Source organism: Roseovarius sp. ZX-A-9 (genome assembly GCF_028369135.1).
In the GTDB taxonomy this organism is placed as follows: domain Bacteria; phylum Pseudomonadota; class Alphaproteobacteria; order Rhodobacterales; family Rhodobacteraceae; genus Roseovarius.
On the sequence record NZ_JAPWHW010000001.1, the window covers coordinates 225,313 to 282,983 of the forward strand.

The 57,671-nt window shown below is 63.0% G+C and carries 35 protein-coding genes (2 of these 35 only partly in view); 12 read left to right on the forward strand and 23 right to left on the reverse strand.

Going from position 1 to position 57,671, the window contains the following annotated elements; all coding sequences use genetic code 11:
* Nucleotides 1-30,147 carry the 5' portion of a CARDB domain-containing protein gene (locus O3306_RS01105; RefSeq protein ID WP_272002090.1) on the reverse strand. It extends 4,599 nt beyond the left edge of the window, so 30,147 of the gene's 34,746 nt are visible here — the first part of the coding sequence; it begins with the start codon at nucleotides 30,145-30,147; its stop codon lies beyond the left edge, outside the window.
* 316 nt (nucleotides 30,148-30,463) lie between these two features.
* Here O3306_RS01105 and O3306_RS01110 point away from each other — a divergent pair, with 316 nt between their 5' ends.
* The gene (locus O3306_RS01110) at nucleotides 30,464-31,198 is read left to right on the forward strand and encodes an efflux RND transporter periplasmic adaptor subunit (protein WP_272002093.1); all 735 of its coding nucleotides are present in this window, start codon (nucleotides 30,464-30,466) and stop codon (nucleotides 31,196-31,198) included.
* A 25-nt stretch (nucleotides 31,199-31,223) separates the two neighbouring features.
* Here the strand turns inward: O3306_RS01110 and O3306_RS01115 are convergent, their stop codons facing one another.
* From O3306_RS01115 to O3306_RS01150, 8 genes are all read right to left on the reverse strand, one after another.
* Nucleotides 31,224-31,415: a Trm112 family protein gene (locus O3306_RS01115; RefSeq protein ID WP_272002097.1), complete on the reverse strand. Its 192-nt coding sequence runs from the start codon at nucleotides 31,413-31,415 to the stop codon at nucleotides 31,224-31,226.
* Nucleotides 31,412-32,053 carry an LON peptidase substrate-binding domain-containing protein gene (locus tag O3306_RS01120; protein ID WP_272002100.1) on the reverse strand — a complete coding sequence of 214 codons (642 nt, stop codon included), beginning with the start codon at nucleotides 32,051-32,053 and terminating at the stop codon, nucleotides 31,412-31,414. The genes O3306_RS01115 and O3306_RS01120 overlap by 4 nt, the downstream gene beginning before the upstream one ends.
* A gap of 27 nt (nucleotides 32,054-32,080) precedes the next feature.
* On the reverse strand, nucleotides 32,081-32,995 hold the full coding sequence (locus O3306_RS01125) for a thioredoxin family protein (RefSeq protein WP_272002104.1): 915 nt from the start codon (nucleotides 32,993-32,995) through the stop codon (nucleotides 32,081-32,083).
* Between the two features lie 83 nt (nucleotides 32,996-33,078).
* Nucleotides 33,079-33,372 (reverse strand): hypothetical protein, encoded by a 294-nt coding sequence (locus tag O3306_RS01130; RefSeq protein WP_272002107.1) that lies wholly within the window; start codon nucleotides 33,370-33,372, stop codon nucleotides 33,079-33,081.
* Complete coding sequence (locus O3306_RS01135; RefSeq protein ID WP_272002109.1) at nucleotides 33,362-34,414, reverse strand: hypothetical protein; 1,053 nt, start codon at nucleotides 34,412-34,414, stop codon at nucleotides 33,362-33,364. The genes O3306_RS01130 and O3306_RS01135 overlap by 11 nt, the downstream gene beginning before the upstream one ends.
* A gap of 19 nt (nucleotides 34,415-34,433) precedes the next feature.
* Nucleotides 34,434-34,838: a DUF4383 domain-containing protein gene (locus tag O3306_RS01140; protein ID WP_272002111.1), complete on the reverse strand. Its 405-nt coding sequence runs from the start codon at nucleotides 34,836-34,838 to the stop codon at nucleotides 34,434-34,436.
* Nucleotides 34,835-36,322, reverse strand: coding sequence for an FAD-binding oxidoreductase (locus O3306_RS01145; RefSeq protein WP_272002114.1), 1,488 nt, complete (start codon nucleotides 36,320-36,322; stop codon nucleotides 34,835-34,837). The genes O3306_RS01140 and O3306_RS01145 overlap by 4 nt, the downstream gene beginning before the upstream one ends.
* Nucleotides 36,323-36,462: 140 nt before the next feature.
* On the reverse strand, nucleotides 36,463-37,251 hold the full coding sequence (locus tag O3306_RS01150) for an exodeoxyribonuclease III (protein ID WP_272002117.1): 789 nt from the start codon (nucleotides 37,249-37,251) through the stop codon (nucleotides 36,463-36,465).
* Nucleotides 37,252-37,569: 318 nt separating this feature from the next.
* On the opposite strand from O3306_RS01150, the gene O3306_RS01155 reads away from it, so the two are divergent.
* Together O3306_RS01155 and O3306_RS01160 are read left to right on the forward strand one after the other, a co-directional pair.
* Nucleotides 37,570-37,917: a hypothetical protein gene (locus O3306_RS01155; RefSeq protein WP_272002120.1), complete on the forward strand. Its 348-nt coding sequence runs from the start codon at nucleotides 37,570-37,572 to the stop codon at nucleotides 37,915-37,917.
* Entirely contained in the window at nucleotides 37,814-39,190 is a 1,377-nt protein-coding gene (locus O3306_RS01160) for a DNA-packaging protein (RefSeq protein WP_272002122.1), read from the forward strand. Before O3306_RS01155 ends, O3306_RS01160 begins: the two co-directional genes overlap by 104 nt.
* Before the next feature lie 9 nt (nucleotides 39,191-39,199).
* On the opposite strand, the gene O3306_RS01165 is transcribed toward O3306_RS01160, so the two are convergent.
* On the reverse strand, nucleotides 39,200-39,802 hold the full coding sequence (locus tag O3306_RS01165; RefSeq protein ID WP_272002124.1) for a dimethylsulfonioproprionate lyase family protein: 603 nt from the start codon (nucleotides 39,800-39,802) through the stop codon (nucleotides 39,200-39,202).
* A 184-nt stretch (nucleotides 39,803-39,986) separates the two neighbouring features.
* Complete coding sequence (locus O3306_RS01170; RefSeq protein WP_272002127.1) at nucleotides 39,987-40,697, reverse strand: IS6 family transposase; 711 nt, start codon at nucleotides 40,695-40,697, stop codon at nucleotides 39,987-39,989.
* A 36-nt stretch (nucleotides 40,698-40,733) separates the two neighbouring features.
* On the opposite strand from O3306_RS01170, the gene O3306_RS01175 reads away from it, so the two are divergent.
* Nucleotides 40,734-40,895, forward strand: a complete 162-nt coding sequence (locus O3306_RS01175) for a hypothetical protein (RefSeq protein ID WP_272002130.1) — start codon at nucleotides 40,734-40,736, stop codon at nucleotides 40,893-40,895.
* 43 nt (nucleotides 40,896-40,938) lie between these two features.
* Here O3306_RS01175 and O3306_RS01180 read toward each other — a convergent pair whose 3' ends face one another.
* Entirely contained in the window at nucleotides 40,939-41,316 is a 378-nt protein-coding gene (locus tag O3306_RS01180) for a TraR/DksA family transcriptional regulator (protein WP_272002133.1), read from the reverse strand.
* A gap of 47 nt (nucleotides 41,317-41,363) precedes the next feature.
* Here O3306_RS01180 and cysE point away from each other — a divergent pair, with 47 nt between their 5' ends.
* Nucleotides 41,364-42,170, forward strand: a complete 807-nt coding sequence (gene cysE, locus O3306_RS01185; protein WP_272002136.1) for a serine O-acetyltransferase — start codon at nucleotides 41,364-41,366, stop codon at nucleotides 42,168-42,170.
* 110 nt (nucleotides 42,171-42,280) lie between these two features.
* Here the strand turns inward: cysE and O3306_RS01190 are convergent, their stop codons facing one another.
* From O3306_RS01190 to O3306_RS01215, 6 genes are all read right to left on the reverse strand, one after another.
* Nucleotides 42,281-42,613 carry a carboxymuconolactone decarboxylase family protein gene (locus O3306_RS01190; protein WP_272002138.1) on the reverse strand — a complete coding sequence of 111 codons (333 nt, stop codon included), beginning with the start codon at nucleotides 42,611-42,613 and terminating at the stop codon, nucleotides 42,281-42,283.
* A gap of 133 nt (nucleotides 42,614-42,746) precedes the next feature.
* The gene (locus tag O3306_RS01195; protein ID WP_272002141.1) at nucleotides 42,747-44,048 is read right to left on the reverse strand and encodes a pyruvate dehydrogenase complex dihydrolipoamide acetyltransferase; all 1,302 of its coding nucleotides are present in this window, start codon (nucleotides 44,046-44,048) and stop codon (nucleotides 42,747-42,749) included.
* 1 nt (nucleotide 44,049) lies between these two features.
* Nucleotides 44,050-44,310, reverse strand: a complete 261-nt coding sequence (locus tag O3306_RS01200; protein WP_272002144.1) for a hypothetical protein — start codon at nucleotides 44,308-44,310, stop codon at nucleotides 44,050-44,052.
* A gap of 8 nt (nucleotides 44,311-44,318) precedes the next feature.
* A complete protein-coding gene (locus tag O3306_RS01205; protein WP_272002148.1) occupies nucleotides 44,319-45,692 on the reverse strand; it encodes a pyruvate dehydrogenase complex E1 component subunit beta in 1,374 nt (457 codons plus the stop codon).
* A gap of 12 nt (nucleotides 45,693-45,704) precedes the next feature.
* Nucleotides 45,705-46,715, reverse strand: a complete 1,011-nt coding sequence (gene pdhA, locus O3306_RS01210; RefSeq protein WP_272002151.1) for a pyruvate dehydrogenase (acetyl-transferring) E1 component subunit alpha — start codon at nucleotides 46,713-46,715, stop codon at nucleotides 45,705-45,707.
* A gap of 233 nt (nucleotides 46,716-46,948) precedes the next feature.
* Nucleotides 46,949-47,635 (reverse strand): response regulator transcription factor, encoded by a 687-nt coding sequence (locus O3306_RS01215; RefSeq protein WP_272002154.1) that lies wholly within the window; start codon nucleotides 47,633-47,635, stop codon nucleotides 46,949-46,951.
* A 160-nt stretch (nucleotides 47,636-47,795) separates the two neighbouring features.
* Between O3306_RS01215 and ribA the strand changes: the two genes are divergently transcribed.
* A complete protein-coding gene (gene ribA, locus O3306_RS01220; protein WP_272002157.1) occupies nucleotides 47,796-48,887 on the forward strand; it encodes a GTP cyclohydrolase II in 1,092 nt (363 codons plus the stop codon).
* On the opposite strand, the gene O3306_RS01225 is transcribed toward ribA, so the two are convergent.
* Complete coding sequence (locus O3306_RS01225) at nucleotides 48,884-49,624, reverse strand: glutamine amidotransferase (protein WP_442969960.1); 741 nt, start codon at nucleotides 49,622-49,624, stop codon at nucleotides 48,884-48,886. The genes ribA and O3306_RS01225 overlap by 4 nt on opposite strands.
* A 208-nt stretch (nucleotides 49,625-49,832) precedes the next feature.
* Here O3306_RS01225 and O3306_RS01230 point away from each other — a divergent pair, with 208 nt between their 5' ends.
* The 3 genes from O3306_RS01230 to lpxK are packed head-to-tail and all read left to right on the forward strand — an operon-like array spanning nucleotide 49,833 to nucleotide 52,322.
* On the forward strand, nucleotides 49,833-50,075 hold the full coding sequence (locus O3306_RS01230) for a DUF4170 domain-containing protein (RefSeq protein ID WP_272002163.1): 243 nt from the start codon (nucleotides 49,833-49,835) through the stop codon (nucleotides 50,073-50,075).
* A gap of 13 nt (nucleotides 50,076-50,088) precedes the next feature.
* Complete coding sequence (locus O3306_RS01235; RefSeq protein WP_272002166.1) at nucleotides 50,089-51,306, forward strand: 3-deoxy-D-manno-octulosonic acid transferase; 1,218 nt, start codon at nucleotides 50,089-50,091, stop codon at nucleotides 51,304-51,306.
* Nucleotides 51,306-52,322 carry a tetraacyldisaccharide 4'-kinase gene (gene lpxK / locus O3306_RS01240; RefSeq protein ID WP_272002168.1) on the forward strand — a complete coding sequence of 339 codons (1,017 nt, stop codon included), beginning with the start codon at nucleotides 51,306-51,308 and terminating at the stop codon, nucleotides 52,320-52,322. The genes O3306_RS01235 and lpxK overlap by 1 nt, the downstream gene beginning before the upstream one ends.
* Before the next feature lie 16 nt (nucleotides 52,323-52,338).
* Here lpxK and O3306_RS01245 read toward each other — a convergent pair whose 3' ends face one another.
* From O3306_RS01245 to O3306_RS01255, 3 genes are read right to left on the reverse strand one after another with little or no spacing between them, the layout of a single operon-like run.
* Nucleotides 52,339-53,457 (reverse strand): CaiB/BaiF CoA transferase family protein, encoded by a 1,119-nt coding sequence (locus O3306_RS01245; protein ID WP_272002171.1) that lies wholly within the window; start codon nucleotides 53,455-53,457, stop codon nucleotides 52,339-52,341.
* On the reverse strand, nucleotides 53,454-54,173 hold the full coding sequence (locus tag O3306_RS01250) for a DsbA family protein (RefSeq protein ID WP_272002174.1): 720 nt from the start codon (nucleotides 54,171-54,173) through the stop codon (nucleotides 53,454-53,456). The genes O3306_RS01245 and O3306_RS01250 overlap by 4 nt, the downstream gene beginning before the upstream one ends.
* A 19-nt stretch (nucleotides 54,174-54,192) precedes the next feature.
* Entirely contained in the window at nucleotides 54,193-54,702 is a 510-nt protein-coding gene (locus O3306_RS01255) for a DUF721 domain-containing protein (RefSeq protein WP_272002176.1), read from the reverse strand.
* Nucleotides 54,703-54,782: 80 nt separating this feature from the next.
* Here O3306_RS01255 and mutY point away from each other — a divergent pair, with 80 nt between their 5' ends.
* From mutY to O3306_RS01270, 3 genes are all read left to right on the forward strand, one after another.
* Complete coding sequence (gene mutY / locus O3306_RS01260; protein ID WP_272002179.1) at nucleotides 54,783-55,859, forward strand: A/G-specific adenine glycosylase; 1,077 nt, start codon at nucleotides 54,783-54,785, stop codon at nucleotides 55,857-55,859.
* 49 nt (nucleotides 55,860-55,908) lie between these two features.
* A complete protein-coding gene (locus O3306_RS01265) occupies nucleotides 55,909-57,042 on the forward strand; it encodes an alkane 1-monooxygenase (RefSeq protein ID WP_272002182.1) in 1,134 nt (377 codons plus the stop codon).
* Between the two features lie 90 nt (nucleotides 57,043-57,132).
* Nucleotides 57,133-57,591 (forward strand): YbjN domain-containing protein, encoded by a 459-nt coding sequence (locus tag O3306_RS01270; RefSeq protein WP_272002185.1) that lies wholly within the window; start codon nucleotides 57,133-57,135, stop codon nucleotides 57,589-57,591.
* Between the two features lie 48 nt (nucleotides 57,592-57,639).
* Here the strand turns inward: O3306_RS01270 and O3306_RS01275 are convergent, their stop codons facing one another.
* On the reverse strand, nucleotides 57,640-57,671 hold the 3' end of the coding sequence (locus O3306_RS01275; RefSeq protein ID WP_272002188.1) for a cupin domain-containing protein. 634 nt of this gene lie beyond the right edge of the window; the window shows 32 of its 666 coding nt (coding positions 635-666); its start codon lies beyond the right edge, outside the window — the gene reads right to left on this strand; it ends in the stop codon at nucleotides 57,640-57,642.

Genomic DNA, 57,671 nt, shown 5'->3' on the forward strand with positions numbered 1-57,671 from the left:
GCCGCCGCCAGAGCCGCCGCCACTGTGCACATCCGAGAGCAGACTGCTGTTGCCGACACTCCCGAGCAGCGAACCGACGCTATTCAGAAGACCGCCCATACCCGAGACCGAGCCTCCAGCCGCGCTCATCTGATTGCTGCCGATCTCGGAAATTTCAGTGAAATTGCCCAACAGACCGTCCACCAGCCCGTTGATGTTGCCCAATGTGCCCGAAATGTTGCCAAGAAGGCCGCCGAGGCTGGCACCTATATCTGTGCTTCCCCCGGCACCACCATCATCGCTGCTGTCACCCCCAAACGCGCTCGACGAGAGCGTCGAAACCGCCTCAAGGAATTTCTGCGTATTCACGTTCAGGTTGATACCGCGCGTCCGGATCTCGGTCAGTTGCTGGGCTCCGGCATCGAAATTGCTTCGCAAGCTGTTTTCGATGGCATCGGCGGTCGCCTCACCGCCATGAGCGCTGTCGCGCGCCCCGTTGGCCATCAGGGCGTGTGACGACTCATAAGCATGCGCTTGCGCTTCCAACCCGTCGGCCTGGTTCAGCACGTCAGTGCCAAGCGTCATCGCCCGCGCGCCGACAGCCTCCAGCGGATCCTTCGCCAGAGTGGTGGCGGCGAGTGTGCCGATGGATTGCACCGACACCTTCTGCATGGTGTCTAAAAACTTGCCCATCTGGGTCTGCATCTCGGACAGAGTATTCTGGCTTTTCTGCACCTCGGTCGGATCAAGCGCGCCGCCCAACGCATCGACCAAACCGCTGATGATCGACTTGGTCTCGCCGAACATGCCGCCCATGCTGCTGAACAGGCCACGGCTTTCGGACACGATGCCGGTAAAGACATTGGCGACCTCGGCCCCGGCCTGGGTGCCTCCAAGCTGGCGTGACAGCCCACTCAGGATGCCACCAATCCCGCCACCGCCACCGCCGCTGGTCAGACTGCTCATCATCTGGGCCAAGCCGCTGTTCGCCGTGTCGCTCAGATCATTGCGCGCCTTGAAACTGGTCCCGCCCATCAGGCCCGAGCTAGAGAGGCTTTCGATCAACTTTCGGCTGCTGGCGCTCATCGCGTCGGTGATCGCGCGCATCTGGTTGAACAGCTGTGTCTGCTCGGCCGTCTGCACCTGTGCTTCGGCCTGCGCCATCAGACGCACCTGATTATCCAGCACCTCCGTCATCGACGGTTCCAGCGTCAGATTGCTGCTGGCCAGATCGCTCATCAAGCTCGTCAGCCCACTGGCCAGATTTTCGAACGCCCCGGCGTCCCCTTCCAGTGCAGCGGCAATATTGGCAAACTCGGCTTCCTCTGCCGCGATCCTGTTCTGCAAATCGCCCGCCGCGCTCACGGCACCACTGACAGCCGCGCCGAAATCATCGGCAAGATCCGAGAACTGATCCTGCTCCGCCTCGTCAGCGACAAAAATTCCGTTCAGCAGGTCCGCCGCCTTGTCGAACTTGGCCTTGGGATCGTCCACACGCGCCTTCTGCTCTTCCAGCGCCTCTTCAAGGCTTTCGCTGGTCTCGGCGGCCCCTTCTTCGGCGTCGGATGGCTCGACCGGCAGGCTTGCACCGGTATCGGAGCCTTGGGTGAACTCGTAGGTCAGGTCGCCATCCGCGCCCTGCGTCACGGTGAACCCGGTTGCGCCCGCCGGGGCCAGCAGCGCGTTAACCTGCTTCTCGATCTCGGCCTTGATCTCGGCCCAGCGACTCGCCGTCAGACCATCAAAGAGCGCGGCAAAGCTCTCTTCTTCGGGCACGTCATCGGCGGCTTCCTGTTCCAGCAGCGCCTCCAGCTGCGTGATCAGCGCGGCGCGCAATGCGGCGGTGTCCAGATTGACCGTCTGCGGCGCGGTGCCGCGCCCTTCGACCTCGTATTCGCCGATCTGATTGCCCTGCCAGAACAGACGGATGATGCCGCTGTCCTCCAGCACTGGCTGCACGGTGCCCGGCGTGGCAAGAACACCGCGTGGAGCGAAGCCGAGGGTCAGCTGCCCCGCCGTGCTTGCGTCGACACTCAGCCAGCCGTCTTGCTGCGGATTGATGATGCTGGCCTCGAATCCGGCCGGATCGGCCAACACACCGCGCATCGGGATGACGATCTGGCGTTCCTGCCCGCTGGTCGTGTCAGCGATCTGCAACGTGCCATCGATGGCCGAGGCATCTCCACCGTCCAACATGTAGAACAGATTGGCCTTTTGCGAGTAGCTCTGCGGCGCGCCCTCGACATCGTACTCAACCCCCATCTGCGCGGTCAGCAGCGAGATACCGTCGATACCCAGCAACTCTTGCAGACGCGCGCGGTCTACCGACGCGCTCAGCGACAGGATTGCCTCGCTTCCGGCCAGCAGCCGCAGCGTCAGCGTGTCACTGGTGGCCCCGTCGAGCATATCCAGCGGCACGTCGGACAGCAATTGCCCATCGCTGCGTTTCCACTCGCCCTGCACCGCACCAACGGTCAGGAAATCGTTCTGCGGGATGCGTATGGTGATGTTGATCGGCTTGTCGTTGTTGTTCGTGATATTCAGCTCGTGCCGGTCGGTGCCGGTGCCTGCCTCCTCGGAGGTCAGGAAGGACGCCAGCCCATCGCCGTTCTCGACCAGCTGCCCCTTATCGTCGAACAGGATGTTCAGGTCTTCGCTATCGCCATCGGTGTCCGTCACCAGCACCTTGCCGTCAAAGCTGATATTGTCGATCTCGGCACGGAATGGGTTGATCTCTGCACCGGAGGCGGTGCCGTTCACGATCACGATGCGGCCAACCTCGCCCACCACCTGTGGCGGCAGTTGGAACATCACGCGCTTGGCCTCTCGCAACTCGCCATCGTCGCGGGCTATGGCGTCTTCCGGGGTCTCGGGCAGCAGGCGGTATAGGACATTATCGACCTCGGCGTAGACGTTCAGCTCGTTGCCGCGGCTGAAACCGGGCTCAGGGGTAACGATAGGGCGCAGCCAGGTCAGGTCGATGCCCAACAGATTCTTGCCTTCAGGGAATTTCAGCGTATTGTGCACCAGGCTGCGGCCCGGTTGCAGCTCAAAGCTGTAGGTCAGCAGATTTTCCTGAATGTATTTCATCAGCGCCGGGATCCGCTTGATCAGTTCGCCGCCGGCGAAACTGGCGATTGAGCTGCCAACGGAAATACTGCGCCTTTCTCGCGCCTCAACGGTCAGCCACTCGGTCAGCGCCGCTTCGGCCTGATTGTTGTCCCGTAAGTTGATCGCCCCGAATCCGCTGAGCGGAGGCTGATTTGGCCAGCTCAGCAATGTCCTGCCGTTGGCCAGATCCGACAGCGCCATTTCCTTGAGGATATCCATCGCGCCGCCGCCGAAGGTCAAATCGTGCAGCTTTAACCCGGTCTTGACAATCAATTTGGAAAGCAGACCAGGCAGATCGCTGATCTTGGATTTTCCTTCGTACAAAAGATTGAGCGCCTCGTTCGTCGCGACATCCCCGGCGCCTGCAATCTCGCTAAATGCGAACACTTCGTTGAGCAGGAAGGTCGCCAGCGTCTTGAGCTTGTCAAACGCATCTGTGGCCACAGCGGTCGGTGAGCTCGCGGCAAAGGCTTCGAATTTCGCCTGCAGCTTGTCAGTATCCAGATGCGGCGTCAGCGAGTTGACACCGGGAATCGGGATCGCCTGCATCAATGTGGCGGCTTCGAAGCCGTCAGCTTGTGGGTTTACCCTGCCTTCCGAGGAAATCCCGCCACCATGGAAGGACCAGCCGGCGATCTCGTAGGCGCTGCGCCCAATCACAGGGACACGGCCATAGAACGGGCGGAACGTGCTCTCGAAATCGCCGTTGAACACGTCTTCAATGATTTCGGTCTGACCAGTCTGGGTGGCGTTCTGGATCTTTGTGGGATCGTATTTCCCGCGGGCGCTGCTGTTGATCAGGCCGCGCAACTCGCTGCCGCCGCCCAGCGAGGAATAGAACCAGCCGGTGCCGACGCCTTCCCACGCGCGGTTGTCTACTGCCGATTGGGCATCAGTGCGCGCGCGGCGCTGCTCGAACTCGCGCGAGACATACCAGCTCTTGAGGTTTGTGTCGTACCCCTCCGAGCTCTTGACGATATCAGCGGGTTTCGGCGCCGTTGCATCGCTGTAATAGCGCGCCAGCGTGCCGAAATGCCATAGATCGCCGGGCGGCGGGAATGCGGTCTTGGTCTCGATGAACCGGTCAGAGGCTTGCCGCCAGATGTTGTCAGGCGCTTGCCCGACGCCGGTATAGGTCTCGGCCCCCAGATCGGCTGTGCCCAGATACCAGCCCACGGCGCGAGCGTTTACAGTGCCAAGGCCCATACCCAGCTGCGGCGTGGCAAAATTGAAGATGCCAAAGCCCAGATCGAAACTGGTGTCAGGTACCGCGTCATCCTCGAAGAAGCCCGGCAGCCCGGTCAGATTCATGTTCACATCAGCGCTGTCCAGCGGCAGACCCCGCCAGCTGAACGAGATTGCCCGTTTGGGATCGACCGCCTGCTGGAAATAGTTGTCGGCGAACCCGACGCCCTTCCAGTTGACCACCTTGGGATCCTGGAAATTGGTATAGTCGAGCACATCAAAGCCGAGCCAGGTCACGGCGGATTTGATGTCACCAACTGTGCTTGCAAAATTCGCTGCCGCTTTGGCATTGCGGAATGCGGCCACGGTGGCAGGTACCGTCACCGGCGCCAGCGTCCCGTAAGACGAGATCGTGCCAAAAGTCTGCACCAAGCCATAGGTGAAGAAGCCGACAGCAACCAGTTTCCCCATATCCTCGACCGCTCCGAGGAAATCGGCGAGCGGCACTCTCATCTGTGGCTGCACGCTGCCCGGGTCGATCGTCGTGGCGTGGATCTCGCCAAGATTATCGGGGCCCTCCAATGCCAACAGGCGCTGGATGATCTCGGAATTGACCGCCGCGCCCCGGTCCTGCCCGATAAAGTGCAACGGAGAGGTCAGCAGCCCGTTCAGTTCGGATTTGTCCAGATCAACGATGTCGGCATAGAACGCATCCGCCGCCGCCTCGGCAAAGCCGGTATCATTGACACTGCTGGCGTCGGTCCAGTCCGTGACCAGTACGATCGACGATGCCGTGTGCGGATCTCCCCGCACCGTGATCCAGTTGCCCAGACGCCGGCCGCCATCGGAACCGATGCCCGGATCATAGACCAGCACTGCCCCGTCCGATGCCTTGGCGATCGACAGCGCAAGGTTGAACATCGACGTCTCGTCGACATTCGGCCCGATGATCGGCGTACTCATCCCGTGGGTCACGATCGTGACACCGGCATAGGCGTCGCCCGGTGCCGGTGTGGCCGGCTCGATCACCAGGCTGGCCTCGAGCGACGCGGTGCGCGGGTGGTTGTTGGAGCCTTGCAGCACCGTCTCGACACCCCAGTAATACTGTTGGCCACGGGTCAGCACCGTGTTGGGCGGCAGGGTGATCTGGAACTTGCCATCGGCAAAATCAGCCATCACTTCTTCGCGCGTGATGGTACGGGTGTAGATCCGGTTGCGGTTGCCCTCGACCTTCAACGTGTCGGTCAGCGGCACACCGTCAAGGCGGCTGTCCACATAGCCCAGCTTCTTCAGCGCTTCGATTTCCGGTAGGGTGCTGTCGCCGACATACAGCCCCTTGTCGGGTGCCGCCACGGCGAGGGTAAAGACCACCTCGACCACCTCATCCAGATCGGTCAGCTCGAAATGGAAGGTGGGCTGTGGGTTCTGCTCGGCAGCATAGCGCGGCAGGTTGATTGATCCGGTGCCGCCGGTAACATTCAGATCGCCGCTGATGCCATCGGGCGCCAGATTGATGATCGACCGGCTCTCGGCCACGGCGCGGGTGATACCGCCGGTAACGATAGGCGCGTTGCGGGCGTTGGGCCCCTCGATCGGGCCGATGTAGGAGCCGCGCCCCTCGAAAAAGAACTTCCCATAAGCGGCGCGCGCATCGATGTCTGTATTGATGTAGTTGCGCAAGTTGTCCGTGATCGGATCACCATCCGAGTCCAGATCATCCACCGGATGATCATAGAGATGCCCCTGCGCATCCTCGTTCTCGATCATCTCGACGATTTCGTCGATCCGGTAGGCCAGAACATTGCCCACGCTTCCGCCCGACATGTACAGGTATTCGCCATCCGACGAGAGGCCGATATCGCTGCCCCAGCTGCTGGGAATACCGCGCGTCGCCGCGACCACCGTGGGCGTCAGTCCGCGCGAAGTGCCCAGCAGGTTCTTGATCACGGCGATGTTGGTGCCCGCCGGGTTGTTCTGGTAGCGCCGCACAGGGTTGTTGTCCGACAGGTTCGGGTTGCGTTCGATAAAGCGCTCGTCGAACCGGCGTTGGCCCAGCACGAATGCGGTCTTGCCATCGTTGGAAAACACGATGTCGATGGGATCGGCAATATCGAAGGGATCGCTGCCGGCATCGTGATCCGCCCCGAGCGGGAAGTTGAACGATACGTTTTCCTCAACCGTCCATTTGCCCGACTTGGTGTCGCGATTCAGGATCGCCAGATTGCCGTTATACGCCCCAGAACTGCCGGTCGTTCCGTCCTGCCGGCCGCCATCCATGATGATCGCCTTGATCTGGTTGTCCTCGATGGCGATCCGTGTCTGCACACCCTGCGGATTGCGCATGAAGGTGCCGTTGCCCGCCCCGCGCCGCCCGAATTCAAACAGCGGAACAGCCCGTGCACTCGCAGCGCTCGGGTTCATCAGCGCGGCCAGATCATAGATCGCGGCGCGCCCGTTGCCGCCGGGATCCGACCGGTCGGCCTGTGTGACGATAAGCTGGGAAAAGTCAGGCGTCAGGGTCGCGCCGGTGATCGGCCAGTCCTCGTCCAGCGTTCTGGTCAGGACCAGCTTGTGATAGCTGGCTGGATCATCGGGATTGATGCCGATGAAATACAGCACCGGCTTGCTCGTGTCGGTGGCAATCAGGAAATTGTTGGCCCGGTCGAGGAAAATCTCGCCGATCCGCGCACCGGGCATCTCGATGAAGTTGGTGCGATCCTTGTCCTCGGGCTTGACGTCGATCTGGCGGTACATCACCGCGTCCACCACAGCGATGCCACCCGCGCCGGCCAGCCCGACATATAGCCGCGTGGCATCCTGCGTCAGCACGACCTTGTCGGGGCGCGCTGATCCCTTCTCTTCGATGGTGACGCCATTTTCGTCCAGATAGCCGACGGGTATGCGCGCGACCAGACCAGGCAGGATGCGGCCAAGCCCGTCATCCACTTCGCGGATCACCACCAGTTGATCCAGCTTGCCCTGAACGGTCGCGACCTCGGCGCCCTCGGGCTGCTCGATCCCGCGTTCCACGGCTACGAACGTATCCGTCTCGCGGCCGCGGATCTGCGCCGCCTCCGAGAACTCCCAGGTGACATCGCGGTAACCGTCGCCCGTGGGCGAATCGGTGGCGTATTGTGTCGGCGTCGGCGCAAAGCCATAAGTCTGAAAGGCGCTGTCGGGGCGCACTACGATGACGCTGCTGACCGCTACATCGCGCGGCGGGCGTACGGTCAGCACATCCTCGCCGCCCTCCACCCTGTAGTCTGCACGCACCGCAACCCCGCCTGACTGCTTGGCGCGCAGAACCGCATCCACCTCGGCCTCACCCGCCTCCAGCATCGCTTGTTGCAACTCGTCACGGTCGAAATTGCCAAAGACCACCCAAGTGGGCAGCGCGTTCGTACTGCCCACGGGGGCCGCCAGACGGTTGCCGCGGATTTCCAGCCGAGGATCGACAACTGCGCTCTCGGCGGTTTGCCCGGTCAGCAAGGTCGTGGTCGAGGTGATCACCGGCGCGGTGCCCGCGATGGCATCCGCCGCGGCACTGCCGACGATGGAAATCACCAGGTCCGCGGCCCCTTCGATGATTTGCAGCACCTTTTCACCGATATATTCAAACGTATCGGCGTTAAAGACCGTGGTAATGATCCCGGTGACCGAGCGCGGCAGGTTCAAAACCATATTGCCGCCGGCATTCATCGCACCCATGACCGCGCCGCCGACGCCACCCAGACTGGTGACAAACGAGCTGGCCTGAACCGCGTCTGTCGCGTTTTTGCCCCGCACGTCAGCGGTATAACCGACCTGACGGGTCAGCGCCTCGTCCACCGTCGCCATGACATATTCGCCCGCAGCGCGCAGCCCGTCAAAGGGTGGCGAAGTGGTACGCGCCATACCGTCCGCTCCGATACGCCCGGTCTCGACCTGCTGATAGCCCTTGACCAGCCCGTCTTCGGTCACGAAATCGGTGATCCGGTAGAAGGCCACCATCGTGCCCTCGGGCAGATCGGTAGGGATCGCCAACTGCGCGGGAATGCGCATCGGTGCGTCTCCGGTATCCAGCCGGAAGGCGCTGGCAAATTCGAACCCGACGCCAGTGGGCAGCGGTGGTGCCTCGACATCCGCCTCGGACAGCGTCTCGATGGTGATCTGGGTATCACGCGGCAGCGCGCCCTCGGCGATGGCCACCTGGTAGCCATCGGCGTTCTGGACGATGCCGCCCTCTTTGCCTACTGGCACAGCATCGCCCACCACGGGCGCGCGCACCTGCACCGGCACCAACAGTTCTGTCGCGCGGTAGATCACCTGCACGATGGTTTCGCCCACCGCCTTGCCAATGATCCGTCCGTCTGCCGTGACCTCGACGATATTGCCGTTCACCACGTATTTCAGAACTTCGTCGCCGCGGGTCTGAATCACGTTCTCGTCGAACGGATCAAACAGCAGCAATTGCCGCTCGGCTCCCGGTGTCACCACCACCGCGTCGGGATAGACATCCGCGCCGTAGGTGATCAGCGCCTCGTCGTAATCGCTCTGCTTGCCGCTACGCACGACAGTCGCCGCCGTCACCGCGCCGCGCGTTGCTGTCAGCAGGCTGAACCCGTCCCCCAGCCCCTCCAACTGCCCGGTGCGCAACCGCGCGACCGCAGGATCGGCGAAATTGACCGTGACATAGCCTTCAGGCAAGGCGGCTGTGCCACCATCGGCAAAGCTGCCGGTGATGTCGAAATCAATTCGCTGCCCATCCGCCAGATAGGGCGTGCGGGTGCTGAACTCGATGCTTTCCAGCGCCGCGCCGGAAATATCTATCGCCAGCGTCTGCGCGCCCGACGACCGGTAGCCATCGCTGGCGCGAATGATCACCCGTCCCGGATCGGTACGCCCGGCCTCGGGAGTGAAACGAATGCTGCGGCCATCGGCGGTCAACGTGGCGGTACCGCCCACCGCGCCGATGATCTCGTAGAAGATCGGATCGCCCTCGGCGTCTTCGGCCATCTGTGCCAACGGAATGTCGATCGCCAGATCCGTGTAGGTCTTTTGCGCCTGCGGGGTCAGCACCGGCGCCGAATTGGGCAAGAGCCCGAAGTTCTGCAACAGCAGCGCCCGGTCTGCCGCATCCGCGACGCCGTCACTATTGATATCCGTGGGGGCCGTATCCTGCGCGCCCAGATCAGTGCCGTTCACCGCCCCGTCACCGTTCAGATCGCCCGCCGCGCTGATAGCGATCCGGTAGGTGCCCGCCGCGCCGCCGGTCAGTTCCAGCCCAAAGAGGCCCGACGCCTCGACGGCAAAGAGCGCCACGGTGGTTCCGCCTGACCGCTCCACGCTCTCGGGTTCCATCCCGCTGAGGGTCAGCCCGGCGGGGGCGGGCCCGTCAATCGCCACCCGCAACAGGATGCGCCCGCTGGCACTCTCAAGCTCGCTGGTGCGGATTGCCAGCGTGCTGCCGTCGCTTTCGCCCGCGCCCAGCACGACGCTGCGCGGTGCGGCCTCGGCCAATGTGCCGAAATGATGCATCGCGGTGCTGACCGTCACACTGCCATCCGCGTCATAGCGATAATGCGCGCCCTCCGGCCCGGTGGCCGCGATCAGCCGCCCGCCCGCTCCTGCCTCGTAGGCGTAGAGCATCGGCGCCCCGACACCCGACCCGCCAGCAAAGCTCAACCGGCCGGCATCGTCATAAAGGTAGATGCGCCGCGATCCGTCGGGCAACGTCAGCCCGGCAATGCCGCCCAGCGGATTGCTGACCACCTGCACCGCGCTGCCATCCGGCGCGATGATCCCGCTATCGGCAATGATCAGGCGCACGCCACCCGTCTCGACCGCCTTGACCGATCCTGATCCGTCAGCGTGCCAGACCGTGCCATCAGGCAGCTCCAGCGTCAGAACCTCACCGCCCCGCCCGAACGGAGTGTAGGGCAGGCCCGAGACGACGGAATACAGCCCGCCTTCGCTCTCGGTCAGCAGCGGGCCATCATGGCTCAGGGTGTAGCCCGCCGTGGGGCTGGCAAACCGCAGTATCGCGCGGTCCAGACCGGCAATGCGTTGCGTTTCGAACTCGGCGGTAAAGACCAGCCGCGTGCCGTCGGGCGCTGTCAGATGCACCCGGTCGCCCTCGCGCAGCGCGCGGTGCTGCCCGCTGGCAGGCCCCGCATCCAGCGCCAGATCGGTCCACCCGGCACTCCACCCCGCGCCGAAATCGCCAAATTTGCCAGCATCTCGGGCATCGTAGATCCGCGTCAGGTCCAGCGTGGCACCGCCCAGCTCTACCGTCGCGTCAACCTCGGCACGGCGCAACGTGGCCGAGGCTGACGGCAGCACCTCGACCTTGCGTTCCAGCACCGATGCCAGGCCAGCCACATCCACCGCCTCCAGCCGCAGAGTGTAGAAACCCGACTGTACCAGCCCCGGATCAAGCTGCCCCACGGGACCGTCCGTGACCGGACCGTCCCCTTCGCCCAGCAGAATGGCGGGCCCCGAGGCGGGCACCAGGATCGCGCGCCAGTTTGCCAGGCTCGGGTCAAGGACACTGCCGATCACCGGACCGGCAGACAGCACCGCGCCATCGGCAATATCCAGCGCCAGATCGGGGGCGTCGCGGTCGGTGGCATCGCGTACGGCGATCACCTTGGTCGTGGTGCCCACGCGCCCGTCGGCATCGGTCACTTCCAGCACCGCCGTCACCCGGCCCGGCGCATCGGGGACAAAGCTGGCGCGATTGAGATCGCTCAGCGCCACCTCTTGCCCGTCGATGGTCAGCCGGTAGGACACGACAGGGACAAAACCTGATCCCGCCACCGACAGCGTGACCGTCTGGCCCGGCCGGGCCGGGAAACGCGGCGTCACGTCCAGCACGGCGGTCGGCAATTGCGCCTCGCGGGTGACGCGCAGTACCATGTTGCGGCTGACGGTGTCCGTGCCATCGAAGGCGGTGATCCGCACCACGTTGTCGCCTAGATCACCCAGTTCGGGCCGGAAGGTCAGAATGCCCGTCGCGGGATCAAAGCTGGCGGTGTCCGGCAGGTTTTCGGCCGCCAGCGTCAGCACGTCATCGGCATCGGGATCGGTCGCACCGACATGCAATTCCAGCGTCTCGCCCAGCACCACCGCGCGATTTTGCAGGTTCAGCACCGGCGCGCGGTTACGGTTCAGCACCTTGACCGACACATCCTGTTCGCTGTCGGCTCCGGCGGCGTCGCGCACCCGGACCTTGATCGTGTAGTCACCCGCCTGCGCGTAGTCTGGCGTCCAGCGGAATTCGCCCGTGATCGGGTCAAGTGTCGCGCCACGGGGCAACGCGCCCACCGGCTCGAACACGACACCGTCACCGTCGATATCGCCCGCCAGCAGGCGGAAGCCGAACTCGGCGCCCTCGCGGCCAGTCTGGGGCGGGGTCTGCACGAAGATCGGCGCGCGGTTGGTATTGGTCACGGTCAGCTTGATCGTCTCGGTCGCCGCCGTATGCCCGTCGCTGGCGGTGATGACGATATCCTCGTAGACGCCCGACTGGAAACTGTGCGGCGTGAAGGTGATTACCCCGGTCAGTGGGTCGATCTCTGCCCCCACCGGCAGGCCGGTGGCCGAGAAGGTCAGCGGATCGCCCTCGGGGTCCGCCGCGCTGATGGTCTGCGTCAGCGTGTCCAGCTCGGCCACGGTCAGATCACCGATCGGTTGCAGGATCGGGCCGCCATTGACCGCGCGCACCGTCACCGGGATCACCAACGTATCACTCAGTGCATTGCCCGGTACGCCCGCGCCAGTATCGGTCACTTTCAGCGTCAATGTATGCGCGCCGATATCTGCCTCGGTCGGTGTCCAGCGCAGGACCGCACGGCCGTAGCCGTTGCCGGCACTCAGCACGGCCCCCTCAGGCAGGCCCGCAATGTTGAAGGTCAGCGGATCGCGATCTGCATCCGTAGCGGTGAATTCATACTCCAGCTGTTGCCCCGGCACCGCGACCAGCCCGCCGACCGGCGCCAGCACCGGCCCCAGGTTCGACGCCTCCACGGTCAGAACAAAGCTGCCTTCGTCGCGCTGCGCGTTGGCCGCCGTCCCGTTGCCGTCATCCTCGACCCGCAGGTCGATGCGCCAGTCGCCCCGGTCCAGTTCCTGCGGCGTCAGGCGCAGCGTGACTTCGCCGCCTGCCGACGTCACCAGTTGGCCGAACGGCGAAGAACCATCCAGCGGGATCGGCGTCGGATCCAGGTCCAGCTGGTCGGCACCCGCCGCGCGGGTCGCCGTCGCCTCGAAGCGCAGCAGGTTGCCGTCGGGGTCAACGGAAGTCAGCGGGATCTCGATCACCTCGCCCCCCGCAACCGTGCGGTTCGGCAGATCGGGCAGTTCGGGCGGACGGTTCAGATCCTCGACATTGATGGTGATGTCGATGCTGCGGCTGGCCGCCACACCGGTGCCGTCGCCATCATCGGTGGCCGTCAGGCGCATCACGTAGCGGCCAGCATCGGCAAAGCCGGTTTGCCAGATGAACTGCCCGGTGCCCGCGTCATAGCTGGCCCCGTCCGGCAGGCCGGTCAGGGTATAGCTCACGCTCTCGCGTTGCGACCCTTCGTAATGCAGTAACGCCCCATCCGGGTCGCGTTCGGGCAGGATATAATCGGGATTGTCAGGGTCCAGTGCCGCCGTGCGGAAGAAGAGCGCCTGCCCCTCGGTGAGCGTCCAGTCGTCAAAGCCCTGCATCACCGGCGCGCCATTGGCGTTGGCGACGTTGATCCGCAGCACGACGCGCGTCGTGCCGGTGCCGTCGGTCACGTCGACCGGCACCTCGTAATTGCCCATCTGGGTATAGCCCGGCGTCCATTCCAGCACGCCGGTTTCGGGGTTGATCACCGCGCCTGCAGGCAGCACCGGCGCGCTGTAGCGCAGCGCGCCGCCCTCGGGGTCTGCGGCGGTGATCGCGATGCGCAGGGGATCGCCTTCGCGCACTTCCAGCGGCAGGGGGGTCGCCACAACGGGGGCGCTATTGCCGGGCCGCACCACGATGTCGAAACTGGCCGTGGTCTGCGCCGCGCCGTCGCTGACGCCGATGGTCACCCCCTGATACAACCCGCGCTGCCCCGGTTGCGGGGTCCAGACCAGCTCTTGCCGGTCCTGATCCAGATACGCGCCGCGCGGCAGCTTGTCGGCAAACAGCAGCAGCATGTCCAGATCGTCGTCGAACGCGAGGAACGGCAGCCGCATCTGCTCGCCCTCGACGAGCTCGATCAGTGCCGTGGGCTGTTCGAGTTGCGGCGCGCTGTTCAACCCCTCCTCGATGGTGATTTCCCAAGTGATCTCTCCGAACCCGCCGGCATCGTCATAGGCGCGCAGTACCACCGGAGTCGTGGGCGCCGCGTTCTCATCCGGTGTCCAGGTCAGCCGCCCGGTCTCGGGGTCCACCACCATGCCATCCGGCCCGCTGACCAGAACGAACCCGATGGAATCGCCCTCAAGATCGGCGGCCAGGAACGTGTGCTCATACATGGTCCCGACCTCGGCTTCGGTCGGCATGTCCTCCAGAATCACCGGCGCCGAGTTGCTGCCCGGCAGGATACGCACCCCGTGCTCGAACGCACCGCGCTGCCCGGCCTCCAGCAACAGCGTCACCGCCAGCGCGGTGGCGCTTTCGCCGGGGCTGAGGATACCATCCTCGCCAATCGCATCGGTCAGGTCGATCAACCAGAGGTCGCTGGCCCGCACCCCGCTGAGGGGTATGCCACTGCCGGTCGGGTCAGCGGCATCCAGCGTCAGTTGCAGCGGCGCCAGCAAGGGGCGCGCGCCGATATTGGTGACGATCACCTCGTAGGTCGCGGTGCCGGTCTGCCGGTCGTACCGGGTGTTCTGATACTCGATCCGCACGTTTGCGGTGGCGTCCTGCAACCGCGTGAATTCTACCGTGTAAGGCGCGCCCATCGCCACGCCGCGCGCGCTCTGCACGTCGGCTGCGATCGACACCGCATAGATGCCCCGAGGCAGCGAGGCAAAGCGCAGCGTGACTTCGCGCAGATCGCTGTCGTAATCCACCGATGTGATCGGCAGGATTTCTCCATTGCCGTCGATCAGTGCGAAATTGGCCGGGTCCAGCACCGAGCCCGCGCCGCTTGTCGCCATGTCGTCGTCGAACCGGAAACTGAAGCTGGCAACCGGCTGCGAAACGATCTGCCCGTCAACAAGGGTACTGGCGATCACTTCGGGCGCATAAAGCGGGCGCAGCACATCCAGCCCCGTGCCATGCGCAACGATCACCCGGCCATCGTTCAGCGCCGCGATACCTTCGCCACGGATCGGCGCGGCTGCCACCGACACGATCTGATGTGATGCCACATCCAGTGCAAATATCCGCGACAATGCCGCATCCCCGGCGCCGTCGCGCACCGATGTCAGTAGCGCCAGCCCGGCGAACTCGGTGCCCGGCGTGCCGAAGGTGATCGAATCGAGCGGCGCGGGCACCTGGGCGATCACCTCTGCCTGACCGTCTGCACCAAACCGCAGCACCCGGCCCCGATCCGGCCAACTGGTGCCCCAGAGGCTGCCATCGGGGGCTATGGCCAGATCATCGACGCGGGTATTCGAGAAGGCCGTGAATGTTTCGGTCGCGGCGTTGAAGATCGCCACGCCGTCGCCGGTGGAGACATAGATGGTGCCATCCGCGCCCACCGTCACCGACTGGGTGATCCCGTCACCGTACTGACCGATGATCTCGCCGGTGTCGGCGTCCAGTTCCAGCAGCGCACCACCGCCCGACGTGGCCCAAAGCCGCCCGTCTGGTGCCTGCGCCAGGTCGTAGATCGGCAGACCCAGACGCGACAGCGGCTCTGCCCCGCCCGCGCCCTCGGCATCCACGCGGTAGAGCCACGCCCGGTCCGGCCCGCCGGAATAGAGCACAGAGCCATCCTCCAGCCCCAGCACCGCCAGTGCACCGATCCCGCCCTGACTGCCGGGCAGGCTGCCCACGAACGCCTCGAACGCGAATGGGGCAACGGCGGTGGCAAACATCCCCGGCCGCAGCGGCGATATGGTCGCAGGCACGCCCTCGAGCGCCTGAACAAATAGCGCATTGACCGGCTCTGGCAGCGCGCCATCCGCCACGGGCAGCGGCGCGGCCTGGGTCGTTGACCCTACATCGCTGCCGCCCAGATCGACCACGTCCTGCCCAATATCACCGCTCGCCGCGACACCGGGAGGAGCCGCGGCGCGATTGCCCGCCACATCGCGGGCCAGAACCAGCACTTCGACCGTTGCGCCATCGGGCGCGGTGTAGATGAATTCGCCGGTGGTCTCGTTGCGCGCGACGATGCGGAAATCGCCGTCATCAAGCGACACGTATATATTGGCATCCCGCACACCGGATCCGCCCGCCTCGTCAGTGGCGGACCAGGTGATGCGGTAATCGCTGGTGCCGGGAATGCGCCGCGCATCGTAGCTGGTGATCGGCGCGCCCTGATCCAGACGGTAGGTATAGGGATCGGTGTCCTCGGGTGCGCTGACGTCCAGGATCACCCGTGCCTCGGCGGCAACAACGGCCCCGCTGGCGGCGTCCTCGTCCGCCAGCACCGTATAGCGCACCGAACCGGCCTCGCCCGGGCGCAGCAGGCCATTCGCCCCCTCGCCTTCCAGCACCTCGCCGGTGGCGACGTCGATAGCCTGTACCAGCCAGGACGCGGTGCGGCTGTCCAGATCAATGCCCGCCGAGACGCGCAGCACGAAACCGCGCGTGGCGCTCAGGTCGATATCGGTCTGATAGACCAGCCGACCGGGCGGCACCTGCACCGTCAGATCGCCCAGCGTCAGCCCGCCAAGGCGGAAGCTGCGCGCGTCCAGCCCCTCGTCCAGCGTGGTGACGATGCGCAACTCGCGCGCCGGGCGCGGGCTGGCTTCGTCCAGCTCGAAACCCACCTCATGCGGCAGGGCCGCATCCTCTGGCACCCAATTGTCGTCGCCCGCCCCCACCGGGCCACGCAGCCATGCCGCGCCCTCGCCCTGTGCGATGCCCGCGATCTCGCGGAAGCGGTCCAGATCCAGCGCCTCAAGCTCGCTGGTGGTGGCATCCGAGCCGAAATCGGGCAGGTTGACCGCCCCCTCGCCCAGCCACGGCGAATAGACGTTGAAGGCGGTAAAGGTGGTCGGACGGGAAAGCCCCTGATCGAAATCGGCAAAGTCCGGCAGCGCCGCGACCGGCACGTCAAAGGGCAAGCCTTGCGGCGGCAGGCGGATGTCATAGCGGTCAATCGGGGCCAGTTGATCGGGCGTATCCCCGTACCAGCCCCGCACCTGCGCGTAGAAGTCGACCAGATCACCGCCGCTGCGCACCTCATCCCCTGCCGGACCGAGCAGCAGACCTTGGCTAAGCTGCGCAATCAGGCTCGTGACGCGGGTCTGTTCGAAAACGGGGGGGGCGTCGGCCTCGTCCCGCAACAATCCGGCGGTTTCCAGCGCGGCCAGAAATCCGTCCGTCCACGCATCCGCATCGGCGGCCAGAGTTTGCAACGCGGGCGTGGCACCGGCATCAGCCAGCACCGCCTGACGCAGTTTTTCGGCCTCGGCCCGCTGTGCGGCGACAAATTCGTTGCGGGTCATCGGTGTGGCCGCCGCCACCACGTTGAACTGGAACGGCAGATACCAAGGCAGATCGCCCGAGATAACGTCGAAACCGGGGTCGGTGAAAATCTCGTGGATCAGCGGATCGACCGCCTCCAGTGCATCAACGCCGCTCGCCAGCGCGTCAGTCTCTTCCAGATCGGGGAAGCGGTTGTAGAGATACGTCTTGATCCCCTCGAAATCGCGATCGATCAGCGCCTGCAAGCCGGGGTAGGTCTGCACCGCGAATGTCATCTGCGCCTGACCCTCGGCGGCCAGATCGAACGCATAACCCGGTGCCAGCAGTTGCCCGCCCAGATTGACCGCCGATTGCGCCCCGGTCAGCCCGTCGGCAGGTGCATCCGATCCGTCGCCGACATTGGTGGCGAATTCAAGGAAGGGCAGGCCGTAGACCATGTCGCTGGTGCCGATCTCGGGCGCGCCAAAGGTGAAATACACATAGGGGGTGTCGACGTTGGTCAGGCTGTCAACCGAAACGCTGTAGAACCCCGCCTGCCCCGCAGGCACCACGCGCGGCCCGCCAAGGCCCACGGTCACGTCGCGCTCTACCTGGCGTTCCACCAGGTAGCGGTAGGGCAATACCGCCTCGGCCCCGTCGGCATTGGTCACGATCACGTCGTAAAGACCGTGCTCGGCCCCTTCCAGATCGAAGGTCGCAATCACACGCGTGGCATCGATCCGTTTCAGCGACACGGGCAGGAATTCGGCCACCCCCGGGCGGCTGAGCTTGACCACCGCACCGGGCAGGATGCCTGCACCATCGATGGTCATGGTCACGAACCGCGCCGATCCCCCCTGATCCGGGCTGACAGACAAAATCTGGAACGGCAGCACTTCGGCGCGCAGCACATGATCCGTCTCTGGCGTGGCGTCATCGCCGCCAAAGCTGCGCACGAGGATGTAGTAGATGCCCGGCTCGGTGGACGAGATGATCGCCTCTTGCCGCGTTCCGAAAACGGTGTCGTGGCTGGCGTCAAAATCGGACTGGCTGGGCGGTGATCCGGCCTTGACGAACACTTCGTTCGGCACATTTGGATCGCCGCCGGACAGCGACACGCGCAGTGTCTCTCCTGCCGGCACTTCGATCCGGAAGAGCCGCTCGGACGCTCCATCAAGCGCCACGACCCGGTCGATCCCCAGCGGAATGAGCGGGCTTTCAACGTTGATCGGGTTGGCGCCAGCGGTGGTATTGTTGGCCTCGAACGCGTCCTCGAATACCTCGTTGCGCGCGTCGGTGCGCACCAGCACCCGCCATGCGCCGTCGCTGAGGATCGGCAGATCGGCGGTCAGGCTGCCTGCGTAGCTCTCGCCCGCGTCCAATCCGCCGCTATGCTCGAACCGGCCAAGGAAAGTATCGCCAATGTCCCATGTCCCGTCCCGCGACAGGTAGACCGCATCGCTCCAGCGGCCATTGGCGGCGGCAGCGGATTGGTTGGTCACGGTCCAGTTCACGTTGACCGGGGCGCCCGGCGCGGAACCGCCCCCGATGGCAACGTCGCTGGCAATCAGATCGGCGGGCGGGACCTGCTCGATCAGCAGCGGCTGGGCGGAGGCGCGAATATTGATCTCGGCACCATCCTCGAACACGCTGCCCGCCGGGTTGCTGCCCGAAACCGGATCGCTGAGAACAAAGACGAAGTAGCTGCCCGACAACCCCTTGGGCAGGCGTGTGGCCAGGTCGATCTCGCGCACTTCGCCCGGCTCCAGCGCGGTGCGGTGATCATGGAACCCCAGGAAGAAATCCGTGCGCGGATCAAGCGATTCATCCCGGCTGAGATAGATCAGATCGCGCCATCCGCCCCCGGTGGAGCGCACGCCGGCATTGGTGATCGCATAAGAGACATTCAGCGGCTGGCCGGTGACGCCGCGCTGCGGCAGGGTCAGTGCACTTACGATCAGATCGGCAGTTTCTGCCGCCTCGACAGCAATCGGTGCGCTGGCGCGGTTGTTGCCTTCGCCCACGAACTCGTCCACGTCGTCGCTGACGATACGCAGCCCGCGCAGGCCCGCACGAATGGTCGAGGCCTGATAGGTGCCGCCCTCGTCCGAGGTGGCATCGGTCTCCATCACGATGGTGTAATCGCCCTCCAGCCCCAGCGGCAGGTCCAGCATCACCGTCTCGGTATAGCTCTCACCGATACCCAGCGCCCCGTCACGCCGGAATTCGCCGATCATGTGATCCTGCGGGTCAAGCGCGCCATCGACGGAGATAAAGAACCGATCGTACCAGCGGCTTTCACGCGTTGCCCGGCTGCCCTGGTTGGTCACGGTGTAGGTGACGGCGATCTGTCCGCCGCTGGCGCCGTCGGCGGGCACGTCAAAGGCGCTGACCACCAGATCCGGCTCGGCATAGGTAATATCGACGCTGCCCCGGCCAAAGTTGCCGGACGGGTCATTCTCGTCCTCAAAGACAGATGACGTGTAGAAACCGGACGCCCTGTCGATCTGCCCCTCCAGGTTCTCGCCATTCGGCAGCTTGCCGAAATTCGCCACGTCCGTCGCCACATGCAGGAAGTAATCGCCATCGCTGCCCGCGGGCAGGATCACTTCGGTGGTTTCGGTATAGCTGGCACCGGCGGCCAGACCGCTGATGTTCTGATGGATCACACCGCCCAGATAGGTGGCGCGGTTGCGGTCAAACACCGGATCGCGCGACAGCCACACCGCGTCGCGCCAGTATTGCGTGCCGTCCCAGACCGCAGCACCATCGTTGCGCACGGTCCAGGTGACCGCCAGCGGCTCGCCCGAGGTCGCGCCGGGTGCGGCGCTGACTGCGATCACCCGCAGATCGGCGGGCGCATTGGTCACGTCCGCCGTACCGGTGGCCAGGTTGTTGTCCTCGTTTTCCTCGACCACCGCCTGGCGACCGCGCACCGACGCGTCGGTGATGACATGCACGAACTGCCCCGCCCCGGACGGCGGCAGATCGAAGGTGGCGCTGGCGCGGTAGCTTTCGCCGGGGGCGATACCACCCTCGCGGCGCACGTCGCCCAGGTGCCACAGCGTTTCGCCCGGCGCACCGAGCACGGCACTGTCACTGAGGTAGACGCGGTCAATCCATGTGTCCGGCGTACCGGTCAGCCCGTCATTGGTGACGGTCCAGCCGATGGTCAGCTGGTCGGTCCCGGCAAAGGCCGGGGCCTCTGACGTGACATCCGAAATCACTAGGTCGGGGCGCACCGGCGTGTAACCCAGAATATCGATCGCCCGGCCCTTGTAGTTGTTGTTATCCAACTCGTTGGGATCATCGGGGTTGATGTTGATCGCCAGCGTGTCCTCGGCCACCACATCATAGCTGTCGGACCAAGGCGTGATGAAATACTGACCGCTGGGCAGGTCGGCGGGGATACGCACCCGAACCGTCATCTCGTAGCTGTCGCCCACCGCCAGCCCACCGGTATGCGTGACCGTGCCCAGCAGACGCGCCGAGTTACCCTTGAGGAAATCCGTCCCGCCGACATCGACAAAGGCCGAGGTGTTGGGCCGCCGTGGATCGCGCGCAATCCAGATGGTATCGCGCCAGGTGTCGTCCAGCGTGTCACCGGCGCCTCGGTTGGTCACCCGGTAGCGCACTTCAATCTCGGAACCGAAGACCGCCTGCGCGGGTGCCACGACGCTGCCGGTCACCAGATCAGGACGTGGCAGCGCGGTCACGTTGAATTTCTCGGCGCGCTGGTTGTCGCTTTCCGCCGGGTATTCATCCACCTTTGCGTTGCTGTCGGTGGAGACGATCACATAGGCGTCGCCGGACCAACGCAACGGTATGGTGCCGATATCGGATACCACGGTGTAGCTCTCGCCCGGAGCAAGCGCCAAAGGATTGCCGGTGCGGCTGATCAGCACGTCATCACTGCTCAGCTTGTCATCCAGCGACAGGTACACGCTGTCCTGCCACGCGCCGGTCGCAGCGACACTGCCCTGGTTGATGATCTCGAATGTCGCCTGCTGTCCGCCACCTGCGCTGACCTCGGGCGAGATCACGACGCTTGCCACCTGCAGGTTGGGGCGCGGATTCAGCGTCACGGTCAGGGGGCGGTCATCGGTGCCGGTGTTGTTGTCGGCTGCGGCCCCTTCCTCGTAAATGCCGCGATTGTAGTTCGTCACCACGGTCAGGCGATACGCCCCCTCGATCCGCTCCGGCAGGCGGAACCGTTCGGTGCGCTGATAGCTCTCGCCAACGGCCAGCGCGCGCGAATTGGTAAAGGTGCCGACGGTGATGCTGGGCTTTGACGAGTCGATGGGCACCAGAACCAGCCGATCGGTCCAACTGCCGTCGAGCGGAGCAGCACCAGCATTGCTGACGCGCCATGCCACGTCGATGATCTCACCCTCGGGCGAGGTTTCTACAGTGGCGATGTCGCTGACTTGCAGATCGGGCGTGGGGGCCAGCGTGATGGTTGTCCGCACCCGATCTGAAACGTTGTTATCGTCGAAAACAAATTCATACGGCGCGCCGATATCCGCGGTTTCGACGCTGACGTATAGCTGTCCTTCGACGCCATTGGGCACCCGGATCACCGCCGTGCGCTGATAGCTGTCGCCAACCTGCAGGCTGCCCAGATGCGTATAGCGCACACTGGTCACTCTGCCGCTGCCGTCGGGATTGCGCGACAGGAGAATTTCGTCCGACCAACTGGTGCGGTCGGTGACGCCGATCCCGTCGTTGCGCACGGTCCAGCTGACCTCCAGGTCGGTGCCCGAGACGCCCGCTGCCGCCGCCTCGATCGAGGTGATTTTCAGATCGGCATAGGGTTTGACCGCCACATCGGTAAAGCCGTCCTGAACACCGCGGTTGTTGTCCGTCTTGCCGTCTTCAAAAACCAGATTCGTGGCATCGGCCACCACGTAAATTTTCAGCCGCTCCGAGAAACCGCTGGGCAGGTTGATCGCCTCGGACCGGACATAGCTCTGCCCCGGTGCCAGCCCGCCATCGCGCAGGAAACTGCCCAGCAGGATATCATCGGCGTCGCCCAAAATATCATCCTTGGACGCCCAGACCTGATCGGTCCAGCCGGTTTCCTTGCCGCGCGTATCGGCAATGTTGCTGACGCGCCAGCCGACGGTAATCACCGCCGGATCGGCCACGGTGAGCGGCGGGGCAGTCACCTCTGTCACCGCCAAATCGGCATGATCGGCCAGTTGCACGGCCAGCGCACGGGCCAGATGGTTGTTGTTCTCCAGCGCCTGCTCTTCGTTACGGTCAGTGGCATCGGCCACGACGATCAGTTGCCAATCGCCGCTGACGTCGATCGGAACGCGGACATCGACGCTCTGCATATCGCTCCCGCCCGCGGCCAGCGCATCGCGCGCGGCGGTGGTGTGCAGCACGATGTCATTGCCATCCGCGATACCGTCGCGCGACAGCAGGATGCGATCGACCCGGCCACCCACTGCATTGCCAAAGCCTGCGTTCTGCACGGTCCAGTTCACCGTGATCACCGAATCCGACGTGGCGGCGTCCGGTGCGGATACGTTCGTGACCTGGAAATCGGGCGTCGCCAGACCGAACGGATCATCATCCAGCGCCGCGTTATCCTCGCGCCCGGCCTCGAAGACCTGGCCGTTGATGTCTGTGACCACCAGGAAACGCCATGTGCCTTCGGCCAGCGAAGGCAGTGTCACATCCAATGACACATCGACGCCCTGCCCCGGATCAAGCCCGGCGGAATGGGTGAAATTTCCCAGCGAGCGCGCACCGCTGAGCGTGCCTGTGGGGCTCAGGTAAACGCGGTCAGTAAAGGGCGCGCGGGCCGTCGCCTCGCCCACGTTCTCGGTGCGCCATGTTACCCGGACCACATCGCCTGGCGACCCGTCGGCAGGCCCTTCGACATTGCGCACCACCAGATCGGCGGCGGGCACGGCAGAGATCGCCACCGGCTCCAGCGCCAGCCCCTGATTGTTGCCCTCTCCCAGCCCTTCTGCCTGGGTATTGGCCGCGTCGGTCACCACGATCAGACGATAGGCCCCGGTCAGATTGGGCGGAATGCTGACATTGGCGCTGGCGGTATAGCTGCCACCCGGAACCAACGGCGCTGCGGGGGCTGCAACCTCGGCCAGCAGGATGTCGCCCTCATCGAAAACGCCGTCTTCGCTGAGATAGACCCGGTCCAGCCAATTGGAGTCGCTGGCCGTTGTGCCGGCATTGCCCACCCGCCACGACACCGGTACGCTCTCGCCCCAGCTGGCGGCATTGGGGCCGGCCACGGCCTCGACCACCAGATCGGGGGCGGCACCGGGCGCGATGGTCAGCGCCGTCGGACCACCAGAATTGTTGTCTTCGTCGTCCCCTTCGACGATAGCACCCTCTGCGTCGGTCACGATAAAGAGGTGGAAATCACCCACCTGATCACCCGGCAACATCACATTGACGCTGACATCGTCCGATGCACCCACCGCCAGTGCGGGGCGGGTCACATTGTCGAGCACGATATCATCGCCATTGCCCAACGTTTCATCCGAGGACAGGATCACCCGATCAACCCGTTCGCCCGCGCCTGCATCGCCGCCATTGGTGACGCGCCAGTCGAGCTGAACCATGCGGCCCGCCACTGCTGCGCCGGTCACGGTGGGCGCGGTCACGGTCAGATCGGGATAGGTCTGTTCCCGCGAGGTAAAGGACAGTTCGGCAAAGTTGTTGTTCTCGGCGTCGCCATCTGCGTTGACCTCGATCACCGCAGGAGAGCTGCCATTGTCCACATAAACTCGGAACCGCAGATTGCCGGTGCCCGAGGCCCCGTCAGGCAACTGCGTGGTAAAGCTGCGCGTTCTGGTCGCGCCCACGGGCAAAAGCACGCCCGCGTCCGCCTCGAAATCAATCCGCTGGTTCACCGGCGTGTCACGCGCATCAAGGTTGGTCAGTTGTACCAAACTGCGGAACGGCACCGGCAGATCGGCGGTGCCCGCGTTGCGGATGGTCCAGGTAAAGGTAACTGTATCGCCCGCCTGTGGATCGGCCTCGACGATCTTCAGCCCTTCGATCACCAGATCGGGGGCGTTGATCACTTCGAATACGGTCGTGTTGTTGGTCTCGCCGGTGCCTGCGTCATTATCCTCGGGCACGGCGTTGTCCAGATCGGTGGTGATCTCGAACCCCATCGTGCCGGTGCCGTCCACACCATCGGGCCAGGTGATGGTCGTGCTGCGTTCCACCGTGGCCCCTGCCGCGATCACTCCGCTTGTAGCCGGGTCATAGGCCAAGCTCTGCACGTCAAGCGTCGGGTCGTTGTGCGGTGTCAGGTTGCGCAGGCGCAATTGGTCGATGAAGGGCTGCGTGACATCCGAACCGCCAGTGTTGCGCAGGGTCCAGCGCACCGTGACCGTATCGCCGGGCTTGTACCCGCTGGCCGGTTCGGCGCGGATATTTTCGACCACCAGATCGGCCAGTTGATCGTTGAGCGCGGTAAAGGCGACCGTGGCGATGTTGTTCCGTTCGGGGGCGATACCACCATCCGTCTCGTCAATGTCATTGGCGATATCCACCTCGACCTCGGCAATCAGATCGCCCGCCCCCAGCGCGCCGGAGGGCAGGTTGAGCGTGGCCTGACGCGTCACGCTGGCCCCCGCACCCAGCACCTCGGTGCCCGCGGCGATGACGCGCACGCCAACGATCTCGCCGGTATCGACGCGGCGCAGGATCACCCGGTCGCGGCCCGGCACCACCCCGACGGCACCGGCGTTCGTTTCGGTCCAGCTGACGGTCAGGTCCATGCCCGCCTGCACCGGTCCCGCAGCACTGACAGAAACGCTCGACGGCACCAGATCGGGCGCCACGCGCGCCGCGCTACTGGCGGGCACCGCCGCGCGGTACGGCACTTCGAGCAGGTTCAGCCCAAGGGTGAACGGCTCGGTCAGTTGCACGCGACCCTCGATCAGCAGCACATAGGTTCCGGTCTGGTGCAGGGTGAACGGGTCACGGTCGCTGATCGCGTTGACCTCGGCAAATACTTCTTGGCCATCTGGCCCCAGCAGACGATAGCCCGCGCTGTAGGTCGTGCCCTGCGCCAGCGCCAGTTTAAACCGCTGGCCCGCTTGCCCGTCAAAGCGGAAGGCCTGCGTCACATTGCCGGGGTTCAGCACCGGCGTAATCGGCGCGCCCGGCGTGATTTCGGGAACTGTGGCCAGATCCAGCAGGCGGAACGGCAGTTCGGTCACCTGGTCATCGGTGCGCTGCACGGTCAGCGTATGATCCCCGGCCCCGAGCCAGACACGCGAATTGTCACCGATGTCGCGGCTGAAGATGTTGCTGGCGACCACCATGCCCTTGGCATCGCGGATCTCCCACAGGGCGTTGCTATGGTTCAGTTGCGAATCGAAATAGACCTCGCCCGCCGTCGCCTTGGTGAATGTGTAAATCATCCGCGCGCGGGTATCGGGCGGGGTATCCCGACGGCGCTCGCCAAATTCGAGCGCCTGCACCACTTCCTGCTGCGGTATAATGCGGAAACTGTAATCCAGGCTGCCTTCGCGGGTGGTGGGCGGCAGCATCACCAGCGTCCAGGTGCCGGTCTGACCCAGACGTATCTGGCTGAGGTCGGTCATGGACTGACGAGGCAATTCATGCCCGTTCGGCTTGATCAGGCGGAATTCGCCACTGTAGCTGTTCCCCGAGAAGCTGAGCAGGTCAAAGATGATATTCTGGCCTGCGATCCCCTCAAACGAGAATACGCGCCGGTCGGTCGCCACCGGCTCGTTCACCGTGACCTCCTGACCCAGCGTGATCGCCTGCGCATCGCCCATATCCAGCAGGCGGAAGGTGAACGGGTCGTAGGGCCAGGTCGTGCTCAGAACCAGTTGGTAGTCACCGGGCTCAAGGCGGAAATCGCGGCCATCGGCATTGTCGATCCGAACGCCCGCCACCTCGCGCCCCTCGGCATCGTAAACCCGCCAGTTGACCCGGTTGGAGTTGACGAAGCGGCTGTCGAAATAGAGCGATTTCTTCTCCGCCAGGGTAAAGCTGTAGCGCTCGACACTGCCGTTGCCCGTCAGGTTCGCCGTCATCTCAGCACCAAAGGTGATGGGCCGGGGCGTGCCATCACGGCGCGTGATATCGACCGTGCTGGGCACGGTCTCATCGCCATGCCCGTCGATCACCAGTACATAGCGCCCGGCCATCTTGGCCCGGAAACCGGTGTTCAGCAGGAAATTGCCATCGCTGACCTCGGTGCCATCGGGCGCGATGATGTGCCAGCGTTTGTCAGCGCCGTTATTGACCATGTCCAGCTTGACGTACTCACCTTCGGTGGCGTCGAAATGAAACAGGATCGTGCTGTTCGCGGGGTCGGTCAGGACGGTCTGCGTCTCGTCCAGCGGCAAAGGCACGCCACTGTCGACGTCGAGGAAGCTGAAGGCATAGGCGTCGCTGGCGGTATTGGACACCACATCAACCTGATAGGCACCCGCCGCCAGATCGAGCGTCGATGTCGCGTTCTGCCGATCGCTGCGGCTATAGACGTCATAGGACGATTTGTTGATCGTGCGCGGCGCCATGATCTCGCCCAACGCGTCGCGCAAGGTCAGCGTGATGCGTGACGAATTGGTCTGCCCGTCCATGATCAGCCGCGTCGGTTCGGTCAGCGTGATCAGGTAGCTGTCAGGCGTGCTGGCATCACCCAGCGTACCAACGGCCACTTCGCCCAGCGCCAGCGGTGTGCCGCTGGGCGGATCCGCCGCAATGGCGCCGGTCTCGCGCATGGCAAAGGCAAAGCTGCCATCGTCACCCGTGTTGGTGGCATAGCCGTAGACCAGGATGTAATAGGCACCGGTTTTGCGCAGTTGGATATTCGGCACGTCGCGGAAGCTGTTGAACTCGAACAACCGCCCGCCATCGGGGTCATACATCGCGAACGAGAAATTGTTGCTGGACGACAGGCGCTCAAACTCGACGATCTGCCCGGCAGTCCCATCCCAGCGGTACACGTGCCCGCCGGTTGGCGGCGCGACGGTGATCAGGCCGGGCGAGACATTGTCCGCCAGTACCACCGCATCGGCGAAATCCAACAACTCGAACCGGTACTCGCCGGTGAAGTCGCCGATGGACTCGACCACCAACGTATAGTCACCGGGGATCAGATCCATCTGCGCCTGATCAAAGGTATAGCGGCGGAAACTGGCCGCGTCGGTCTGCGGTACGCCGTTGCGCTCCAGCCGGAAGGTCAGATTGTCGGTCGATATCTCGCCCTTGAACGCCAGCTTTTTCGCGCTGTTCAGCGTGAAGGTATGGCGCACCGTGTCACCCGGCGCGTCAATCGTGCCGGTGACGACGGTGCCCGGTGTTATCGCGCGGGTCGAGACGGTCGATTGCGTGACACGGAACGTGACCTCGGACCCGCTGGGGCGGTCGGGACGTTCGTCGATGATCAGGGTATAGCGGCCGGAATCCACGGCATAAAACGCCATGTCGCTGGCAGCCCCCGATGGCCCCGAGATGACATTCCCGAACGGATCCAGCACCTGCCAGTAGGCGTTGCCGCTATTGTCGGTACTGTCGACATAAACCGGCCCTGGGGTGGAAATGTCAAAGTACCGCACGACCGCATTCTCGTCCATCGATTGCGTGATCTCATCGCCCAGCGGCACCGCCGTGCCGACCGACAGATCGCGCAGCACAAAGCTGTAATCGACCGGCTCGGCCCCGTCCGGCTCGATCCGCAGCAGATAGTCCCCCTGCACCAGCCGGAAGCTGCGCCCGCTGCCGTTGTACACGTTGAAATCGGTGCTCAGACCCGGCACCGTATTGCCTTCGCTGTCCAGGATCGTGACCCGCGCACCCGTGTTGGTGAGCGCATCAAAATAGAGCAGCGTTTCGGCATCCAGCGAAAACGCATGATCGGTCCGCCCGAAGGGCACCGGGATGCTGCCATCGACGCGCGTGCCCACGGTCATCGGCACCTCGACAAAGGGAGCCGTGCGCATGGTGAAGGCGTAGGTGAGCGGCGCGGACTGCCCCGTTTGCGGTTCGATCAAGACCAGATAGCGCCCATCACGCGGCGGATCGAACGACACCGCCCCGCCGTTGAAGTTGATATCCTCGATCTGGTCGCCCTCCGGGCTGAACACCCGGAAATGCGGGTTGCCGGAGGTTGTCTTGCCCGCGAACTCGGTGAATTCGAACACCGTGCGCTGCCCGGCGACCGCATCGACGGCCCAGCGGCGCACACTCTCACCGGGATCTATGCTGCCGGTCTGCTCGATCCCACGCGGGATCAGCGGCGCTGTACGATCATCCAACAGCGCGATCTCGGTGCTGCCGGTTTCGTCATCGCCCATTGACATACGCAGGATGTAGCGGCCCGGATAGACTTGCGCGCGCACCAGATTGGACGTCGAGTTGACCGAGCGGGAAAACACCGAATTGCCGTCCGGGTCCAACAGTTGCACATTCATCGCGCCGCTGTTGTCCACCGAGCGGCGCCGATCGAACACCACGTTCGTCGCCGCGTCGATATCGACCACGTAATCGACGATCTTGCCGGGTGTATCGAGCGTCACGGTCGTGGGTGTGCCCAGTGCCAGCGGCAGCGTCACATGGCTGGTACGGTACAGCGTCGCCTCGATGCGTTCGATACGCGCGGTGTCGTCACGGCGGAATTCGATCCGGTAGGTGCCATCCACCGGCACTGTCGCTGCCTCGCCTGAATTGACCGATTGGGTGAAGGATTCCAGCATACGGCCATCAGGCGCAAAAAGATCGGCGCGGAAGTTGAAGTTGTTGCCGGCCGTGGCCTGAAAATCGGTGACATCGAAAAACACCCGGTCGCCGGCTTGCAGATCGACGGTGCGCACCTCGACCGAGCGATCCGCATCAAGAGCTACGGCAAAGGAAGTGCCCAGAGTGATCGGTATGCTGTCCGCCGCGATGTCCTGCAAGCGCATCGCATAGGCCCCTGCCGCCTCTGTCTGCGACCGGACCGTCAGCCAGTAGGTGCCCGGCGTCACCCGGCCGAAATCGCGCAGGCCTGACCAGTAGCTGTTGCCGTTAAAGGCGAAAACCTGCCCGCCGACCCCCTCGAGCACCAGTTCGATATTCGAATTGCGATCGAGCATCTCTAGGATCAGGTCGGTATCTGCGCCCACGGTAAAGGCATAGCGGTGTTCCTCGCCCGCGGCACCGGCGAAGGTCCCGGTGATCGGCGCACCCAATGTGCTCGCAAACTCGGTCGCCGCGACCGGCGTACCGGCATAAGCTCCATCTGACACGATCTGGAAATCATAGGCCCCGGTCCGCCCCTGATAGCCGGTCGTGACCAGCCAGTATTCTCCTGCTTCCAGATCCAGAATGAGCGGCGCGCCGACAGAGGGCAGGCGCAGGTTGCTGGCAATTTCGCCGGCCTTGCCGCGCAGCGTCCAGGCGGGCGCCCCGAAGGTCGTGCTCCCCGACAGCGCCACACGGGTGTCGGCAGCGAGGGTGAAGTGATGCACATGCCGTTCGCCCGGCGTGTCCAATGTGTCATTCGCCGTGTTGCCAAAGGCGTATTCGCGCGGCTCGTCACTGCCCAGCGTAGCGGCCATGCTGAAGGCCACCGGCGCGCTGCGCGTGATGTTTCCGTCGATCAACAGCACGTATTGTCCGGTCTCGGTCAGAGTGACATTGGTCGAGGCAAGGTTGCTGTAGCGGATCGTGCTCCCCGTGGGCGACACGATGCTGATCGTGGCATCAAGGCTTTCGGTGACGCCGCTCAATTCCAGATTGAAGAATTGGCCAGCCTGGCCATCAAACGTCCAGGCAAGGCTATCAGTCCCGCGCGGCAGCGACACCGCCACCGGCGTGCCCATCGGCAGCACCGGATCGTCGGACAGATCGTTCAGTTGGAATTCATAATCGCCGGTCTGCGATTCGGAGCCAAAGACGGTGAGCGTATATGTCCCGCGCGCTACATCCAGCACCGCAGGCACCCCGCGCGAAGAGCCATCAGCCCGGTCCAGCGTCGTCCCGATGTCGATCTCACCCGGTCCGCGCAGACGCCAGCTCAACTCGGATTGCGTCAGCGTGTCAAAGCTGACGCGCGTCGGTTCGGCAAAGGTGATCTGGTAGTTGTCCTCTTCACCCCGCGCCGAAATCGTCCCGGCAATCGGAAAGAGATCCGCCGAGAGCAGCAACCTCGGCTCGAATGTCTCCATCAGCACACGGCGCGAGACGGTGCCACGCAGATGAGTGTATTTCAGATGATGGGTGGAATCGGGATTGGCCGCGGTGCCAGCAGACAATTCGCGAGTGCGAGAAGCAGCATCACCCCGGACACCGTCCGGAGCATCAAAGACACGTGACTTTTTCCAGCGCGTCACGCGACGGTGCGGCGCAAAAAAACGCGCGCCGCTCATTCCTACAGACCCCCCCATGGATCCCCCTAATTGGGCATGCCTTGCATCCGGCTGAGAGTGCAGCGCCCGGGCAAAATTCGGCAGGGGCGTGAACACAATAAATCACCGGGCAGGCGGTATTCTTGTATTACTGTAGTGGTTGTAGCATCATGACTGACGCTACGGCAACAAATTTTGACACAGGTGCGCTATAAACAGTTTGTTTACCATTTCGCGATTTCCACTGCTCTGCATTGCGTGCCTCTGGACCCTGATATCTGGCGTAGCGCAGGCGCAAACAGTGACCGAATGCCTGGTGCAGGCCAATGAGGTCGCCCGCGTCGGCGCCGCGGAGAGCGGTGTATTGTCAAAGTTGCTTGTGGAGCGTGCGGACCGGGTCAACAAAGGTCAGGTGATGGCCGAGCTGGAAGCCTCGGAGGAAGACAGCCAGGTGGAACTGGCCCGTCTGCGCGTATCGTCCGACATCGCCGTACGACTCGCACAGCGCAAGGCCGAAACTGCCGAACTGAACGCCCGACGGCTGACCATCCTCGTCGAACGCAAACTGGTGCCCGACGCAGAGCAGGAAGCTGCCATCCTTGCCGCGCAATCCGCCCGGCTGGAGGAAGAGGAAGCCATCTACCAGATGAAAATCGCCGAGGTTCAACTAAAGGCAGCGCTTGCCGCACGCGAACGCAAGCGGGTACGCGCGCCCTTTGACGGGGTGGTGACAGATACGCTGATGTCGGTGGGCGAGCTTTATAACGAACAGGCGCCGATCATCGTGCTGGCGCAGATCGACCCGCTACATGTCGAAGCCTATCTGCCTGCCGCCCGACGCGCCGAACTCGAAATCGGCCAAACCGCCGAGATCACGCTGGAAACCGGCGGCGCCATCTCGGGGGTGATCAAGGTGATCGACCCGGTGCTGGACGCGGCCACGGGCACCTTCGGGCTGCAACTTGATGTCGCGAACCCTGACGGGACCATCTTGGCCGGGCAGAGTTGCAGCCTGCGATTTGCCCAGACGAACTGAACGGATTCCGAGCGGGATCGTGCGCTCAATCCAGAACGCGGGCTTCATCAACAAGCAGGATCGGGATGCCGTTGCGGATCGGAAAGGCAAGGCGGACACCGCGACTGATCAGTTCCTGCGTCTCGGCGTTGTATTCGAGAAGTTGTTTGGTCTGCGGGCAGACCAGCGCCTCGAGCATACGACGGTCGAAATTCGCGGGTTTCATTTCATCAGTCATTGCATCACCTCTTCCGCGCCACCGCGCATGCTGAACTCGATCAGTGTCACCAGTGTCTCGCGCCGGGTGCTGAGGGACGGAGCCTCCAGCAGCGCCTGTTTGTCCTCTGGCGCGAACCCGAGCAGCATCGAAAGCGAATTTATCAATAGCTCGTCGTCTGCCTCGTCCAGGCTCGCCCAGTCGGTCCGCAGCTCGCAGGCCTTGAAATACTGTTCGAGCAGCACCAGGAATTGGGCACGGTCAAAATCCGGGTCGTCCTCCTGCGGGCCGAGATCGCGGTCAAATCCCGCCCAGGACACGCGCGCGCGGCGATAGGGAGTAAAGCCATCGACCTCTTCGGTCAGGCGATACCGGGAAGCGCCTGTCAACGTGATCATGTACCGGCCATCATCGGTTTCGGAGAATTGCGTCACGCGCCCGACGCAGCCAATCTTGTAGAGCCCCGGATCGCGGTCGTCCGGTCCTTCGTTGGGTTGGATCATGCCGATTAGGCGGTGGGGCGTTTTCAGCGCGTCCTCGAGCATCATCAGATAGCGCGGCTCGAACAGATGCAGAGGCAACCGGGCGCGCGGCAGCAAGAGCGCACCGGGGAGCGGAAAAATCGGAATCACCTCGGGCAGGTCAGCTGCATTCATCATGCGTACCAATCTAGCCCGTCTGCCGGTTCAGGCAAATATCATCGAGCTGAGTTTGCGGCGGCCGTTCAGAACCACGGGATCGTTCGGCTTGAGCGCTTCGAACATGGTGAAGAGTTGCTGCTTGGCTGCGCCGTCATTCCATTCACGGTCGCGCCGGAAAAGATCGAGCAACTGATCAACCGCCTCGGCAGTCTGACCGTTGGCATGCAGGGCCTGCGCCAGATCGAATCGTGCCTGGTGATTGTCGGGATCAGCCTCTACCGCTGCCAGCAAATCGTCAACGGGTCCGGCGTCGGCGGCTTGGCGGGCCAATGCAATCTGCGCATGTACCGCTTCGATCTCGGGGGCGGCGCTGATTTCGGCGGGTGCGCCATTCAGGATTGCTTCGGCCTGATCGGCATCGCCCAGCGCCAGACGCGCGCGCGCCATGCCAGCATAGGCGCGAGCGTTGTTGGCGTCTTCCTGGATGATCGCGGCGTAAGTTTCGGCGGCGTCAGCGACGGCACCGGCCTCGAGCATCTCGTCGGCGGCATCAAGGGCGTCGTCCAGCCCGTTACCTGCGTCCACAGCTCCGCCTGCGGCCTCGACCACGCGTGCCACGAAAGCGTCGATTTCCGAAGGCGGCACAGCGCCCTGGAACCCATCAATCGGCTGACCCTGCCAGAAGGCATAGACCGTTGGGATCGACTGCACCCGTAGCTGGCCCGCGATCCCCTGGTTTTCATCGACGTTGACCTTGGCCATGCGCACGGCGCCTTTGGCCTTGGTTACGGCGGCCTCCAGCGCGGGGCCCAGCGTTTTGCACGGGCCGCACCAAGGTGCCCAGAAATCGACGATCACGGGGACGGTTTGCGACATCTCGACCACTTCGGCCATGAAATCGGCCTCCGAGACATCCTGGATCAGGTTGGGTGCGGGGGTCTGGCCACCAAGTTCAATCATCTCGTTGATCCCATGTTCTGCGGTTTCGTGTTCCCGCGTTACATGGCGTAGCAACGGCGCGCTTGCAAGGGGGCAGCCCCCGGTCAGGGGCCTGCGGGCAAGGGCAGGCACCCCGGCAACCCGGCTGGCAACACCAGCCGACCGCCCGCTCGATAGAGTGCGCGGCCAAGTCCCGGCTGCGCCCCACGCACCGCGATCCAGGTGGTTCCTGCCCCGACGATTGCGACATCCTTTGGCAAGCGTTGTGCAAAATCGCCGGCCGGGAAGAACACGATCGCGCCCGGTGCCGCGCCGCTAAGGACCATCACCGCCGCCAACACCGCGAGCCATCCCGCGCAGACACACAGGATCGCCAATGCCCAGCGCCTAATAGTCATGGATATGTTCCAGTGTCAGATCGTCGGTCTCCATTGCTCGCAAACGCGCGGCGAGGTCGGCAACCTTCAGCAGGATCAGGTGCCGGTGGTCGCCGTAGCCCTGCCGCGCGAAACTGTAGAGCGCATCGGGCACGGTTGCCTGTGAGGATGTGGCGGTCAGCATGATATCGTCGTTGCCAGCGATTTCGACGAAATCGGCCCCGGCAAGGGCCATGCCGCGTAGCAGGCCGGTCAACACCCGGTAGCGTGGAGTTTCGATCTCGGTCCCCTCGGGGTGGGTGGCGATCACCAGAACACCGGGCAGGTCTACAAGCTGATCCGGCGAGAGGCCCACCACAACCATACGCAAGCGTACGTCATCCGCGCCAACCTGCGCCACTGCGCGTTCGATCACCCCGGCATAAGCGGCCTTGGCCCGGTATTCGATGCCAAGAGCGATGCGCCGTTCCGTATCGCGCAAACTGCCGCTGCTGGCGGTGCGCAACGCCTGCGTGTCAGACCGGAAATCCCATTTGTACCACGGGGTTTGTTGCAAAAATTGCGCATAGGCCGCTGCCTGCTCCGCAGATAGATCTTCGAGCGGGGTACGGGCCGGGCCGCGCAAGACCGCAAAGAGGCGGCCCATGGTTTCTTCGTAGGCGGCCTTTGCCAGAAGTTCGGCGGTGAAACTGACGCCGATGGTATAAACCATCTGCTTGGTTCCCCAGTCAAAGCCGCCATGCTGCGCGGATTGCCGTGACACCGAGCAGAGTGAGGACCAGAAGCCGCCAATGGCGGGCAGAAAACCGTACGCATGCGGATGGTCGACACTGATCACCTCGGCATAGTCGTCATAGGCATGCACGATATGCCATTCCGGGTAGGTCAGCAGCATGCGGGCCTCGGGTCGGTGATGTCGGGGCGGCAGGAGCGAGGTGTAGATCTGTGCGGCTGGTGTGCCCCTGCAGGCGAGTTCGACATAGCCCACGGGCAGCAATAGCGCGGCGATCATCCCCACCGCCAGCAGTGCCAGCCTGCCCGCCCATCGCAGCAGCCTGCGCATCAGAGTGCCCGCCGATAGGTCACGCCGTGCGATCCCGCAACCCGGCCCAGAGCGCAAAGCCACCCAGCAGCAGATGCGGCAGGTTGGCCAGGAACCGCAAGACCGTCCATGACATGCCGGCGGCAGGATTGGTGAAAATCCCGAAGTCGAGATAGCCGTAGCCGATAAAGAACCCGAAGACGCCGTCACCAAGGTAAAGCGCGCCGAAAAGGATCAGGAATGTCCGGGCGGCCCGATGGCTGATCAGGGCTGCGGCCAGCGCCCAGAGCGCTGAGGCCAGATGCAGCGCATCATCGAAGAGATCGAGCGCAAAGATGCCGAAGGCCAGCCCCTGCGCGTCGGTGAGACCGGGAATGTAATTGAGCGCGGCGGCCACCAGAAGCGCAACAAAATAGCCGAGACAAATTTTCTGCAGTTTACTCATAGCGGCTCCAGATACTTATCCCAAAAGGCGTTACGAAAGGTGAGCTTCGGATCAATCTCGCGTTTGGCAGCGGCAAAGACGCGGGCGCGCGGGTAGGCGTCCGAGAACTGCCCAAGCGTCGCATGCGGACGGTAGGGCAGGTAATAGGTGCCACCGATTTCCATGACGCGGTAGATCATTTCTCGGGTCAGGCGCTGCATGTCCGCCTCGGCGCGCTGGGTCATTTCCTGACTGAAGGACATGACGGCGGCGATGCGCGGTGTCTGGGCATAGGGCAGCCAACTGTCCGGGTCGGCATCGACGAACCGCAACGTGACGTTGAGGATCGCCTGATATGACGCCGGGATCACCTCGCGACAGACGGTCAGGAAGTCGGCAAAGCGGTCCGGGCTGACGAAATATTCGTGCAGGATGTCAGTGCGCAGGGGATCGCGGTCATCAAGCGTGATCACCGGCTCATTGATCAGGCTGTTGCGGGTGACACGCCCGCCGCAGAACATTGGGCCGAGATCGGTTTCGGTCCACCAGCGCAGGCGTTTCATCCGTTCGCGGCCCAGTTGCGCGCGGTAGATATGGCGTGCCATGCGCGCCGTCAGGCCGGAGCCGCGCGCGGCGGGCAGATCGTCCTGATCACCGGACGGGCGGTAGGTGATCAACAGGCCGCGCTCAAAGAACGCACCACGGTCGACGTTGAGGCGGCCGTAAGCCATGCTGATCTGATCGTCAGCAAGCGCAGCCATGAAACGGCTGCCCAGTTCTGCCGCCGGCATTTCCTCGAATTGGGGCTTGAGCCGCTGGTTCGGGGCGATCTCGACCTGCATCCGGGTGATGGCGCCGGTGAGGCCGTAGCCGCCCATCGTCATGCCGAAGAGGTCGACATTATGGGTACGCGAGCATGTCACCAACTCTCCGTCCGGCAGCACCATCTCAAAGCTGCGCACGGTGCTGCCCATCGGCCCCATCCGCACCGGCCAGCCATGGGCGTTGACACAGAAGGTAGCGGCGACGCCGAAATCATTGTTGGACTGCATGACCTTTGGCCCATAGCCGAGCGGGTCGAGCGCGGCGATGACCTGACGCCACCGCGCGCCCGCATGCACCTGCATGACACCGGCGGCGGTGTCCGCCTCGACCCAGCCATTGTCAAAAGTAACCGCGTGCCCGTCGCGCGGGATCGCATGGCCGCCCAGCGAATGACGGGCCGCACCGACATTGACGGGTCGGCCCTCGGTTCTTGCCTCGGCGATTTCGCGCCGCAGGGCCGTGACCAGCTCATCACTGGGGTCGTCGCGCAGCATGATGTGGCGGAATATCGGGGTCTCATTGAGGCCGCTGGCGTCGTTGAGCGTGCCCGCAGCAGCTGTCGGGGCAAGCGATATGGTGCCCGCCGTGCTAGGCAGTTCCGTGGCATTGCGCCGGGTCGCCCAGGCGCCCAACCATGCGCCTGCCCCCAGCAAGGCTGCCCTTCTTGTGAGTTTGAGCACTGTCCCGCCCTATTTGATTCCGGTGCGATATTGGTAGCTTATGCCAAAAGCGGCAGGTCAGGAAATCCTGACTTGGCGGGGCGGGCGGAATGGTGCGCGACGCCCCGTTTCAGCCCTGCCTGCGCGAAAGGTTCGCGGCGCTATAGATCAAAACTAGCAAAGACTGGCGCGTGATCCGATGGTTTCTCCCAGCCGCGGGCAGACCGCAGGATACGGCTGGAATGTGCCGCAGAAGCGATGTCTTCGCTGGCCCAGATGTGATCGAGCCTGCGTCCCTTGTCGGCGGCATCCCAATCGCGGGCGCGATAGGACCACCAGCTGTAGAGTTGCCCCTCGGGGATATCGTTGCGAGTGACATCGGCCCAGTTACCTGCGGCCATCACGTCGGTGAATGCCTCGACTTCGATGGGAGTATGGCTGACCACTTTGAGCAGTTGCTTGTGCGACCAGACGTCATCTTCGCGCGGGGCGATGTTGAGATCTCCGACAAGGATTGATTTCTGCGGCTTGTCGCCATGGAACCAGTCGCGCATTTCCGACAGGTAATCGAGCTTCTGGCCGAATTTCTCGTTCTTCTCGCGGTCGGGAATGTCGCCGCCGGCAGGCACGTAAAAGTTATGAATGACGGTGCCGTTTTCCAGCCGTCCGGCGACATGGCGGGCATGACCGAGGCTGGCAAAATCCTGATCGCCGATATCTTCGATCGGCAGTTTGGAGAGGATCGCGACGCCGTTATAGCCCTTTTGGCCGCGCGCGACCATGTGGGTGTAGCCCAGAGCAGCGAATTCATCGAACGGGATCTTGTCCACCGGGCTTTTGCATTCCTGAAGGCACAGGATGTCCGGAGCTTCTTCGGTGAGCAGTTTGCTGACGAGGGGTGCGCGCAGGCGGACCGAGTTGATGTTCCATGTGGCAAGGGTGAAGGGCATCGCGCATCTCCTGTTCCGGGGTTGCCTGTGGGGATAGCAGAGCCCCCGGCGTCGGGCCAGAGGACATTGGTGCCGGCGCACCGCGCCTGCACCGTGGGTCGCGTCAATGCTTCAGTTGGTTAACGAACCCTTGACGATAAGTCCGTACCTCATTGAATTAAAACGGCTTTATATTGCCTTTTTCAAAATTTCCCGTATAGGTTGTGTTGTGCGGAACGGATCGAGAGAGCGACCACCAAAGACATCCCCAAGGGTCGTTTTCTTCTCCGTCTGATGCGGAGGGGCAAACCAAGGCAATCGCATGAGGCACAAGTCCATATGACATTGATCACTCCCGATGAGGGACCTTCGGAACTGAACGACGCAGTAACTTCACTGAAAAACCAACTGCGCGATATGCGCGCCGATCTGGAAGAACTCCAGACCAGAATGAGGGCCGATCGGCGCGACGACCTGAAAAACTCGGGTCGGTTGATGACCGATATTCGGAATTGGCTGAAATTCGCAATCGAAACAGAGGTGAACCTTGAGCAACGCGAAAAGAAAGAAAAAGGAATCGTCAATGGATACGCCATGGACCTGGATGCAGCACGGGATTCGATCGGGTGCCGCCTGGATCGCCTCAGAAGGGCTAGATGTCCAAACGGATTTCCTAGACAGCCTTGAACCGGGCGAATTGCTGGCCCTCCCCTATCTGTTCGAATTCTGGGCGATGCCGCATCAGTTGCCGCCGGAGGGCGACTGGCGGGCCTGGGCGATCATGGGCGGGCGTGGCGCGGGCAAGACGCGGGCGGGTGCCGAATGGGTGCGCGCGCAGGTCGAAGGATCGCGCCCGACCGATGCCGGGCGATGCCGTCGCATCGCGCTGGTGGGCGAAACCATGGCGCAGGTGCGCGAAGTCATGGTCTTTGGGGAGAGCGGCATATTGGCGTGTTCGCCGCCAGATCGCAGGCCGGTCTGGGAGGCGACTCGCCAGCGACTGATCTGGCCCAACGGGGCAATCGCACAGGTGTTTTCCGCACATGATCCGGAGTCATTGCGCGGGCCGCAATTCGACGGGGCGTGGGTGGACGAGCTGGCCAAGTGGAAGAAAGCGCGCGAAACTTGGGACATGCTGCAATTCGGGCTGCGGCTGGGTGAGGCACCGCAGGTCTGCATTACCACCACGCCGCGCAATATCGGGGTTCTGAAACAGATACTGGATGCGCCGACGACGGTTGTGACAAGCGCAGCCACCCAGGCGAACCGCGCGTTTCTGGCCGACAGTTTCCTGCTGGAGGTGCAGGCGCGTTATGCAGGCACGCGGCTGGGCCGGCAAGAGCTGGAAGGTATGCTCCTGGAGGATGTCGAAGGCGCGCTCTGGACCAGCGAGACATTGGAAGCGCTGCGCCTTGACGCGGCCCCGGCCATGGACCGGATCGTGGTTGCAGTAGACCCGCCCGTTACTGGCAAATCCACCTCGGATGAATGCGGGATCGTGGTGGTCGGCACCTGCACGCAAGGGCCTGTGCAGGACTGGCGGGCCTATGTTCTGGCCGATGCCAGCGTGAGTGCGGCCAGTCCGATGACATGGGCCAGTGCCGCCGTGCGCGCGATGGAGACCTGGGGTGCGGACCGTTTGGTGGCGGAGGTCATCCAGGGCGGCGATCTGGTGGCCGAAGTGCTGCGCCAAGTGGACCCGATGGTGCCGATCAAGACCGTACATGCCAGCCGTGGCAAGAGCGCCAGAGCAGAGCCGGTGGCCGCGCTCTATGAGCAGGGGCGCGTGCATCATCTGCGAAACCTGGGCGCGCTGGAACATCAGATGTGCGCGATGAGCGCGCGCGGATATGAGGGGAAAGGCAGCCCCGATCGCGTCGATGCGTTGGTCTGGGCGTTGCACGATCTTATGATCGAGCCCGCCGCGACATGGCGCCGCCCGAGGGTACGCGCAGTCTGAAGAGGCGCATCATGCCAGATGCGGCTCTGCCCAGAGTGCCCAGCACGCAAAGAGCGGCGCGTTACCAGCGCGCATCGCGTGCACAATGCCCGGAGAGTTGTAGAGCGTCCCGCCAATGCCGGGCTCGAACCAGTCCGAGGTGCCGTGGTGAAATTCGCCGTTGCTGAGCACGAGGTAGGTCTCTTCGGGCGGGTGTGTGTGATCGGGGTATCGGATTCCGGGGGCAAGGAGCGAAACGCCGAGCCAGGCGTCTGTGCGCCGCTCCGCGCCGCCCGGGCCTGCGATGATCGCATTGGCGTGGCCATCGGCAAAACCCTCTCCGGCCGTGGCATCATCGCCGGTACGCGCGCGCCATTGCAGCGCTGGTTCCAGCCGCAGAAACGCCTCGATGAAACGGCGCAGCGCCGGGTCGCTGAACTTTGCGAGGTCGGTGGCCTCGGCCAGAGCGGCGCAGGCGGGCAGTCGCGCGCCGGGGGCATCGGACATTTCGCCCGGCGTCTCCAGCGCGGAAAAAATCCGCGACAGCGAGGCCAATGCCTGTGGCTCCGTCACCTTCGCGGTGAATGCGGCATGGGCCGCGTCGAGAAATTCCTGCAAAGAATCTGTCCGCATTTTGTGGCCTCCTGTGTGCCTTAAACTTGGGCGGGCCAGCGTGCGCGCCGCCACAAGCTGAGCTTGGCGAATCCAGCACGCCACCACAACAGCCCAGCGCACGGTCTGCTTCAGTTTTCTTAAACCTTTAGCTGGTATTGCCAAGTTGTTGGTGGCCGATTGTAAAGCATTGGCAACGGTTGGATCATGCCGCCATTTCGGCGGTGTATTCGGACCAGAGGTTGAACGCATCAGTGCGGGCGTGGCGGTATGAGGTTGCAGTAAGTTGATAGCGGCGGGGTCGAAAGATCAGGTTGATCTGGTCATGTGCTGACAGAAATCTTTGAGCCTGCCGGTGGAATTTGAATCGGCCAAATATTTTTTCTCGTTTACGCGTCGGCCTGTGCGACACTTCGATCGCATTGTTCAAACCCTTGTGGGCACGATGATCCGCGCCCGGTGCCAGTTTACTGATGGGCTGGATGTAACTGCGCAACTTGTCGGTGATCACGACCCGTGGTTCGCCGAACAGGGTGATCAACCTTTGGAAGAACCGCTTTGCGGCCTTTGCATTTCGGCGTGTTTGCACGAGAATATCGAGCACGTCGCCATTTGCGTCGATCGCGCGCCACAACCAATGTTTCTTGCCACGGATTGTAATAACGACTTCGTCAAGATGCCACTTGTTGTTCGGTTGCGGTAGATCCCGGCGGATGCAGTTTGCGAAATGTTGCCCAAAGCGATTGACCCATAGCCGGATCGCCTCACGGCTGACAAGCACGCCCCGCGCTGCCAACAGGTCCTCGACATCCGCCGTGCTCAGTGCAAAGCGATGGTACGCCCAAACCGCGTAAGCAATGATCTCGCAGGGGTAGCGGAAGCCTTTCAGGCGCAGCATATGGGTCGGAATGTTCATGAGACCGACATAGCTTGATCAAACCCGGCCAACAACTTGGCAATACCGCGCGAAGATATCGTGACCGCCCCGCACTGGACCTATACCGCCGCCGCGAAGAGCGCCGATGGGGTTACCGGTGGGTACGAGGTTCAAGTTGCGCAAATATCGGCCAAGTTCGGGGCGGGCGTTTTCGCCTCACTGGACGTACCGGCCTGAAACGACTTGCGCTTTCCCTGAAACAGCGGAAATGCAAAATGCTTTAGCCTCGGGCACAATCGATGCATTTTGCCGCGGCGGGATCAAGCTCCAGCCGCGGCAAGGCGATGTCATCGCCGCAATCCTCGCAATAGCCAAATTCACCCTCTTCGATTCGCCTCAGCGCCGCGACGAGCTGGGAACGTTCGACCATGCGGCGGGCGTGCGAGGCTTTGGCCATCGCCTGATTCTGCAATGCATCCATCCGGCTGAGCCGCCCGACCGACTGCTGATCGAGTGTGACCGTCGCCTGGCCCGCAGCGCCAAGATCATCGGCGCTGTCCAGCTCGACCAGCCGGGCGGTGATCCGGTCATGGAATTTTTTTGCGGTCTTTTCATCCATAAACGTGGTGTACCCGATCACAGCTTTCGATTTTGCCATTCATGGCTATCTGTTATATTGGCCCCCGAGCAAAAGGAGTATCCACGATGGCCAAGACCCGCGCAAGCCTGTCAGAGCTGGACCCGGTCTGGCAACAGATCACTGCAGAAGCAGAAGCTGCGGTCAGAGATGAGCCGTTGCTCGGCGGTCTCGTGCATTCCAGCATATTGCACTACAACAACATCGAGTCAGCGCTCGCCTACCGGACTTCGCTCAAACTAGCATCGGTAGAGATGCCTGAACAAATCCTGCGCGAAATCTGCGACTGGGCGTATCGGTCCGACCCCGGGCTGGCGCTGTCGGCCCGCGCCGATATCGTCGCGGTGAATGACCGCGATCCGGCGTGTGACCGTTTCATTCAGCCGATGCTGTTCTTCAAGGGGTTTCAGGCCATCCAGGCCCACCGTGTGGCGAACTGGCTGTGGCGCGAGGGGCGCCACGACATGGCGCGGTTTTTCCAGATGCGTGCGTCCGAAGTGTTTGGCGTCGACATTCACCCCGCCGCGACAATCGGCAAGGGGATCATGATCGACCACGCGCATTCCATCGTGATCGGCGAAACCGCCGTGGTCGGCGACAACGTGTCGATGTTGCATTCCGTGACACTGGGTGGGACCGGCAAGGAAGAAGAGGACCGCCACCCCAAGATCGGCAATGGCGTGCTGATCGGTGCCGGGGCCAAGGTGCTGGGCAATATCAAGATCGGTCATTGCAGCCGAATCGCCGCAGGATCCGTCGTGCTGGAAGAAGTGCCCCCCTGCAAAACGGTCGCCGGCGTACCCGCCAAGATTGTTGGCGAGGCCGGTTGCGATCAGCCTTCTGTTTCGATGAACCAGTTGCTCGGTGTGCGCTGAGCGCTATTCGCTCGACGGATATGGATGCCATCACACTGGAATTGACGGTGCCGGCTCCCCCGGCGGTCTGAATCAGGCCGCCGGACAGGCAACATGAAACACGGGCGCCTTCAGGCCAGCTGGTCGTAGGCCTCCAGCGCCTTGGCTCCATACATGTAAGCCGGGCCGCCCCCCATCATCATGCACACACCGATGGTTTCGGCCACCTCATCACGGGTGGCCCCAGCGGCGATTGCAGCCTTCACATGGAAGCCGATGCAATCCATGCATTGCTTGACAATCCCGATGGCCAGCGCTTGAAGCTCTTTGTCCTTCACTGACAGCGCGCCGTCCTTCAGTGTGGCTTGGTGCAAGGCGCTGAACCCCTTGGCGGCGGACGCGTGTGATTCACGCAGCTTTTCCAGATTATTGTTCGATTCTCCGAGTGCGGCTTTCCAGTCCATTGTCATCTCCTGCTCTTGATGCCCGTACATCTAAGGCCCGTTGGGATGAGCAACATTGCGGTAGATCAAGCAATCAGAGATCTGACGCAGCGGCAGACAGGCCGCAGCGTCAGTTTGCAGGAAATGGATGCGATTACGCCAGCATCACCATCGGGTTTTCCAGGTTGTCCACGATATGATTCAACAGGTTCGCACCAAGCGCCCCGTCGATCACCCGGTGATCCACGCTGAGCGTGACCGACATGACAGTGGCCACAGCCAGCTCGCCATCCTTGCCCACCACCGGCTTTTTCACCCCCGCCCCTACGGCCAGGATCGCGCCATGCGGCGGGTTGATCACAGCGTCAAAATTGTCGATCCCGAACATCCCGAGGTTAGAAATCGCAAAACTGCCGCCCTGATATTCGTTCGGTGCCAGCTTGCGGTCACGGGCGCGCCCGGCAAGGTCTTTCATCTCGGCCGACAGGGCAGAGAGTGATTTCATCTCGGCGTCTTTCAGAACCGGCGTGAACAATCCGCCTTCGATGGCAACGGCCACCGCGACATCGGATGCTTTCATCTGCAGCACGCGGTCGCCCGCCCAGACCGCATTGGCCGCAGGTACGGACTGGAGTGCGAGCGCACAAGCCTTGATGATGAAATCATTCACGCTGAGCTTGACCCCGCGCGGCTCGAGCTGCTGATTCAACTCGCTGCGGAATTTCAACAACGCATCGAGGCGGATATCGCGGCGCAGGTAGAAATGCGGCACGGTTTGCTTGGCCTCGGTGAGGCGCGCGGCGATCGTCTTGCGCATCCCGTCGAGCTTGATCTCGGTATATTCGCGGCCTTCGTACATTGCGGCCACGGTGCTGGCGCTGGGGCCTGCGGACACCACCTGCCCTTGCGCGGGCTTTGGTGCGGCACTCTCGGCAGGTTGCGCGGAGCTGCCGGGGCTGGCCGCCTCGACATCTGCCTTGACGATCCGCCCGTGCGGGCCAGAGCCGGTGACCTGGCTCAGGTCCACTCCCTTGTCTGCAGCGATCCGGCGGGCCAGCGGCGACGCGAAAATGCGCTCGCCAGCTTCGGTTTTCGGCGCGGCGGGCACCTCGGCTGCCTTTTGCGGCGCCTTCTCGGATTTCTCCGGTTTCGGAGCGTCCTGTTCTGGCGACGCGGCAGAGGCACTGTCGCTGCCGATGTCGTCCGCGCTTTCGCCGTCCTCCAGCAGCACGGCAATGGGCGCGTTCACTTTCACCCCTTCGGTGCCTTCAGCGACCAGCAGCTTGCCGATCACCCCTTCATCGACCGCCTCGAACTCCATCGTGGCCTTGTCGGTCTCGATCTCGGCCAGCAGATCACCGGCGGCAACGCTGTCGCCCTCCTTGACCAGCCATTTTGCCAGCGTGCCCTCTTCCATCGTGGGGCTCAGGGCGGGCATCAGGATTTCTGTCGGCATCTTAATGATCCTCAATCAGGGTAATTTCGTCAAATGGCGGCCTCGGTCGCCGCACACCGCGCGCAAGCGCCGTGATCGCGGCTTCGATCCGGGTCTTGTTCGCGGCAATCCAGACATAGGCGGTCTGGTGCGAGGGCCGCGACCCCAGCGTCATGCAGGACGCAGCCAGGCGCTCTGGAACAAGGGCCGCAACCTCGCGTCCGTCAACGCCCAGCGTGACGCGGTAGCTTTCCGTCGCGATGTCGCGGCCCTTGATCTCCATCTCTTGCGTTACCGGTAGGTTACTTTGCGCACCGTCTCGATCACTTCTTGGGTCGAGGTCAGCGCCAGTTTCTCAAGGTTGGCGGCGTAGGGCATCGGCACGTCCTTGCCCGTGCAACTAAGCACCGGTGCATCAAGGTAATCGAACGCACGCTCCATGATAACCGCTGAAAGGTGGTTGCCGATGGCTCCCACCGGCCAGCCTTCTTCGACCGTCACGCAGCGGTTGGTTTTCATCACGCTTGCCAGCACCGTGTCATAATCCAGAGGGCGCAGGGTGCGCAGGTCGATCACCTCGGCCTCGATCCCGTCCTCGGCCAGCTTTTCGGCAGCTTCCAGCGCGTAGGTCATGCCGATGCCAAAGCTGACGATGGTCACGTCGCTACCCTCGCGCCAGATGCGCGCCTTGCCGAAGGGGACGGTGAAATCATCCAGCACGGGCACGTCAAAGCTGCGCCCGTAGAGGATTTCGTTTTCCAGGAAGACCACCGGGTTGGGGTCACGAATCGCGGATTTCAGCAGGCCCTTGGCGTCGGACGCCGAATAGGGCTGCACCACTTTCAGCCCCGGGATCTGCGCATACCATGCGGCAAAATCCTGACTGTGCTGCGCGCCCACACGCGCCGCCGCGCCATTGGGACCACGGAACACGATGGGACAACCCATCTGACCGCCTGACATATAGAGCGTCTTGGCTGCGGAGTTGATGATCTGGTCGATCGCCTGCATGGCAAAGTTCCAGGTCATGAATTCGACGATGGGCCGCAGCCCGCCAAAAGCCGCACCAACACCGATCCCGGCAAAGCCATGTTCGGTGATCGGCGTGTCGATGACGCGCTTGGCGCCGAATTCATCCAGCAGCCCTTGCGTGATCTTGTAGGCACCCTGATATTCGGCCACCTCCTCGCCCATGATGAACACATCACCGTCGCGGCGCATTTCCTCGGCCATGGCGGTGTTGAGCGCATCACGCACGGTCTGCTTCTTGGTCTCGGTGCCTTCGGGCCAGTCGGGGCTGCGGTCAGGCTGAGGTGCGGCAGCCTTGGCCGGAGCAGCCTTGGGCGCTTCGGCTTTGGGCGCCTCTGTCGATTCCGTTTTCGGCGCATCGACCTTCGTGGCTGCGATATCGTCCGCGCTTTCGCCGTCCTCCAGAAGGACAGCAATGGCCGTGTTGACCTTGACGGCCTCGGTACCCTCGGCGATCAGGATCTTCCCGATCACGCCTTCGTCCACCGCCTCGAACTCCATCGTCGCCTTGTCGGTCTCGATCTCGGCGATGATGTCACCAGAGCTGACGGTATCGCCTTCCTTGACCAGCCATTTGGCCAATGTTCCCTCTTCCATCGTCGGGCTGAGGGCGGGCATGAGAATTTCTGTAGGCATACTCTTTCCTCCTCAGGCGTGCTGCGGCGCAAGATCAGTGTAAATATCGGTCCAAAGCTCCTCGACCGCCGGTTCGGGGCTTTCCTTGGCGAATTCGGCAGAGGCATTCACGATCTTCTTGATCTGCTTGTCGATCTCTTTCAGGTCGTCCTCCGTGGCGTGCTTGCCGGTCAGCAGCAACGAGCGCACATGTTCGATCGCGTCTTTTTCCTCGCGCATTTTCTGCACTTCCTCGCGGGTCCGGTATTTGGCCGGGTCAGACATCGAATGCCCCCTGTAACGGTATGTCCGAATTTCCAGGATGTAGGGGCCATCGCCTGCGCGGCAGTGCGCGACGGCCTTTTTCCCGGCATCCCGGACCGCCAGCACATCCATGCCATCCACGATCTCGCCGGGGATGCCGAACGCCTCGCCTCGGGTATAAAGATCAGGCGTGGAGGTCGATCGCTTCTGCGAGGTGCCCATCGCATACTGGTTATTCTCGATCACGAAGATCACCGGCAGCGCCCAGAGCGCCGCCATGTTGAACGTCTCGTAAACTTGGCCCTGATTGGCTGCGCCATCGCCGAAATAGGTGAAGGTCACGCGATCATTGCCGCGATACTTGTCGGAAAAGGCCAGCCCAGCGCCCAGCGGCACGTTCGCCCCCACGATGCCGTGCCCGCCATAGAAATGCTTCTCGGTCGAGAACATGTGCATCGACCCGCCCTTGCCCCGACTATAGCCGCCCTCGCGCCCGGTCAGTTCGGCCATGACGCCGTTGGGATCCATCCCGCAGGCCAGCATATGACCGTGGTCGCGGTAGGTGGTGATGCGCTTGTCACCCTCCTCTGCCGCGGCTTCGAGCCCAACAACAACGGCCTCCTGCCCGATATAAAGATGACAAAAGCCACCGATCAGACCCATGCCGTAGAGCTGACCGGCCTTTTCTTCGAATCGGCGGATCAGCAGCATATCGTGGTAATAGGCTTTCAGCTCATCCGCAGAAGCGTTTGATTTGGCGCTGGATTTCTTGGCAGCCATAGGAAAGCGACTCCTTTTTGCATGCGTCTAGAGGCGATAGTTTAGCATTAAACTATATCATACAACCTCTGGGCGGTTCTGGCGAGAGTCAATTTTGCATGTCGCCAAGAATACCCGCTCCCGGCTTATCGGAACACAGGCTTCGCAAAAAAATGGCCCCGGCGATAACCGGGGCCTTTCAAACTGGAATGCGCAAAATTCGGACCCGCTTGTGCTGGTCGAACTACAAGCGGTCAGGCCAGCAAACGGTAGCCGCCACTTTCCGTCACCAGCAGACGCGCATTCGAAGGATCAGGCTCGATCTTCTGGCGCAAGCGATAGATATGCGTCTCGAGCGTGTGGGTCGTCACGCCGGCATTGTAGCCCCAGACCTCATGCAGCAACACGTCCCGTGCCACGACGCCGTCGGTCGAGCGATAGAGGAATTTGAGGATATTCGTCTCTTTCTCTGTCAGCCGCACCTTGCGATCATCCTCGTCGATCAGCATCTTCATCGCGGGTTTGAACGTGTATGGCCCAAGCTGGAACACCGCATCCTCGGACTGTTCATGCTGGCGCAACTGCGCTCGAATACGGGCCAGAAGCACCGGAAACTTGAACGGTTTGGTCACGTAGTCATTCGCGCCGGCGTCAAGGCCGAGGATGGTATCGGCGTCTCCGTCATGACCCGTCAGCATCACGATGGGCGATTTCACGCCCTGTTTGCGCATCAGGCGGCACAGTTCGCGCCCGTCCGTGTCAGGCAACCCCACATCGAGGATCACCAGATCATAGATCGCGTCCTTGGCGTGAGCCATCGCTTCGGCGCCGTTGCCCGCCTCGTAGACATCGAAATCCTCGGTCATGATCAACTGTTCGCTGAGCGCCTCGCGCAGGTCCTCGTCATCGTCGACCAGCAGAATTTTCTTGAGCTGTGCCATAAATTATCCTCATCTCGTTTTACTACACTTGCGTCGCAGGCGGCCGCCCGGCAAGGGGTGCAACACTCAGATCACGCCCAAGTGTTGCAAGCAGAGGGTTTGTTTCATTTTGTTTCAAAAAGCCTTAGATGGGTCGAAGCCCACCACCTCAGGACCGACCATGAGCCTCTCGCCCGATCTGACCGACCTTCTGGCCCGCGCCCGCGCCGACCTACGCATGGGGGTGCCCGTGGTGCTGTCAGGCGATACGGGCGGCGCTGTGATGCTGGCGGCCGAAACCACCAACGCGGCGCGCCTCGACGGGTTGCGCGCGCTGGGTAGCACGCCGGTGTTGACAGTAACCGCGCGCCGGGCCGAAACGCTGAAGGCGCGCGTATATGACGGGTCGCTCGCGCGGATCGTGGTGCCGCAGGATGCGGGCATCGACTGGCTGCACGCCGTGGCCGATCCGAAGGACGACTTGCGCACCCCGATGAAAGGCCCGTTCCTGTCGGAGCGTGGTGGCGATACGGAATTGCATGCACTGGCTCTCACTCTGGTGAAATCTGCACGCCTGCTGCCTGCCGCTCTTCTGGCCGATGTGCCCGACGCCGCAGCTTTCGCCAAGAAGACCGGTCTGACATGCCTGCCCGCTGCTCCCAGTCGGCGCGCGCTGGAGGCTGGCAGCCCGCTTCATGCGGTCGTACACGCCCGCCTGCCCCTGTCGGTGTCCGAGGCCGGACGGTTGCACGTCTTTCGCCCCGAAGATGGCGGTGAAGAGCACTACGCGGTTGAAATCGGTCAGCCCGATCGCGCCGCGCCGGTTCTGGCACGGCTTCATTCGGCCTGCTTTACCGGTGATCTTCTGGGCAGCCTGAAATGCGACTGCGGCCCTCAGCTACGTTCGGCCCTGGCCCAGATGGGTGCGGCGGGCGCAGGTGTCCTGCTCTACCTCAATCAAGAGGGGCGCGGTATCGGGCTGGCGAACAAGATGCGCGCCTATTCGCTTCAGGATCAGGGTTTTGACACTGTTGAGGCCAATCATCGCCTCGGGTTCGAGGATGACGAGCGGGATTTTCGCATCGGCGCGGGCATCCTGTCGCAGATGGGGTTCGATCAGGTACGGTTGTTGACGAACAACCCCGCCAAGATCGAGATGATGCAGCGTTGCGGCATCGACGTGACCGAACGTGTACCGCTCATGGTTGGCGAAACGAAACAGAATCGCGCCTATCTGGCCACCAAGGCCGCGAAATCGGGCCACATGTTCTAGCGCGCGTACCGCTTGACGAAATTCCGCAGCACCTTTTCCGGCGCGTGAACATCTGCCGCACGGGCCATCGCAGCCATCGTTTCGGCCTCTTCGGGCGGGAAATAGCCTCGATGCTTATAGACGCCAATCCGCGTCACGAACCCTTCGGAATCCGCTTCGGGGTGGAATTGCGTTGCGTAAACATTCTCTCGGTAACGCACCATCTGGTAAGGGCACGGGTCCGAACGGATCAGTTGCACGCAGCCCTCCGGCAGCGCCTGCAATGCCTCCTTGTGTCCGACAAAGGCATCAAAGCGTTCGGGCAACCCCATCAACAGCGGATCGGCGCGGCCCTCTGTCGTAACCTCGCAATGGCTGGTGCCGACTGGTTCGCCAAACGCCGCCTTGCTCACATCGCCGCCCAGATGCTTGCCCAGTATCCCGATGCCGTAACAGCATCCAAGATAGGGGAAATCGCGGCTGGTGATCTGCGGCATGATCGACAATACGGCGGCTTCGATCCGTGCCTCGGCCTCGGATTTTTCCTCGGGCGCGTCGCTGACACATCCCGGCCCGCCGCCGACGATCACGCCACTCAGTTCGTCCAGATCGATGTCCGTCGGCAAAGGCGTCTGGTCCAACCGCACCCGCCGCACCTGATCGGCGGTCAACCCGCCCTTGCGCAGGATCGCCGCGAACTCGTCATCCGACGCCTCGGTTTCAGGCCGCAACTGCAGGATCAGAAATGGTCTGGCCACGCTGGGGCCCTCCAATGAGATACCCTGCCTGCCTGCCGCAGGACACATGCGACGTCAAGCGGGACAAATGGCTTTCTTCTTTGCCGAAATACTCGTTTTCGCCCACCGCGACAGATGGCGCGCCGCTTGACCCTGCGCATATATCGCATAAGTCTACCGGCCAGCCCGGGATATTCCCGACACCGCCACAAACCGACAAGGAAACCCCATGACCCAACGCCTGCACCTCGTCTTCGGCGGCGAACTGATCGACCCCACACGCAACGTTTTCAAGAATGTCGACGATCTGCACATCGTTGGCATCTTTCCCAATTACGCCTCTGCCTATGACGCCTGGAAGAACGAAGCACAGCGCACCGTGGACAACGCCCACATGCGCTATTTCATCGCGCATCTGCACAAGCTGCGGGACGAAGAGAGCGCCGCATCGCCGACCGAAGAACTGGGCTAGAGGCATCGCGCGGATGGCCCGGTCGCTCTCTCTTTCGGGTTACACGCCCAAGCCGCGCCCGCGGCAGGCCAAGACAGAGGATCGCCCCCCACGACCCGAAGGCGCGCTGATCTGGGGCCATGCCCATAGCATCGACCACGCCAATGCGCTTGTGCAACTGGTCAAACGTCTGACCGGGCAACGCTCGGGTCCGCTGCATCTGCTTTTGACCATGGCACCCGATGTTCCGAAGCCCGGCCATCTGCACGCCGACGCCCTGCACCAACCACTACCTGATGAGATCGCGCCCGAAGCCGAGGCATTTCTGGACCACTGGCAACCTGATCTCTGCCTCTGGACAGGGGGCGGCCTGCGACCGGTGCTGATCAACTGCGCCGACCGGCGCGAAATACCGCTCTATCTGGTCGATGCGAGCGCGGCCCATTTGCCGCGGCCCGGCTGGCGCTGGCTGCCCGACCTGCCGCGCAGCGCGCTGGCGCGGTTTTCGATGATCCTCGCCCGCTCGGCAGCAGATGCCCGCCACATACACCGTATGGGCATACCGGAAAGCGGGATCACCGTATCGGGCATCTTTCGCGAAGGCGCGATGGCGCTGCCCCATAACGAACCCCAGCGCGAGGAAATGGCGGTATGCCTGCGCGGGCGCCCCGTCTGGCTTGCGGCGATGGCCCAGCCCGGCGAGCTGAGCGAAATTCTGCAAGCACACCGCGCGGCCAGTCGATTGGCGCACCGGCTGTTTCTGGTGTTGGTGCCGGATGATCTGACGCAAACCGACCTCTTCATCGAAGCGCTGCGCGCGGATGGTTGGCGCTTCACGATCTGGTCCGAAGGCGGCATGCCCGAAGAGACGACACAGATCCTGTTGGCAGACACGCGCGGCGAAATGGGGCTTTGGTATCGTTTGGCGACGATCACGTTGATGGCAAGTTCACTGAAGCCGCGCCAACACGGCCGCGATCCCAATGAGCCCGCGGCGCACGGATCGGCCATCATGTATGGCCCGCATGTGGGGCGCTACCAGTCAAGCTACAGGCGCTTTGCCGAGGCCGGCGCGGCGCGCATGGTCCGTGATGCAGACACGCTTTCGGCCGCGCTGGCGCAGTTCATCGCCCCCGACCAATCGGCGGCCATGGCCCACGCAGCCTGGGATGTCGCAACGGCCAGCGCGCAGGTGACGGATCAGATCCTTGATCTGGTGCATGACACGCTCGACGTTCTGGAAGCGCGGTGATGCGCGCGCCCCGCTTCTGGCTGAACCCGCCGGATCGGCCCGGTATTGCCGCGCGGCTTCTGGCCCCGCTCGGCGCGCTTTATGCACGCGCCACGGCGCGTCGGCTGGCGCGCGGGCACGGCGATCGCGTCGACGTGCCGGTAATCTGTGTCGGCAACATCAACGCGGGCGGCACTGGCAAGACACCGACGGTCATTGCGCTTGTCGCCCACCTTGCCGTGCAGGGTCGAGCTGTGCATGTGGTCAGTCGCGGACATGGCGGGCGTCTGGCGGGTCCGGTGCAGGTTGATCCGCAGACCCACGATGCCGCTGATGTCGGAGACGAACCGCTGTTGATTGCTGCCTTTGCGCCAGTCTGGGTGGCGCGGGATCGCGCCGCGGGTGCCCTCGCCGCCGTGTCTGCCGGCGCGCAGGTGATCGTGATGGATGACGGGTTTCAAAACCCGTCATTGGCGCAGGATCTGGCCATCGTCGTGGTTGATGCCGTTGCCGGGTTCGGCAACGGGCGCTGCCTGCCTGCCGGGCCGCTGCGCGAACCTGTCACGGTGGGGCTGGCGCGGGCCGATCTGCTGTTATCCATCGGCGGCACGGCGCAACAGGCTGCATTTCTCGCGACATGGGCAGACAAGATCACGCTGCCACATTTGCGCGGCGCTCTGGTGCCGTTACGGACCGGCATGGACTGGTCGGGCGCGCGCGTCTTTGCCTTTGCCGGGATCGGGCACCCGGAAAAGTTCTTTGCCGCGCTGAAATCGCTTGGCGCCGAAGTGGCAGGCTCCGAGGCGCTGGAAGATCACCAGCCACTGACTCCCGCGCTGATGAACCGGCTTGCATCGGACGCCGCCGCCCTCGGTGCGCAGCTCGTCACCACCGAAAAGGACGCCGTGCGACTGCCGGACGCGTTCCGCGCGCAGGTTTTAACCCTGCCGGTGCGGCTGGAGATCGAAGATTGGAGCGCACTTGACGCGGCTCTGACGCGGATCGGGGCGACAAAGACACCGCCGCCCCAAGCCTGACACAGCCCCGGTCACATCAGGTGTCACCGTCCCCCAGCTTGGGCGATGGACGCTCCAGCACCAGTTCCGCATCCGAAAAGCGGATCGGGGTACGGACCCCCGGCACGCCACCCGGCGCAATCTGCATGCCGCGTGCCACCACCTGCGGATCGGCAAACACCTCGTCGAGCGAATTGATCGGTCCGGCCGGCACCCCCGCCCCTTCGCAGGCGGCCAGCAGATCAGCCTTTGACATCTGCACCGTGCGTGCCGTCAGCAGCTCGGTCAGGCGGTCGCGATGCGCCACCCGGTCGGCGTTTGTCGCGTATTCCGGCGCCTGCGCCAGTTCCGGCACGCCAAGAACGTCGCACAGTCGCTGATACTGCCCATCATTGCCCACCGCGATGATGATGTAGCCATCGGCGCAATCGAACACCTGATAAGGCGTGAGGTTCGGGTGAAAGTTGCCAATGCGCCCCGGCGCCTGCCCGGTCGACAGGTAGTTCATCGCCTGATTGGCCGTGACAGCAACCGCCACGTCCAGCAATGCCATGTCGATCTGCTGTCCCTTGCCGGTGTGCGTGCGCTGATGCACTGCGGCCAAGATCGCCGTCGTGGCATAGACACCGCTGAACACATCGGTGATCGCCACGCCTGCGCGCGTCGGTTGCCCATCCGGCGCGCCGGTGATCGACATCAAACCCGACATGCCCTGAATGATATAATCGTAGCCCGCACGGTGCGCATAGGGCCCGTCCTGCCCGAACCCGGTGATCGAACAATAGATCAGCCTCGGGTTCACCTTGGACAGGCTGGCGTAATCCAGACCATATTTGGCTAGGCCACCAACCTTGAAGTTTTCGATAACGATATCGGCGTCCGCCACCAGTTGCCGGATACGTTCCTGGCCTTCGGGGGTGCGGAAATCCACCGTGATGCTGGTCTTTCCGCGATTGCAGCCGTGGAAATACGCCGCGCTGCGCTCGTCTTCACGGTCGATGAAGGGTGGGCCCCAGCGGCGCGTGTCGTCGCCTTCGGGCGATTCCACCTTGATCACTTCAGCGCCAAGATCGGCCAGCGTCTGCCCGGCCCATGGGCCCGCCAGAATGCGCGCCAGTTCGATCACCTTGAGATCAGCAAGGGGGGCTGTGCTCATTCCGCGAGTTCCTTCTCGATGATCTCGGACAGGTCGGCATAGCTCATGTTGCCGTGAGCCTCGCCATTGATCACCAGCGACGGGGTAGAGGTTATGCCGTCTGCCTCGGCATTCGCCTCGAACCACTCAAACAGCGCCTTGGCCTTGTCTGCGTCGGTCAGGCAGGCTTCCAGCTTCTCGTCGCTCATGCCCGCGACCTTGCCGATCTTGCGCAGGTTGTCGGCGATGGCCACCGGATCGCTGCCCGACACCCATTCACGCTGTTGCGAAAAGAGCATATCGACGATGCCAAAGAACCGGGTCGGGCCATCACAGCGCGCAACCATCGCGGCCCACAGGCCGGGCCGGTCGAAATAGACGTCGCGGTAAATAAACTGCACCTTGCCGGTGTCGATGTAATTGGCCTTCAGCTGTTTGAAGGTGTCTTTATGAAAATTCGCGCAATGCGGGCAGGTGAAAGATGCGTATTCCATCACCGTCACCTTGGCATCGGCCGGGCCGAGAGTCATCTCGTAGATGCCCGCGTCGTTCGGCATTGCCTGCGGGGCAGACTCCGTGGCCGTATCGGTCATCGCTTCGGTAGTATCTGCGGCCTGCGTCTGCTCGGTTGCCGTCTGCTCCGTCGTGGTCTGTGCAGCCGCTTGGTTGGCCTGCAGAAACAATGCGCCAGCAGACGCGACGAAGGCCGTGGCCCCGATCATGATAATTCGGTTCATCATCTATCCCTTTATTGGATCAGCTTTTATGTTTGGACAGTACATTGGCGCCCAGCGCGGCAAGTGCAAGCCGCAGTTCGGTGTCGCCTACGGGTGCGGCCAAATCGGCGGCCTTGGCAGTGACCTCTGGCGTGACACTGGCCGGTTCGTCGGTTTTCTTACGGTGCTCGAACGTGGCTTGCCCCTCGGCAAAGCCGGTCGCCGCAGTTTGGGTAATCAGGATGCGCGAAATCGCGTTGTATCCATAGACGCTGTTGACCTTTTCGCGCAGTTTTTCCTTTTGCATTTCCAGCATCGGAGCCTGAGGTCCGGTGGTCAACACGGTCAAGGTCGCGCCAAAACCACCCCGCGCATAGGACACGCTTACCGGGCGGGCGATGGCGGCAATGGCCGCGCCTGCAATTTCCGGCCATTGGGTCAACAGCCGCGATTGCTCAAACCCGCGACTGGCCGACGCGCGCTTGATCCGATCCTGAAGCAAGCTGGATGTCCGTTTAAAGCCGCGCGTCGTGGTCTTGCGGTCCGCCATGGTTGACCTCTCTCTCTCAAAGGGCATTTTAGGGCATGTGGCACGGCTTGCCAGCCCATAACCTGACCGGAGCATAAAGAATGCGTGATACGCCCCGGGTGGACCGGCTGCCTTTACTTCTGCTGGACTGGTACGACACCCATGCACGCGTGATGCCCTGGCGGGTGTCCCCGCAGGCCCGTGCGGCAGGCGTGCGGCCCGATCCCTATGCCGTATGGCTCTCCGAGGTCATGCTGCAACAGACCACCGTGGCCGCCGTGCGCAGCTATTTCGAGGCGTTCACGCGCCAATGGCCCACCGTCACCGATCTGGCTGCGGCCGAGGATTCGGACGTGATGGGCGCCTGGGCCGGGCTGGGCTATTACGCCCGCGCCCGCAACCTGCTGAAATGCGCGCGGGTGGTGGCCAGCGAATACGGCGGAAAGTTTCCGCAGACGCATGCCGAACTGCTCAAGCTGCCGGGTATCGGCCCCTATACCGCCGCCGCGATCTCGGCCATTGCCTTTGATGCGCCCGAGACCGTGGTAGACGGGAATGTGGAGCGGGTCATGGCGCGCCTGCATGACATCCACACGCCCCTGCCCACAGCCAAACCCGAGCTGACAGAAGCCGCCGCCGCGCTGACACCGCAGGACCGCACCGGCGACTATGCGCAGGCGGTGATGGATCTGGGGGCCACGATCTGCACCCCGCGCAGCCCGGCCTGTGGCATCTGCCCCTGGATGACCGAATGCGCAGCACGCGCCGCCGGGACCGCTGCAGACCTGCCCGCGAGGCTACCAAGGAAGGCCAAGCCGACCCGTCACGGCATTGCCTATGTCGCGCAGCGGACCGATGGTGCGCTGCTGCTGGAACGGCGCGAGGATCGCGGCCTGCTGGGTGGCATGCTGGGATGGCCCGGCAGCAACTGGGCCGAGCAAACGCCCGATCCCGCCCCTCCGTTCGGCGCGCAATGGGCGGTGCTGGAGGACGAAGCGCGCCACACCTTTACCCATTTCCACCTGCGCCTGCGCATCGCGATTGCGGTGGCCCCGATTGGCACGATGCCCAATTGCGGCAGTTTCATCGACAAATCCAACTTTCGCCCTTCGGATTTACCCACCGTCATGCGCAAAGTTTTTGATCTGGCGCGTGGCAGGTTTGATAATCTGGAGTAGACTGACCCAGAGCGAACGATATCTTTTGGCCCCGAGGACCGCGCCCGCCATGATCCCTGCCACTACTGTCGCCAAGGTCAGGAATGCCCTTCCGTTCTGGATGTCCCTCCTGCTGCTTCCGCTTGCCCTGATCGGCGCTGTCCACGGGGGCTGGACGGTGATCCTGCTGCCGCTTTTCACATGGTATTTCTTTTCACTGCTCGACGCGTTCCTCGGCCTGAACCTCGAAAACGCCGATCCGGACACGGACGACGATCAACTGACCTGGTACAGGATGATCACGCTGATCTGGGCCCCGCTGCAATTCGCGCTGCTGTTCTGGCTGATCTGGTATGTGTCCGGGGCAGAGCACCTGAACGCGCTGGAAAAGATCGTGCTGTTTTTCGGCGTGGGCGTGATCACAGGCACTGTCGGCATCAACTACAGCCACGAATTGATGCACCAAAAGAGCAAATGGGAACGCTGGATGGGCGATGCCCTGCTGGCGATGGTGCTCTATTCGCACTTCCGGTCCGAGCACCTGCTGGTGCATCACCGCCATGTCGGCACACCACGCGACCCGGTGACGGCTCGCTACAACGAAGGGTTCTATCGCTTCTTCGCGCGCGTTCTGCCGGGGTCGTTGAAATCGGCCTTTGCAGCGGAAAAGGCGTTGCAGGCCCGCAAGAATCGCACTTGGGCAAATCCCAGCAATCCGTTTTTCCGGTATTGGACGCTGCAAGTCATCATGCTGTTGCTGGCCCTGCTTTTGGGCGGCTGGGTCGGCCTGCTGTTGTTTGTCTGGCAGGCGTTCATCGCCGTCTGGCAACTGGAACTGGTGAACTACGTCGAGCATTACGGGCTGACGCGCAAACATCTAGGCGATGGCAAATACGAGCATGTCAAACCGCAACACAGCTGGAACGCGGCGCATAAGGCCAGCAACTGGCTTCTGATCAACCTCCAGCGCCACTCGGATCACCACTACAAGCCTGATCGGCGGTTCCCGCTGTTGCAGAACTATACCGAGTCCGACGCGCCGCAACTGCCCTTCGGCTATCCGGTGATGACGATGGCCGCGATGGTACCGCCCGTGTGGCGACGGGTGATGAACCGCCGCGTGCGCCGTTGGCGTGAAATGTATTACCCCGAAATCACGGACTGGAAGCCCTACAACAAGGCACTGAACCCGGCACCGCGATAAGAAGCCGAAATTGGTTTGAGTTTGACAAACCGGCGCAATTCTTCTTCCCTCAAACACGGACATAAGCCCAAGTTAAAGGAATTTCATAAAATGCGCCGTCTCGTTCTATCCGCCCTCGCCGGCCTGTTCATGACATCTCCGGCACTCGCAGAAGTGGACGGGTCGAAACCCTGGCAGATCGCCTCGATGCTGCAGGAAGCAGGGTACCGTGCGCAGATGGACGTGGCCTCGGACGATACGCCGATGATCCGCAGTACCGCCGAGCGGATCAATTTCGTGATCTTCTTTTTCGGGTGCGAGCAAGAGCAGGGGTGCAATTCGATCCAATACTCGGCCGGTTTCGACATGGCCGACGGGTTGAGCGTTTCCAAGATGAATGAATGGAACCGGACCAAGCGGTTCGGCAAAGTCTATCTGGACGCCGAAAATGACCCCTTCATCCAGATGGATGTAAATCTGAATTTCGGGGTGTCCGACCAGAATTTCATGGACAGCTTCGACTACTGGCTGCTCGTGCTTGAATTATTCGATGAATATCGGAAAAGCTGACTGAGCGGATTGCATCCGCTAAAACGCAACACGCCCTTGCGCCCCGTTTCAGGCGGCGGTCATCGGCAGATGTCCGGTCT

Excerpts from the sequence above, each read along its gene's own strand:
- O3306_RS01205 (WP_272002148.1), bottom strand. The coding sequence starts at position 45,692 with ATGCCTACAGAAATTCTCATGCCCGCCCTCAGCCCGACGATGGAAGAG.
- O3306_RS01130 (WP_272002107.1), bottom strand. The coding sequence starts at position 33,372 with ATGACTATTAGGCGCTGGGCATTGGCGATCCTGTGTGTCTGCGCGGGA.
- O3306_RS01170 (WP_272002127.1), bottom strand. The coding sequence starts at position 40,697 with ATGAACATTCCGACCCATATGCTGCGCCTGAAAGGCTTCCGCTACCCC.
- mutY (WP_272002179.1), top strand. The coding sequence starts at position 54,783 with ATGCGTGATACGCCCCGGGTGGACCGGCTGCCTTTACTTCTGCTGGAC.
- O3306_RS01250 (WP_272002174.1), bottom strand. The coding sequence starts at position 54,173 with ATGAACCGAATTATCATGATCGGGGCCACGGCCTTCGTCGCGTCTGCT.
- lpxK (WP_272002168.1), top strand. The coding sequence starts at position 51,306 with ATGCGCGCGCCCCGCTTCTGGCTGAACCCGCCGGATCGGCCCGGTATT.
- O3306_RS01140 (WP_272002111.1), bottom strand. The coding sequence starts at position 34,838 with ATGAGTAAACTGCAGAAAATTTGTCTCGGCTATTTTGTTGCGCTTCTG.
- ribA (WP_272002157.1), top strand. The coding sequence starts at position 47,796 with ATGAGCCTCTCGCCCGATCTGACCGACCTTCTGGCCCGCGCCCGCGCC.
- O3306_RS01235 (WP_272002166.1), top strand. The coding sequence starts at position 50,089 with ATGGCCCGGTCGCTCTCTCTTTCGGGTTACACGCCCAAGCCGCGCCCG.
- O3306_RS01245 (WP_272002171.1), bottom strand. The coding sequence starts at position 53,457 with ATGAGCACAGCCCCCCTTGCTGATCTCAAGGTGATCGAACTGGCGCGC.
- O3306_RS01195 (WP_272002141.1), bottom strand. The coding sequence starts at position 44,048 with ATGCCGACAGAAATCCTGATGCCCGCCCTGAGCCCCACGATGGAAGAG.
- pdhA (WP_272002151.1), bottom strand. The coding sequence starts at position 46,715 with ATGGCTGCCAAGAAATCCAGCGCCAAATCAAACGCTTCTGCGGATGAG.
- O3306_RS01180 (WP_272002133.1), bottom strand. The coding sequence starts at position 41,316 with ATGGCAAAATCGAAAGCTGTGATCGGGTACACCACGTTTATGGATGAA.
- O3306_RS01230 (WP_272002163.1), top strand. The coding sequence starts at position 49,833 with ATGACCCAACGCCTGCACCTCGTCTTCGGCGGCGAACTGATCGACCCC.
- O3306_RS01125 (WP_272002104.1), bottom strand. The coding sequence starts at position 32,995 with ATGATTGAACTTGGTGGCCAGACCCCCGCACCCAACCTGATCCAGGAT.
- O3306_RS01270 (WP_272002185.1), top strand. The coding sequence starts at position 57,133 with ATGCGCCGTCTCGTTCTATCCGCCCTCGCCGGCCTGTTCATGACATCT.
- cysE (WP_272002136.1), top strand. The coding sequence starts at position 41,364 with ATGGCCAAGACCCGCGCAAGCCTGTCAGAGCTGGACCCGGTCTGGCAA.
- O3306_RS01265 (WP_272002182.1), top strand. The coding sequence starts at position 55,909 with ATGATCCCTGCCACTACTGTCGCCAAGGTCAGGAATGCCCTTCCGTTC.
- O3306_RS01120 (WP_272002100.1), bottom strand. The coding sequence starts at position 32,053 with ATGATGAATGCAGCTGACCTGCCCGAGGTGATTCCGATTTTTCCGCTC.
- O3306_RS01255 (WP_272002176.1), bottom strand. The coding sequence starts at position 54,702 with ATGGCGGACCGCAAGACCACGACGCGCGGCTTTAAACGGACATCCAGC.
- O3306_RS01190 (WP_272002138.1), bottom strand. The coding sequence starts at position 42,613 with ATGGACTGGAAAGCCGCACTCGGAGAATCGAACAATAATCTGGAAAAG.
- O3306_RS01155 (WP_272002120.1), top strand. The coding sequence starts at position 37,570 with ATGACATTGATCACTCCCGATGAGGGACCTTCGGAACTGAACGACGCA.
- O3306_RS01150 (WP_272002117.1), bottom strand. The coding sequence starts at position 37,251 with ATGCCCTTCACCCTTGCCACATGGAACATCAACTCGGTCCGCCTGCGC.
- O3306_RS01200 (WP_272002144.1), bottom strand. The coding sequence starts at position 44,310 with ATGGAGATCAAGGGCCGCGACATCGCGACGGAAAGCTACCGCGTCACG.
- O3306_RS01135 (WP_272002109.1), bottom strand. The coding sequence starts at position 34,414 with ATGCGCAGGCTGCTGCGATGGGCGGGCAGGCTGGCACTGCTGGCGGTG.
- O3306_RS01215 (WP_272002154.1), bottom strand. The coding sequence starts at position 47,635 with ATGGCACAGCTCAAGAAAATTCTGCTGGTCGACGATGACGAGGACCTG.
- O3306_RS01115 (WP_272002097.1), bottom strand. The coding sequence starts at position 31,415 with ATGACTGATGAAATGAAACCCGCGAATTTCGACCGTCGTATGCTCGAG.
- O3306_RS01160 (WP_272002122.1), top strand. The coding sequence starts at position 37,814 with ATGGATACGCCATGGACCTGGATGCAGCACGGGATTCGATCGGGTGCC.
- O3306_RS01165 (WP_272002124.1), bottom strand. The coding sequence starts at position 39,802 with ATGCGGACAGATTCTTTGCAGGAATTTCTCGACGCGGCCCATGCCGCA.